We start from the raw sequence: 57,671 nt of genomic DNA, 5'->3' as shown, positions 1-57,671 counted from the left end.
CTTCCTGGCTCGGTCGACGACACAGAAAACGAAGATATAACGCTTCAATGATTTCCCCAGGCTCCCTGCTATCGACAGCCAGCTGCGCCAGTTCACTTTGATCTGACACACGAATGAGATTCATGGATAGAGTGCCGTTCGCTAACACTCCCGGTTGCAGGACATTCGGCTCCGTCTCGCGATGCATGATCGGTTTCTGACGAGATCCAGTCCAGCCAAAAGCCTCCAGTACATCGGTCACGGTCCGGGCATAAGGCAGAGAAAGACTCGGACGGTCCCGCTCGTTCTTTAAATCCGCAAACATCCAGGCACGGCTGGGGCGTCCCAATGACAGACGATTGCTGACGTCTCGTTGCCCATCGTGCACAAAGGTCAGCTCTTCAACGTCCAACTGTTTTCCGGTCGCTGTATGCATGGCGTCTACAATTTGTTCCGCAGTCAGTCGGCGTTTCTCAGGAGCAGTAAAGAACCGCAGCGTTTCAGATTTATTCCCGTTATTCCCAGTCGCTTCACGCTGGTAAACTTGTGAAGTAACGATCAAACGAATGACGTGGTTCAGATCATAGTCATGAGTCACAAACTGGCGTGACAGCCAGTCCAGCATCTTTGGGTGACTTGGTTTGCGGCCTTCCCAGTCATAAACTGGTTCGACCAAACCTGTCCCGATCAACTGTTTCCACAAACGATTGACGATCACATTAGCAAAACGCTCGTTTTCCGGAGCAGTGATCAGCGCGGCTAACCGTTCCCGTGTATCCTGCGGGTTGTGCATGAGTGAGTCAATTTTCGAATCATCAACGGCTCCGGTAACACCTGCAAATGGCCAGTCAGCCTGAATCGTTTCGTCTGGCTTCAGCGTGACCCGGATCAGAGACTCTCGGTCTTTCTTTTCAAAGAAGGCATCTGGCACGCGACTTGTCGAGGGAACCGTTAAAGGTTTACGGTTCATCATCGCTGCCAGCGAGAATAAGTCGCGCTGAGTCGTGCTATGATAAGGGGAGTCGTGGCACCGTGCGCACTGGAGTTCGATTCCCAGAAATGCGGACGCGACGATATGCCCTTTGGCAGCAAAAGGGGAATCATTTTCTGCAGCGATTGCAAAACCGGCACTGCCACCTTCATGTGGACTGCCGCGCATCAGTAACAGTTCCGTCACGATTCTGTCGAAGGCTTTTTTATCTCGCAAGGCATCATACAGAAACCAGCGAAAAGGGCCTGTGCTGTTCAGCGATGCATTCAGTAGGGTCGGATTCTCAGCCAGTAAATCCATCCAATAACTTACCCAATGGTCAGCAAAGCGGTCATCTTCCAGCAGGCGGTCAATCAGTTGATTGCGTTTGTCCGGATTGGAATCTTCCAGAAACTGTCTAACTTCAGCCAACGTAGGCGGGACCCCCACGGTATCGAGATAAATCCGTTTCAGGAATGCTTCATCGTTGATCACCGGTGCCAGCGCCACTTCTGAAGCCTCCAATGGAACGGCAGGCCAGATCGCTCCCTGCTGAATCCACTTTTCCAGTTCCGCAATCTGTCGCTTACTGAGAGGTTTCCCAGTCGGAGGCATACGAATGCTTTCGTCTTCCGCTCGGATGCGTTCCAGCAGTTCACTGGCAGATATATCACCGGGAACAATTGCCGGGATTTCGGAATCGCCTGACTTTAATGCATTCTCTCTGGTGTTCAGTCTTAATCCGCCTTTGTCTTTGTCTCCATGGCAGCGGAAGCAATTCTCTTGCAGAAGTGGCAGAATTGTCTTGTGAAAGTGTTCTGCCTGACTGCGATCCGTGGCCGAAGATTCTAAGAGTGCTTTATCGATCTTGCTGGCCAGGAAGCGATCAATCGGGTGGTTGAGACCAGAATCTACAACGGTGGGAATTTCCGGAGCAGGGTGTTGTGCCGTCCATGCGCGGGCGGCAGCATGTCGTGTCTGCCAGAAGGCGTCCTGGCTCGCAGCCGCCTTGAGTCGGGTCTCATCTTCCAGTCGAGTAATCGCAGACTCAATTTGTGCCAGTACAGGATTAACGGCAGTATCTGTTAAGGGAAGAGCATCCTGTTGTTGAGGTCGTATGACCGCATAAGAATTTCCATCGTCAGTTTCGAATGCCACACAGACTTCACCAGTTTCCGTCCGCAAGCTCTTTCCACCGGTTACGAGTTCCAGCACAACGCGACAGAGTCGGGTTGTGCCATCATCATGATCGGGGATTGTGATCTCACCAAAGACTTCCTGCATCCGATAGCCCTTCACACGGGCACCAGGCAAGGGGGGCTCTGCCAGAGGCGTAATGGGTTCTTCACCATTGGGAGGACGATATGTGAGCGATTTCGTGCGTGCCACAACCTTGCCGTCAATCCACAACCGTCCCAGGGCACGTGCTCGGAGTAAGAGCCGATGTGTTCCCGGTTTCAGTTTGACATCCGCCGCCATGCGCACCAGCAGCGGCGCTTTCCAGCTGGAGCGAATTCCCCAGTCATCGTAACGCAATGGAATCCGAGGGAGCAGAAATTCCGTTCCAAGCCAGCGGGACGTCTCCTGTGGCCATTTCTCGCCTGCATTCAACCAGCGATCAGAGGCAGGCATGCTTTCGGAAAATGTAACCAGAACTTTCCCGGGAGGCACATCGGAAATCTCGGGCATTTTTTCAGGCGCAGGACCCACAGTACGCGGGCCGCCGAGTCGATGAAAATGAGATGTGATGACCTTGTTATTTAATCTCGTCCGATAGACTGCAATCGCATCAACCCAGCCGTTAAAACTATTGCTGGTATTGCCTCCCATGGATGAGCCGATCCAGACCTGATCGTTATCAACTACGGGAGCTGCTTTGGTTGCCCCCTGCAGATCCCATGCGCCGTCAGTGGGCCGACCATCAATCCAGCCTTGAATGGAATCGGGCTTACCGAATTGGTAGGTCACCGCGATATGATGCCAACCAGTTACCACGGCAAATTTTAATTTTGATGTCCAGCGATGCCAGTTAGGGCCTTTGGCACCGGGGGGAGTGGGTGTTGCGAATAAGAAGCTGAGTTTCGCTGCATCACCGGCACCCACCACACGCAGTGCCCAGTTCTGATTGTCAGGTGCAACATGCGGAGAGTGAGTGCGCCCTTTCCCGATGACATACATCGGCTGTCCATTTCGAATTTGCGCGACCTTCACCCAGGCTTCGACCGTCATGGCATCACCATTGGTGAAGTCGAAAATACTCTTGTCCCCAGGGTCATTGACGGCTATGTATGCGCCCTTGCCATCAAGGCGAATTGCCGTGTTATCCTTTGCAAAGTCTGGGAACTCAGGCGGAACAGGACCAGCCTGATCACGGGTCACGTTGCCATGCACGGACAAGGGAGCCGCTTCTTCCGTCGAGAAATCCCATCTGGCGACCGGTACTGCATCACCGGCATGGACGGGACAGACGTAAAAAGATGTCAAAGATAAAATCAGTGCAAGCCGTAACAGCGCGACGATTCTTGAAATCAAGAAAGCCACCGGGACAGCACCGCGTTTGATCTCGACTGTAAGTCCCGTTACGGTAAGGATTCTTCTGCCCACCATGCTCCCAGTGCCGATGGAAGGTGTCAAACACGTACCTGGCATAGATTCCTCGCTCGTAGTCATTACCTTAATCGCCTTTATCTCAGTTAACTCAATCAGACGCGGTTGTATTCGCCAAATACGAATATCCATGTATCGTACCCGATAGGACCTCACGAGTGGTATCGAAAATTTACTTTCGTAACTAAACCCTCTGCCTCAAGTAACGAGACTTTAATAGTCTGGCCTGGCTCGATTGAATCAAGCAGTGCCGATTGTCAGTCATCCAGCATGGTTTGCTGCAATCCCCAGATCAATGCCGGGCATATCATTTTTCAGAGATCAATATTGGATTCAATCAGTTTTATTCTGTGGTCGACTGTTGTGAATCGACTGAGATGCTTACACATCGTGCTTCACAACTAACAATGGCGGTATTAACAGACGCGTGGATGTCTGAAATATCCTGACAAGCAGCTGGGTGGCAATGCACGGTCATGCACGATTTTCCAGCCGTATCAGAGATCACACGAAATGCCACTCGACTCTAAACGCTGAATGACATCTAAGCGTGATACAGTATCCTGGGAGGCCCTCAGGGGCGATTTGGGGGCCGGACGTAAGAGAAGGGTGCGTTTGCCCGGGAGGTGGAAGCAGCGATTCTGGACGGCTTTAAGCACTGACAGCTCTATGTTTTCTATGAGCCGGTTACCTATATATCAAACGAGCAAATTAGGTACACATTGAAAACCACTCAATTAGGTACAAAGCAGCCAAATCAAAAAAGCCACAACTCATTGTGAGCCATGGCTTTATGATTGCCCCCGCTAGGAATCGAACCTAGAACCTACTGATTAAGAGTCAGTTGCTCTGCCGATTGAGCTACAAGGGCGTTGTTGTCATACGTATTCTAGTTCGGTGTAATTCATCCGGCAAGAGTACGCGGCATCTTCTCTCTGGTGATAAGAATAATTATCGTCCGAGAGGTCCCCAGACATCGATAAACTTATCTGAAAATCAGGAGTCGGCTGCGATTTCACAGCCGACTCCTGCCTAAAATCTGAACTCACGTCAAGCGGGCCGGGATCAGATCTGATCCAGAGCCTGTTTGAGGTCATTGATCAGGTCTTCCTGATCTTCGGTTCCAACGGACAGCCTGACGAAATCAGGTGTGACGCCGGAACTGGCCTGTTCTTCCGGCGATAACTGCTGATGCGTTGTGCTGGAAGGATGAATAATCAAAGATTTACTGTCTCCCACGTTAGCGAGGTGTGAGAATAACTTGACACTATTAATCAGTTTTACCCCATTGGCCTGTTGTTCTTCAGGAGTTGCTCCCTGAATTCCAAAGCCGAAGACAGCCCCGGCTCCCTTGGGCATATATTTCTGAGCCAGTTGATAGGAAGGATGCGATTCCAGTCCGGCATAATTGACCCAGGAGACCTTGGGATGGCTTTCTAGGAATTTCGCGACAGCCATGCCGTTCTCGCTGTGACGCTCCATTCGCAGGTGCAGCGTTTCCAGGCCTTGAAGGAACTGGAAGGCGTTGAACGGACTCATAGCCGGTCCCAGGTCCCGCAGCAACTGCACGCGGATTTTCAGGACGTAGGCGATATTCATGCCACCAAAGGTCTCGTAGAATTTAAGACCATGATAGCTGGGATCGGGTTCGGTCATGCCGGGGAATTTTCCGTTATCCCAGGGGAAGCCACCCTTTTCAATAATGATTCCGCCGATCGAAGTCCCGTGACCGCCTATGAATTTGGTACAGGAAGCAACAATGATATCAGCGCCATGCTCAAACGGGCGGACGAGAGCAGGGGAGGCGAGGGTGGTATCGACGATCAGTGGGATACCTGCTTCGTGGGCGATCTCAGCGATGGCCTCGAAGTCGGGAATATCACAACGGGGATTGCCGATGGCTTCGACATAGACGCAGCGGGTATTTTCGTCGATGGCTTTTTTGAAGTTCTCGGGATCGCTCTGATCGACGAATTTGGTCTGAATACCGAATTTGGGGAAGGTGTAGTGGAACAGATTGTAGGTTCCGCCATACAGGCTGGATGAGGAAACGATATTCTGACCGGACTCGACGATGTTTAGAATCGCCAGTGATTCCGCAGCCTGACCGGAGGCAACCGCCAGAGCACCGGCTCCTCCTTCGAGCAGGGCGAGACGTTTTTCAAGCACGTCACAGGTAGGATTCATCAGTCGGGAGTAGATGTTTCCGAATTCCTGCAGGCCAAACAGTCTGGCCGCGTGATCAGTGTCGTTGAATGTGTAAGAAGTGGTCTGATAAATCGGAACGGCACGTGAGTTGGTCGCGCTATCGGGTTCCTGGCCGCCATGCAGACACAGAGTCGCTAGTTTCAATGCTTCGGCATCCATTGGTAATACCTTCTTATTTAATAATTCTTCAGGCTTGTTTAAGCACGATTGCTTTCAAGGGAGCTCATCTATCGGAAAAACACGATTGGATTCGGCAGAATGTTCCGAGATGAGTTGGAAAGAGGCAGTTTTAAAGCTAAAAATGCCTCGATTCGTAATCAGCCATCGTATCGATGTTGCTCGCAAAAAACAATTCGCCCGCGAGTTGTATCGGCTAGACTGTGTCCAGTTTTACTTGAACGTCCCCAGGTTCATTTGGACCTGGTATATTAGATTGTCAGACACTACGGCTCAATGGGGTCCGAGCCAGATAAACTCATTCCTGAAAATCACCATTATTTCCAGACTTACGTTGGAATCTGGGACTATTTCCAGATTTGCGAAGATTAGATTTTCGTTCTAATTCCACTTTTCTACAATGGATGATACTCTGAACAGAGAACTCTGTATTCTCATCTCAAATTGCTGCCCCTGGTGAAGAAGGTACAACTATGAGACGCTTACCAACTGTGAAAATGTCGGCCTGTCTGCTGTCTGCTCTGGCTGTCTGCTTTATGAGCCAGACTCAGACGTTTGGAAACGGACCTGAAAAAACTACTCCCGATCAACCGGGGCTTGTTATGCAGGAATTCATCTACGATCAGGCCCCGTTTCCTTCCTGTCATGCTTCAACCATCGCTGAAACACCGGAAGGACTGGTTTGTGCCTTTTTCGGTGGAACTGCTGAGAAAAACCCGGACGTCGAAATCTGGCTGTCCCGAAATACAGGTGATGGCTGGTCGGCTCCCGTGAGCGTTGCAGATGGAGTGAAAGATGCTACGAAACGCTGGCCGTGCTGGAACCCGGTTCTGTTTCAGACCAAGCCCGGCACGCTGCTGCTGTTTTATAAAGTGGGACCCAATCCGAGTGAATGGTGGGGTATGCTCAAGATTTCCCATGATAATGGCAAGACCTGGGGCAAAGCCCGGCGTCTGCCTGACGGCTTCGTTGGACCGGTCAAAAATAAACCGTTCCTGTTGTCTGACGGAACCTTGCTCTGCCCTGCCAGTACCGAACATGATAGCTGGCAGTTACAGATGGAATGGACACCCGATCTGGGTAAAACGTGGCATCGGACTGGTCCTTTAAATGACGGACGTGAAATTGGAGCAATCCAGCCTTCAGTACTTCAGTATGGCGATAAACTGCAGATTCTCTGTCGCAGTCGTCAGGGCAAGATTGTGGAAGCCTGGTCTGAGGATAATGGTCGTTCCTGGAGCAAAGTCACGCCGACATCGCTGCCGAATCCCAATAGTGGAACCGATGCTGTTACTCTGAAAGATGGTCGGGCGCTGCTCGTTTATAATCCCACGAAAAAGGGACGCAGCCCGCTGCATGTCGCGATTTCCGAAGATGGTAAACACTGGAAAACCGGACTCGTTCTGGAAGACAAAAAGGGGGAATATTCTTACCCGGCTGTGATTCAGACGGCAGATGGCAAGGTGCATATCACCTATACCTGGAGACGTGAGCTGGTCAAGCATGTGGTCATTGACCCTGCTCAGCTGGAACTTAAAGAGATTGATTGAGAGGCGGAGTAATTGGCTGAAGTAAATCAGATTTCTCCTCCCCGCAGTAACCGCCGGAATTTTCTCTGGATTCTATTTCAATGGATCCTGCAGGTATTCTTTGCGATCTGGCTGCGCTATCAGTCGCGGGGTAAGGAGAATTTACCAGCAGAAGGAGGCGGATTGCTGGTCAGTAATCATCAGAGTTTTCTCGACCCGCTGTTGATTGGCCTGCCTCTGAGTCGGCCCGTCAGCTTTATGGCCCGGGATTCACTGTTTCGGATCCCGATTCTGGGTCCCTTCATGCGATATGAATTTGTGATACCGATCAGTCGCAAGGCTGCCAGTTCGCAGAGTTTTCGTGCAGCGATACTGAATATCGAGAGTGGGAATTATGTCGGAATCTTTCCGGAGGGTACACGAACCACCGACGGGTCGGTCCAACGTTTCAAACCGGGATTTCTGGCTCTACTGAAACGGACTGACGTTGCGATCTACCCGATTGGAATCGCGGGTGCTTTTCGCGCGCTGCCACGGGGAGCCTACTTTCTACGTCCCCGCTCGGTACGGGTTGTTTTCGGAGAACCGATTTCTGCAGAACTGATTCGGGAATACTGTGAACGCGGTGCAGAAAAAGCGCTGCTGGAACTGACTCACCAGCGAGTGCTCGCATGTCAGCAGCAGGCTGAATCCTGGGTGAACCCTGATCTGACCAGTTAATTTCTAGCCAGCTGTTTTCTCGCCGAGAAGGGATTGTCAATCTCAGTCATCTCGACTATGTTTCTCGTAAGATTGATTGATTTGTCACCCCGACTGTCTTGTCAGACCTGGAATGACTCTTTGGCCGACATAGTCCGCACGCACGCTGGCGTGCGGCCCTGACGCCATTTACCCCTCAATACAGGATTGATAGACCACTACTTCTCCTCCAGCTCAATCAGGTAATTTCATGTCAGAACGGATACTCAGTATTTCCGGTTTACGCGGCGTGGTTGGTAACGGACTGACTCCCGATTATTTAACCCGGTTTGCCGCCGCCGTCGGTACGATTGCAAATCAGGGAACGGTCGTACTCTCACGTGATGGCCGCGGCAGTGGTGAAATGGTGCGTCATGCTGTGATCGGTGGACTGCTGGCAACCGGCTGCCGCGTGATTGATGCGGGGATCGCGACAACACCGACCTGCGGGGTTCTGGTAACACATTTGAAAGCGGCCGGGGGAATTCAAATCACCGCGAGCCACAATCCGATTCCTTGGAATGGACTGAAACCGTTTTCCTCTGAAGGTTCCGTCTATAACCAGGAGCAGGGCGAAAAACTGCTGTCTGTTTTGAATAATGAAACGTTCAACTATGTCAGCTGGGATCAACTGGGTTCTGTTGAGACTCTGGAAGATGCCGCTGCACCTCATATGGACCGTGTTTTCAAATTAATCGACCGTGAACAGATTAAACAACGTCAATTCAAAGTAGTGCTGGACTGCAACCATGGATCGGGGGCCGTTTCGACACCACGATTCCTCGAATCACTGGGCTGCGAAGTCATCGTACTTGGTGGGACGGCAGACGGTCATTTTGCCCATACGCCTGAGCCACTAAAAGAGAATCTAACCGGCTTGAGTGAAGCCGTTGTAAAAGCAGGTGCCGATGCCGGCTTCGCCCAGGACCCCGATGCCGATCGCCTGGCGATTGTAGATGATACGGGCCGCTATATTGGAGAAGAACTCACCCTGGCGCTGGCCGCTGATTATGTACTCGCACGGACTCCCGGCCCTGTTGTCGTGAATGGATCGACCAGTCGCGTGACTGCGGACATCGCTGCGAAATACAATTGTCCCTTCTTTCGTTCTTATGTGGGAGAAGCCCACGTTTGTGCCAAAATGAAGCAGGAGTCAGCGATTCTTGGCGGAGAAGGGAATGGCGGCGTAATTGATCCCAAGGTGGGCTATGTGCGTGACAGCTATGTGAGTATGGCTTACGTACTGGCAGGCCTTGCTGCTTCAGGTCAGAAATTAAGCAGTTGGTCAGATTCGCTTCCTCAATACAGCATTGTGAAAAACAAAATCACCTGCCCGCGCGAAAAAGTGGAAGACGCCTGTAAAGCGCTTGAGTCTCATTTCGACAGTGCAACGGCTTCCCGGGGAGATGGTCTGCGACTGGACTGGGACGACCGCTGGGTACAGGTCAGAGCCAGTAATACCGAACCGATCATTCGCGTCATCGCAGAAGCCCCTGAGAGTGAAGCCGCCGAAGCACTCTGTGAATCAGCGATGCAGATAGTGGGTAAAGCGGTCAACTGATACAAAAAATGGAGTAAACATTCAGCACGATGTTTACTCCATTTTAGATTGGCCTGAAAACCGGGTGAAGAATTAACCTTCCCAGCGGGATTTCATGAACTCCAGCCCCTTTGTTGCCAGATGCTCTTCCGAGGGGAACATCTTACGCCAGATGCGAGTGGCGGCAGCGAGATCGGGCAGAGCCAGACCGAAGGCTTCGATTGTCAACCAGCCATCGTAGTTGACTTCTTTCAGAGCAGAGAACGTCTCATCCCAGTTCACGCCCCCTTCGCCGGGTGTGGAACGATCGTTTTCAGAAATGTGCACGTGCACCATCTGGTCGGCACAAGTTTTCACAGCGGAGGTGATGCTTTTCTCTTCAATATTCGCATGAAAGGAATCGTACATCATTTTGAGATAAGGGTGATTGACTTCGCGAGTGAATTGCGAACAGTCTTCGGCAGTATTCAGGAAATAGCATTCAAAGCGATTCAGATATTCGCAGACCAGCATGACTTTGTGTTCCTGAGCATAGTCGGCTGCTTTGGCGAGCGTCTCTTTGCCATAGTTCCACTCATCGGCAGTACGACCTGCGCCGGAGAATTCCCCCAGAGCGGAATGGATCGGGCCACACAGATGGGTGGATCCTGCTGCGGCGCACATATCAATCATGCGTTTCAGTCGCTCCAGACCAGCTTCCCGTATTTTCGCATCACCGGAGATGGGGTTTTCGTCGGGAGTACAAACGGTAACCGCCGTACTTTCGAGACCGAGTTCCGATAATTTCTTTCCCACCTGAGCAAACTTTTTTTCATCTGCTTCGAACACGGGAAGTTCAACGCCGTCGTATCCCCAGCCTTTAATCTGTTCCAGAAGTCCAAAATGGGATTCGTTGACATCCGAGGTCCAGAGCAGCATGTTTAAGCCGTACTTCATCGTTGTTATCTTTCAATCAATTGAGATTAAAAATGCTCAGGCGGCAATAAATCGTTGAGACGCTTTTCGACGATCTTCCGCCCTGTATTTAATACTGAGATCGTTTCTACTGGCAATGGTTGTAGTTTGACCCGATTCATGACCTGATTCAAGCGTACCAGCATTCTTTGTGAATCGAGGTAATCCCTTAAAAAAGCTTCTTTAGAAAACTGGGCCAGCCAGAGCTTCAGTTTATCGGTTTCCTTCGTCGTCATTTTGTTAGTCGCGATTTCGGTCTGCAGGGGATCAATTTCACTGAAGGCAGCATAATACTCGTCAATGAGGCCTGGATTTTGTTCGATCAGCACACGATCCAGCAATAACTCGGTGACGATATGGCCGAGGAAACCGACGCGTGCCGATTCATCGTGGGTGAAGATCTGGCGGAATAAAATTGACATGTCAGTACTGATTTCCAGAAATCCCTGAGTGGAATGAAACCAGTGATCGTCATCGAGATGCTGTTTGATCCCTGATGCGAGTTCCGCTTCGATTGTCGGTTCTTCACTGACGAAAGGGGCGACATTTTTTATACGCAGCCGCGCGCGGCGATCGACGACGGCCATCAGATCGGGCAGGGCAGTTCCTACCATATAATAGGGGCGGTCAACAAACCGCATTCCATGTGCGAAATAATTCATACAGACAATTCACCATTTGACACCAGTCACAATTCAAGGGTTTCTTCAATCCTAGCTCATCTGAATTGAAATTCACAGTTTGCCACTGTTATATCCCCTGCTGGTAGACGTTTTGCCGAAATTTCATCTCTCGTTTAAATCAGAAGCAGAGTCTCATGATTGGATACTGATTCCTGTCTGCGTATAATGCCTGACAATACCTGTTCCAATACTCTTTGATTTTGTGCTGAAAGTGGGATATGTCTGAATCGCCATTAAACCTGATGTTTCTGCTGCGTGATCAAAGTACGCATATCCAGACCGCCTGGGAACAAATTCATAATCATATTCAGGCACAAACTTCTGTTTATGTTTCTTCTGTTTCCGTGATTGAAGATTTTATCCCCGATGATTCCGCAGCCGACCTGGTCGTGGTCCTCGGCGGTGACGGCGCTATTCTCCGGGCGTGTCGACAAATGAGTCTCAAACAGCTGCCGATGATTGGAGTCAATCTGGGGCGGCTGGGATTCCTGGCAGATCTGACACCGGAAGGGTTCTGTAAAAACTTCTCACTGCTGCTGGAACGAAAATATCGCATCGTGGAACACCTGATGTTTGAATGCAAGCATTTTCACTCCGATGGTTCGGTGAAAACTTACCTGGGACTGAATGAAGTGGTAATCAGTTCCGCAGGAGCGATGGCCATGATTGATGTCGAATTAGCCATCGATAATGAAATGGTAACAACCTATAGCGGCGATGGTCTGATCATCAGCACGCCGGTAGGCTCGACTGCCCATAGCCTGTCCGCAGGTGGTCCCATCTTAAAACAGGACTTGCAGGCTTTTGTCATTACGCCGATTTGTCCGCATACTCCCTCGAACCGTCCTCTGGTCGATAATGCGAATGCCCTGTATTCGCTGACAGCTGCGAATGTACCTGATGGGGCCATGCTGGTGATTGATGGTCAAATCAAAGTTCCTTATTCCTCCGGTGATCGACTCGAGCTGACACGGGCTCCTGTCACATTTAAACTCGCGCGAATTCCCGGTTTCAACTACTATTCACGGCTCAACCGCAAACTTGGCTGGGGTGGCCAGCCAAAATATGGTGCTGAATAAGCTTTTCTGACAGATTTTCTGCCCTCTACCGAAAAATGCCCTCCCCAATAATTTGCGGATCTGCTAACTTTCGCACAGGTTAAGGAGATTTATCAACCAGTTTATGAGGGAAGGAGTCCCTGATGCGGTCTTTTGTTTTCTGTGTGCTTTCAATTTTCGTCTGCCAGATCCTGGCACCTGTTTCTGTATTACAAGCAGAAGAAGACGCAACGACCTACTCCCTGCGCTTTAAATTTACGCCTGGTGAATTCGAACATTATGCGGTCGACGCAAAGAATCAGTTCACTGTCGAGTTGAACCAGGCTAAAGAGACAACAGTCAACTCCACACAGACTCAAAAGCATTATCGTGTGGTCGGAGTGGATGAATCAGGGAATGCCACGCTCGAAACGATGATTGACCGCGTGCAGATGAGTGTGCAGTTCAACGGTGGTACTCCTGCCACATTTGACAGTATCCAACCTGTGGAGAAAGACCTGGAACAGTTTGTCCCGATCCGTAAAACCATCGGCCGCCCTTCACGCATCATTTACTCACCGACGGGCGAAGTCATTAGTGTGCTGGAATTGCAAACAACTTCTGAAGGATCCACTTTTAAAGAAGTCACTAAAAAAGGACCGGAAAAGCTCGAAAATGATAAATCCCGCAGCCTGGGATTCCTGATTCCTCTTCCAGAAGACTCCGTCAAAATCGGCGATAGCTGGAATGAAGACTTTGAAGCGGAAGTCTCAGTCAGCAAAGTTTTGCGTAAAAAAGTTCCCATTCGTCGAATCTTCACTCTGAAATCTGTCGAAGGTGATCTGGCTGTCATTTCCTTTAAAACCAAGATTATGGAACGACTCAACGACCCCAAATTCAGCATTCAGCTGATTCAAAAAACCCCCTCAGGAACAATCAAGCTGGACATGGACAAGGGAGTGATTGTCTCTCAGGATGTCTCGCTGGACAAAGCACAGGTCGGGGTGTTTGACGGGCAGGGAGCCATGCGGGCGATTACCAGTGTGGTTGAGACCCTGGTCGATCCGGCTTCGCTGGCGCAGAAAACTGCTGAGACTGCCGCCGAGTGAGCCAATATCGAGTCTCGAATAACAAATTTGGTTCCAACCTGAGGAAACGTCTCATTTTTTGAGTACCGAACATTGGTTGTGTGTTGACGCTGGCGATAAATATTTTACACTTAGAGATCGCCGTAAAGGTATGTAAATCCTTGCAATCAACCATTTCACGTAGCTATCAGCTCTGTCCCACACCCCAGTGAACACAGACTGAACACTTTCCTGCCGACAGTATTCGTACACCACGAATGATGCGGTTAACGCTATCTTAATAAATGGTCAATACCTGAAATGGCACGAGCAATGTAACCACTGTGTCATTAACCATCAGCGTTGCGATTGAGACCGGATATGAAACGGGTAGAGCTTTCTCCACAATTGACCAGCTTATTAAAAGCGGCAAAGCGCCTGGCCAGTGATTGTGAGATTGAAGTTGTCTTCCTGTTAGCTGACATTCCTTACGACTTCCTTGAAATCAGTAAATCGTTGAGCAAACTGCGACTGGTAGTTTCCTCAGACAAACCAGACGTCCAACGTGCTGCCCAAGAAGATGGAATTGCTCTGGTTCCGTTGATTCACGAACCACAGACACGTCAGGTTCAGATCAGCCAGGCCATTCTGGAAGCGATTGCAGATGAAATTCTGGCGTCAGGCGATCGGATTATTGCACTCTATGCAGGTTTTGAGCGGGAACATGCAGATTCACTCAGTATCGTGAGTCTGGCAGACCATCTGGCAAAGCTGACTTCACGTGACCTGCAGCGACTGGAAACCAAAGTCCCGCTGCAGACATTAAGGGCAGTCGTCGACCTGGCTGTTGAAATTGGCCGTGAAGGCCGTGAGGGAAAACCCGTGGGTGCCTTATTTGCTGTAGGCAATCACCGTAAAGTCCTGGCTGCCTCGCACGAACAGGTCCATGATCCATTCAAAGGCTATTCGCAGAAAGACCGCATGGTTAACAACCCGCGTGTCAAAGAGAGCATGAAAGAGCTCGCTCAAATTGACGGAGCTTTTATCATCAGTTCCGATGGAGTCGTTCAATCTGCCGGACGGATCTTAAATGCCTCGGCGGAAGGGTTAACCCTTTCCAAAGGACTGGGAGCCCGACACTGGGCTGCAGCCGCCATCTCAAAAGAAACCGGTGCCATCGCAATTGCCGTTTCGGAGTCAACCGGAACTGTACGAATTTTTCAAGACGGATATGTCGTTCTGCGAATCGAACCGATGAGTAGTGCCATGAAATGGTTCGACTTTGATACCGAGCCTCCCCAGTCAGAATAAACTCCGGGTTTTTCCGATTTACCTGCTGATAGCTCTATCATCATCTTTTGCAAGCAGATACGTAAATTTTCTCAAATATTCTCTTCCCCTGAATTGTAATTTTTGCTATGAAACCCCCGCATGTTGTGGTGTTCCAGTTCAGATCAAGATTTGGACCACATTTTGCAGCATCCGAAGTTGCAGAAAACGATCTGGCTCAGGTGTAGAATCCTGACGTCAGACAGTAAATATCTGCAGAACTTAAGAGCTTATTCATCGGGAAGGGAGTCCCATGTCGAATGTAGCAATCAAGCTGGTCGCTGTCGCCGGAGTCGTAGGTCTTGGCGTATTAATGTTTCTTCAGGCTCAAAAAGGAATTCAGTCCGGCAGCCTGGAACATCAAATGAGTCAGATGAATGTTCTGGAATCAGAGCAAGCTGCTGTAACGCCAGAACTTTCACTCGGCGAATCCGATTCTGTCCCTTCAGATCAAGTGCCCGCAGAACTTTCAGAACTGGCAGCGCGGAATGCACTTCCGCTCGATGCCGAGAAATCAAAAAAAGACGATTCTCCTTTTGCACCCAACTCGAATTCGCCACTCTCTAATATCAGGCTCACTGCAGCAACCGATGAATCTGCGACAGGCGATCCTGAATCAGCGGCGGCCAGTGAATTTGAACCCGTCGAAAAAACAGAACTCCTTTCTCCTGTGAAAGGTTTGGATTTCCGGGAACCACCGGAAATGAAAACTCCTGATCTTTCAGAGAATCCTTTTACGGTTCCCGAAGAAACACCGGTTGTTACTCAGAAAGAACCGGTAACTCCCTCTGAACCAGTTCTCCCGGAATTTGATGCCGGTCCCCAGTTTGGACCGGTCATGACAGCGGAAGCTGCCGTCAAAGAAAACCCAGTCACTAAGGTTCCCCCTCGAGAAGCATTTACCAGGGGATCTGATTCAGCAAATCCGTTTGATGAGCCGGCTGACAAGAAACCAGCCACACTTCCGGAATCTGACCCAGGTAATCTGGAACCAGTTATCGAAGAAAGTCCATTCTCAACCGGCAATTCAACAGCAAAAATGGAGCTGCCCAAGCCGGAACCTGAAAATAGCCCCCAACCTGTTGAATCTCTGGAGTCTCCGACACCTGCAATCGAACTGAACCCCTTTGCCGAGTCTCCCGGGAACGATCCAAAACCGGTTCCTGTACCAGAACCCGACACTCCCACGCTGACTCCAACCGTTGAACCGGAATTCAATCCGTTTCAGTCAGAACCGGAAACCACTCGTTCTAAACCGGAAATGGAACCGAAGTTTAATTCCACAGCAGCCCCCGAACCCGAACCAGTGAATTTACCTGAAACAAAACCGGCCCCCTTCGCAGTGGAGCCGTCGGCCAAAATCGAAGCAAAGCCTGTCCCGGCTAAAGAAGAATCTGATGTCGTCATAATCAAAAAACGTCAGCCAGAATCGAATCCACAAGAACCGCCGTTATTCCCGATAGAGGGGAAAAAAGAGACCGCTGGGACATCACAACCACAGCCGATTGCGATTTCACCGGCAGAGCCGAAGCCACTGAGTCTGGTAGAAGGCAATCAGTCGCTGAACCAGGAACCAGCAATTCCTGCAGTCCATCTGAAAACTCAGTCTCCCAAAATGACGATTCAGAAAATGGCTCCCCCTGAAGCGGTGCTGGGCCAGCCCTTCATTTATCACGTTCTTGTAAAAAACAGTGGGACGACATCGGCTCAGTCGGTGATTGTAGAAGACCGGATCCCCAAGGGAGCCAAATTGACGGGAACCATTCCCCGGGCTGAACAGATTAATAACCGGATCATCTGGCGACTGGGAGAGATGGGACCAGGAGCAGAAAAGAAAATCTCAATCCGTGTCATCCCCGAACAGGCCGGTCAGATCGGCAGCGTAGCCACCGTCAATTTTGTGACGGAAGTCGCCTCAGAAACCAAAATCACTTCTCCTAAACTGGTTATTAAATCGGATCAACCCGAAGCAGTAAAACCAGGGGACATTGCCGTCGTCAACTACACGATCACCAACAGTGGAACAGGGGATGCGAAAAATGTGTTTGTTCGCAGCATCATCCCTCCGCAGTTCACTCACCCCGGAGGAGACGATCTTGAGTACAGCGTCGGTATTATTCCAGCTGGTGAAACCAAACAGATCCAACTGCAGCTTAAAGCCGTGAAACCAGGCGCAGGCAAAAACATTTCCAGCGTAGTGGGTGATGGAAATCTGAAATCAGAAACGGAAGTCCCCCTGAAAGTCATCGGAAGTGGGGAGCAGTTTATCCTGGCTCGCAAAGGTCCCAAAAACAGATATCTGGGCAGCAAAGGTGAGTATGAGAACTCGATTACCAATAACACGGAAAAATCAATCCAGAATATTTCGATATTTGAATCGATCCCTCCAGGCATGAAGTTTTTATCTGCATCAGAAAACGGCAAATACGATCAGGTACGCAATGTGGTCCAGTGGGATCTCAAAGAACTGGCAGCCGGACATACTCAGACTCTGAAAATTGAACTCGAACCAAACGAAATCGGCAAGAAAATCAGTACGCTTCAGGTTGTTACGGATAACAACACTCAGTTTTCGGCCAATCTTCAATCCGAAACGGTCGTCATCGGACAGCCATTACTGAAAGTGGAAACCAGCGAATTAAAAGGTCCACTGGAAGTGGGCGAGAAGATGGCAATGCAGGTGCAACTCACCAATCAGGGAAGTGCCTCAGCCACGAATGTCGAATTCCGGGTCAAAATTCCTAAAGAACTGGTCTTTGTTGCTGCGAAAGGCCCCGGCCGTTATCAGCAGGCTGGTTCTTATATCATCTTTGAACCGGCTCAGGAACTGGCAGCGAAACAGTCCTTGAATTTTGAACTCACACTGGCAGCCCGTGATAAGGGAGACGCCCGCGTTTTAGTCCAGGTACAGTCGAAACAGATGGAGAAACCTCTCAGTAGGGAAGAAGCCATCCCTGTCCTCGGCAAACTGCAATAAAAAAAGTCCCCTTGAGTCATGACTCAGGGGGACTGCTCTGCTTTTAAGTTTCCAGTTCTACGTTCCAGTAGGTCTCGCTGATAAATCGAGACCAGCTGTCGATCCGCATGTTCTGCATTGCATAGAATGGTTTCCATTTCGGACGAACCGGTTCCTTCTGCAGTTTCATCCCAGCTTGTCCTGGCGTACGGGCTGCTTTACGTGAATTGCATTCCACGCAAGCCAGCACACAGTTACTCCAGGAAGTCTCCCCCCCCTGGGAACGGGGAGTGACGTGGTCGATCGTCAGCTCTTCACTACCGGGCTGACAGCCGCAATACTGGCAGGTGAAATGGTCACGTTTAAAAACATTCCGTCGACTGAATGTCACCACGTTGCGGGGCACTCGGTCGTACTTCAATAGCGTGATCACTTCCGGAACCCGGAACCGGGAATGACTGCTCTGGATGGCCAGTTCGTCATCCTCTGGTTTGAGCTGTGCCCAATCGGCCCAGGAATAGGTCTGATAGTCAGACGGATCAACAATCCGCGCCGTCTCATTCCAGATTTTGACCACAGCCCGAGCAACCGTCGTTACACCAACGGGCTGCCAGTTTCGGTTGAGTATCAGCGTTGGCCGCTCCAGCGTTGATGACACCATGTTGGGATTCCTGTCTTTAGTAAAGGGGTGTTCGGGGGGAATTGAACCCGCCTCTTTAACAGTCACAGTGTTATGTGCGAAACCATTACACTACGAACACCATATCGAATCTGATTACAAAGCGGAAGGCATGGGATTCGAACCCACACACCCTGGCAGGCACACGCATTAGCAGTGCGGTCCGGCAAACCGTATCCGGCTACCTTCCAATCACTTAAAATTTACGGTTTTTTCATCTTTTCCACCCAAGTTCTTCTCTCTTTTCAAACCTGTAGACCAGCACTTTTCTCCAGCGGAAGCCGTGGGACTCGAACCCACAAGCACTTTTTCAGCGCCCTCTGTTTTCAAGACAGAGCCCTCATCCAGCCGGATGACTTCCTGATCTCTTTCAACGATTAAGTTACATTTGACACGACTTGAATACCCCGTGTGGGAATTGAACCCTGCGTCTCCGGCGTGAAAGGCCAGTATCCTGTCCGTTAGAAGAACGGGGCGTATTTTCTGATTATGAAGTGGATCGGGAGGTGCTCGAATCCTCGTCTGCGGTTCTTCAGACCGCCGCTAAACCATCTCAGCTACCGATCCCTGTAAAAAAAGCCTGGTATTGAAAACACCAGGTCTTTGAAAGAAATCAATCCAGACAGAATCAACTGGTGTCATTAACGGAACGGTAAACTGAATTCGGATTCTCTCCCCGAATTGAGATCACTCTCTGTCTGTCCTGTATGCTTTGAAAAGGCGAATAAATTCATTTTCCTACCTGTAAGTCAGCCAATTGTCTGTTTTTATATTGTGTTCAATTACTTTGTAGAACATATCACATTTATCCATAGCGTCTGGCAAACCAAGATACTCGGTACCTGAAGACGCAACAGTAAAACTGGACACAGTCTAAGAGGGAATGGCGGCATAAAAGTTCGCTTTGCCATGGCTCTTTTTTGGAGAAACAAAGAAAGCCACATGAATTGACCAGGAAACTCTGCCCAGAAGAGATCTGAGACCTGAAAATCCTACTCTAGACCCTCTCATGCAATTTTATAAAAAGAGACAGTATTCAGCAGATCACTCTTGACCTGACACTGCATTTGATATCATATATAATATATCATATATTCTAACATCTCAAAACGGGATTTTACTTATCGACCTACTATGATTTTTATGAGGAGCGCACTCAATGTCATCGGGCAGACTTAAGAAACGCGTCGGCTTTACTTTGATCGAATTACTGGTTGTCATCGCGATTATTGCCATTCTGATCGCCCTTCTGTTGCCAGCGGTACAGCAGGCACGCGAAGCTGCCCGTCGTTCCACCTGCAAAAACAATATGAAGCAACTGGGACTGGCACTTCACAACTACCATGACACGTTTCAGGTATTCGTTCATATGATGGGTGGTTCCGCCAACGGTCGTTGTTTTGGTGGTGCGCCTGTAACCGATGGTTGTTCCACCAATGCTTTTGGAACGGGAAATGAAAGTCGGATCAGCGGTTTTGTAGGCTTGCTTCCCTATTTTGATCAGGCCCCATTATTCAATCAAATCTCTTCTCCACTGGGTAGCTACCCTGCATTCGGAGCATCACGTGATGACAGTGGCTATGCGCCATGGAAAGCGAAGATCCCCGTGATTCTCTGTCCTTCAAATCCAACTCCAGCTGACTATCGAGGATTTGGCTGGACAGTTCCTCAAAGCTATGTCTTCTGTATGGGTGATACAATAAATAACTGGGGCGTTCGCAACACGCGTGGCATCTTCGGATTTCAATCCAGTACTAAAATGCGGGATATCACAGATGGCAGCAGTAATACGATCATGCTGGCCGAACGGGGTATCTACTCCGGAAATGCCCGCGATGTCCGTGGGTTGGCAGCGAATGGAATCAGCTCGGTATTGACGGCTCCCAATACCTGTTTTACGACAGCCAGCGGTGGTTTGTATAATACAGGTCAAAGTGTGCAGAAAGACCGTCACATGGGCGGGATGTGGCAGCACGGACAACCTCATTTTGCCGGTTTCTGTGCCGTGCTACCGCCTAACAGTCCATCGTGCATGTCCAATACCCATGGTGACATTTGGGCGCTCTCCAGTTCCAGCAGCTACCATGAAGGAGGAGCTCATATTCTGCTGGCTGACGGTGCTGTTCGCTTTATCAGCGAAAACATCGATACTGGCAACCTGGCTCTGGCACCTGCCACCAGCGGTCCCAGTAACTATGGTATCTGGGGAGCTCTGGGGACGAAGCAGGGGGGAGAAACTATCGGAGATTATTAATCGCTGACGAAACATTCACTCCGTCTACCGGTATTAATCTTTTCCCAGTTGCAATCCAATGGTATTTGATCATGGCATTATTGAAAACCCTTCGCCTTTCCAGGTTTCTGTTTGCGTTTCTCTTTTTGAGTGTAACAGTCGGTTGTTCCTCAAATACCCCTGACACCCCAGAGACGGTACCTGTCTCGGGAACCGTTTCATACCAGGGGAAGCCTCTCCCCGGTGCATCGGTGATCTTTCTGGATTCGTCTGCAGCATCTCCTCAGACGGGAACTCTCAATACCATCACTGATGATTCAGGACAATTTGAACTCAAGTCCTACTTTGGAGCGCGAACCGTTAAAAATGGCGCCGTCCCAGGAACATACAAAGTGACCATTCTCAAAATGGTTCCTCCCGGGGAAATGACCGAAGATGAATACGAAGCGAAAGTGGCGGAGGCTGATAAAATTGTATCCGGGGGAGGCGTATTGAGTCAGGAACAGACACCGCCAGAGCTAAAGCAACTCATCCCTCGAAAATATTCTGACGCATCACTTTCGCAGCTCGAAGCGAAAGTAATGCCGGATCAGGAAAACGAGTTCCAGTTCGATCTCAAATAAAGTAGCTGGCTAAATGCAGGCCTTACTCTTTCTGAGATTTCTCGCGTGTGAGCGTTTCTACCAGGTTCGCTGTCTTGCGAATATGCTGCTCCATTTCCTGAGCCGCTTTTTCACAATCATTTGCCTGCAGGGCGCGAATGATCTCCTGGTGATCCGAAAGCGCGATTTCCTGAGCCTGACTTTCGTTGTCTACAACTTCTCGGATAGCCTGCACCAGTGTATTATATCGGAGTAATTCATCTTGCAACCGGGTGCTGCCACAATGTGCTGCAATCAACGAATGCAACCGAATATCCAGTGACATTGCTTTCTGCGACCAGTTGCTATTGCGTTTTTCATTGCTGATCGACACAAACTCATCTGAAAGTTCCGCCAGAAATCGTGATTCAATTTTCCCGCAAGCAGTTCGGACCGCTTCCACTTCAAGAATCCGTCGCAACTGGTAAATCTCGCGAATCTGGGTGACACCAAATTCCCGCATCACGGCCCCTCGATTGGGAAGATTTTCCACAATTCCAATCGATGCCAGTTCCACCAGTGCCTCCCGCACGGGAGTTGCACTCACGCCGAACTGTTCAGCCAGACTTTGAATTACCATTCGATGACCGACCGGAAACTCTCCCCGGATGACCGCCGTCAGAATTCGTTGTACCACGACTTCACGGATATTTCCCCGGGGCACCATCGAAAACGAGCCGGGCAGATTAGTAGTCGACATAATTGATCCTTGATCAGCCTGTGACAGGCCAGAAGGGCGAACTCTAGATCACATCACCTTTCTGCGTAGTCTCGCAGGGAACCGGTCACAGTGTCCCTGGAGACGCTACAGTAAAACGGGACACCGTCCTGATATGATGTAATATTATATATAATATACCCGAGCGAGAAAAGTGGGAGGGCGCGCACTTCAGAAAATAAGACAAGCCTGTACTGATTCAGACCTGCATCTCAGATAATAAATCAGGCAATGATATTATGTACAACTTCACCGGCGACATCCGTCAGTCGGAAATCGCGACCGGAATAATGATAGGTCAACCGCTCGTGATTGATGCCCATCAGATGCAGAATCGTCGCGTGCAGATCATGGACGTGAACCTTATCCTGCATCGCGCGGAAACCAAATTCATCCGATTCCCCGTGTACGGTGCCCCCTTTGATGCCACCGCCGGCCAGCCACATACAGAATCCGAATGGATTATGATCGCGCCCGTTAATCCCCCCCTGCGCAGTCGGAGTGCGTCCAAACTCGCCCCCCCAGACAACCAGTGTTTCATCCAGCAGTCCGCGCTGCTTGAGGTCGGTCAGCAACTGAGCGATCGGCTGATCAATATCCTTGCACAATCGTTCGTTGCTCTTATCGTGATTGCTATGCGTGTCCCAGGGCTGTCGATTCCCATAGTAAACCTGCACAAACCGCACACCACGCTCGCTCAATCGACGGGATAATAAGCAAGCCTTGGAGAACTCGCTCTTCCCATAGGCTTCCTGAAGCTTCTCGGGTTCACGCGAGATATCAAACGCATCGGTCGCTGCGAACTGCATCCGGTAAGCCAGTTCCATCGATTTGATCCGCGTCTCCAGCTCATTGTCACCGGCGCGTTTTACCAGATGCTGCTGATTGATCGCCTGAACCAGATCCAGCTGCTTCTTCTGCTGTGCAGATGACATCACTTCATTTTTGAGATACGGAATCATCTGTTCGGGATTCAGATCTTTATTGTTGATATGTGTCGCCTGATGCTTGCCGGGCAGAAAGGCGCTGCCCCAGAGTTTAGGACCGACAACCGGTTTGCCCGGACATAACGCCAGAAATCCGGGCAAGTTCTGATTCTCTGTTCCCAGTCCGTAAGTCAGCCATGACCCCAGGCTGGGGCGTGTGGGAGTCAACGTCCCCAGATTCATCATACACAGCGCCGGTGCATGATTCGGGAAGTCCGTGTGCATTGAGCGAATTATCGCCATGTCGTCGATGTGCTCTGCAATTTTTGAAAAATGTTCTGAGACTGGAATTCCGGATTTTCCTGCATTAATGAATTTCACCGGGGAAGGCATCAAACCCATTGTTTTAGACGCAGTCCGAATATTCGCTGCAGCAGGACGCTGTCCTTCATACTTCTTTAGCAGCGGTTTCGGGTCAAAAGTATCCATCTGAGAAGGACCGCCGCTCATAAACAGAAAAATCACCCGCTTCGCTTTCGGTGCGAAATGAGGTGTCTGCTGGGGAGTTTTCTGAGAGGCCCCCTCGGCTGAAGCCAGCATGCCTGCCAGGCTCATCATGCCAAAGCCACTACCGACTTTCTCCAGGATTTCGCGACGATGGAACAGGTTCTGTCCGTTGAAATTCATCATAACTCAGATCTCGTTTTTAATTCGAAAGAATCGCTGACCTGACAGAGCCACTTGACTGTCAGTCAACATACATCATTTCATTACTGCAGAGTAACGCCAGGCAATAGCGTTGCCAGTTAGTCAATTGTTTCGGGTCGATGTCCTGACGTCCTTCGTAAACACCATTATGTTTGTTCCCGGTGATATCTTCGGCCTGGGACAGGTTCGGGTTATCTGTCCGCAAAGGCCAGCAGGAGAGGGGATCAGAAGACAAAATCGAGGCCACATACTCTGCATGTGCCAGTTGATCCTGTTTCAGTTTCGCAGCACCAAAATGTTTCTGTACCTCTGCCGTACTCAATGCACGATTGAAGACTGCGACTGCCCCCAGTTGTCCCTGGAAATTTGAGAAATTGTCACTTCGCCCTGCGATGATCAGCTCCGCCACACCATCAGCATATCCGGGTTCTGCTTCTCCCAGGATTTCCGGTTTGGGGTTACCATTCAGATAGACGGCAATCTGCTTCTGATTACGAATCAGCACCACATGATTCCACGTTCCCGGCTGAATAACGGTTGAACCAAATAAAGAGTCCCGTTTCAAATCACCGTTATAAAAGAACAGACGACCGGCTTTATTCGGACGATACTTCCCGGCAATCCCCAGGTGGTCACCCGCCGCTTTTGCAGCAGAATCCTTACCCCGGGAGAAGAAGTAACCGGTAATGATCCGCTGCTCATTGGGGATCTGGTTCTTAACCCATAATTCGACCGAGTAGGAATCTCCCAGCTCTTTCACGTCCGCCTTCATTCGCTTGCCGGCAAATGTGGGAATCTGCTCCCTCTGACTGTCTGACTCGCCCGCCGAATCACTGTTTTCCAGGAACTTCAGCCCTATCTGCATTTCAGACGGTGTCGGTTCCCGCGAGAACAATAACCGATAAACATCATTGACGCGTTTTTCAGAAGACTCACCTTCCAGCCGACTGGCCAGTTGCTGTGCCTGCTGTCTGACAAAAGGAGAATTCAACACAAACAACTGCTGTAGCGGCGTTGTTGTCTTGGAACGACGTGCCGCATGAATCGCGGGATCGGGAAAATCATAAGACTGCAGGAACGTGCTCAATTTATGCCGGGAAACCGTGGCATAAATGCCACGTCGTTGAAAGGTGGGATCATCAATGTCACCAGAGGGCCCCTCCTGTCGAGCGTCCAGGTTATTACCAGCAGCCAGCAATGCATCACGATAAATCTCTGCTTCCAGTCGCCGACGATTGAAATACGAAAGCAGCCTGTTATTCGGGTCCTGCTTCTGTTGTGCTTCACTCAGTTCGATGTTGGAGGACTGTTGATACGTCGCCGACAACATGATCAGTCGATGCAGTTTTTTCATCGACCATCCCTCATCCATAAACCAGACGGCGAGATCATCCAGTAGTTCCGGATGGCTGGGCAGGGAACCGGTTTTTCCATAATTGCTCGGCGTATCAACCAGTCCTTCTCCAAAATGATGCTGCCAGATTCGATTCACCATTACCCGTGCTGTCAGTGGATTATCACGGTGGGCGATCTTCTGAGCCAGCTCCAGACGACCACTGCCATTCCGGAACGGTTCCGGCTGTTCTTCAGACAGCACACGTACAAAACGACGGGGAACCAGTTCTCCCAGATTGGCAGCATTTCCGCGAATGAATACATTCAGATCGCGAGGCTTGGGATAATAGACGATCTTCATCTTATCTTCGGTGATCTCTTCCACCCGCACCTGTTCTTCGGTGAGAGCATCTGCCAGAGGCAATTCAAAGCCGGGAGTCGATTTTTTGATCTCTTCGGCTTGCGTCTTATTCGCTTTGATCGACTTGTTATGAGCGGCGATCAACGCTGTATTCTGTTTCAACTCTTCCGGGGGAACCGGAAATTTGATTGTCGTCTGTTTCTTCAGATCCGGTCGCGAAGCAATCAGCGGGAACTCGGCTTTGCCTGCAGCCTTGATCACCTGCTTCAGCTCTGTATTCCGTTTCGTTAATGCTTTGACCCTGGCAGCCAGGTCCGTATTCGTCTTGTTTAACGCGTCCACTTTATCCCGGGCAGGTTGCGTCTTCGCCACTTCTGTATCAGGAATTATCGGCCGCGTCGTCTGTCGTACCGAAGCGAAGACACCGGCAATCCCATAATAGTCTTCCACCGTCAATGGATCGTATTTGTGATCGTGGCAGCGGGCACAGGCCATCGTCAGCCCCAGTAACCCCCGACACAAACTATCGACGCGATCTTCCCAGTCATCCGCATAGCGGTTTTCCAGCGTGATTTGCGACAGCGCGACTTCCTTGTGATAGGAAGGCCCCAGCCCCATGAATCCCAGGGCAGGGTAGTCTTCCGGACCGGTCTCCGGCAGAAAGTCCGTTGCCAGTTGACGAATCACAAATTCATCGTAAGGCATATCTTCATTAAACGCCTTGACGACCCAGTCTCGATAACGATAGGCGTGCGGAAACGGACCATTGTGAGGCCCCATATTCGTATTGTCTTCTGCGTACCGCGCAACATCCAGCCAGTGTCTGCCCCAACGCTCACCATAATGAGGAGACTGTAACAGCTGATCGATCACCCGTGCATACGCGTCCGGAGATTGATCCTTCACAAAAGCATCGACTTCTGCAGGCGTGGGAGGGAGGCCGATCAAATCGAAATACGCACGCCGAATCAGAGTCTGTTTGGAAGCAGCGGGAGCAGGCGTGAATCCTTTCGCTTCCTGCGCTGCTAAAATGAATGTGTCGATTTTATTTTTCGGCCAGGCTTTCTGTTTCACCGCGGGGGCAGGGTAATGTTGTGGAGGTTGAAACGACCAGAACTCACGTGCCTTGTCGAAATCGATTTCTGTCTTCGCTGTTTTTTTAGAGGGCTCTGTCCGCGGGTCAGCGGCTCCCATCGCGATCCATTTTTCGAAGTCAGCGATAATCGCATCCGACAGCTTCCCCTTCGGAGGCATCTGGTAGCTGTCCTCTCCATACTTCATGGTTTCCAGCAGCAGACTCTCACCCGGTTTTCCCGGTACCAGCGCTGTCCCCGAATCACCGCCGTCCAGCAGTCCCTGTTTAGAATCGACCAGCAGACTCCCCTTCAGATTCTTCGAATCCGCGGAATGGCATTCGTAACAATGCTGAATCAGAACAGGACGGATCTTCTTCTCGAAGAAATCCAGCTGTTGCTGAGTCGGTTCAGATTCGGCAGCGGAGAGCGGAAAAGCGGAGCAGAGAAACAGGCTCGTGCATACGATGACAGCTGTCACTTTTCGCAAAGTTTTCATAGTCATGTCTACGATGTTAGAGTCAGGTGGGAAAAAGCCGCGCAGGCTGGGGATGATTCAACTGTATCTCGTTAATTCACAATCAGATACATCAAGTCATTTTTATATCGTATCGGGAATTCCTGCGAATAACAATATAATATTTAAAAAAGGCTCAGCAATGCGGCAAGATTCACAGAATTCCACTGTTTCACGGGATTTACTCTGATAACCTGTATTGAACCCGCTTCTATGCAACGTTAGTCTTAAAATGACATGTGGTTCGATTCATCAATCAACATGACGGGCATTGTGATTCAGGTCGATTTACTCTGATTTCAAACACCTCTGACGTAAGGACTTGCCATGATTCCTCGTGTGTCCCTCTCAGCAAAACTGGTACTGCTCTTCTCTCTGGCTGTCAGCTGTCAACTCAACGTCCTGAATGCAGCCGATCCTCCAAAACAGGCTCCCAAAGCGCCCGGTTTCACAATTCCCTATATCGATCTCGATGCCCAGTCGCATCGCCAGATCGTCGTCGATCGCGAAGAAAATCAGTACCTCGGACATCCCACCACCGTTTTACTTGAAGATAATAAAACCATCCTCTGCGTTTATCCCAAAGGTCACGGGAAGGGGGGCATCGTTTATAAACGCTCCACCGATGCCGGAAAAACCTGGAGCGATCGTCTGCCCACTCCCGCTTCCTGGGCGACCTCGCGTGAAGTCCCTACGTTGCATCGCGTCGTCGATGCCTCTGGTAAAAAACGAATTATCATGTTCTCCGGTCTGTATCCTGCTCGCATGGCGGTCTCCGAAGATGACGGCAAAACCTGGAGCGAACTCAAACCGATCGGCGACTGGGGTGGCATCGTCGTCATGGGTGGTGTCGAACCGCTCAAGACTGGCCCCGGTCATTATATGGCGCTGTTCCACGATGACGGTCGCTTCATCTCCAAAGATTCCAAACAACAATCACCGGTTGTATTCACTTTATACAAAACACTCTCCACTGATGGAGGCTTAACATGGTCCGCCCCGGAAGCCATTCACAAATCGTCCGAATACCATATCTGCGAGCCCGGCATCATTCGCTCGCCCGATGGCAAACAGTTGGCTGTCCTCCTTCGCGAAAACAGTCGTCGTCACAATTCGCAAATCATTTTCTCCAACGATGAAGGCAAAACCTGGACCGAACCCCGCGATCTGCCCGGCTCTTTGAACGGCGATCGTCATACTGGCAAATACGATCCTGTCAGCGGTCGGCTGCTCATCTCCTTTCGCAGTAACACCCCCAAAGGCCACAAAGCTCCCACCGAAGGAGACTGGGTCGCCTGGGTCGGCACTTACGATGACCTCGTCAACGGCAAAGAAGGTCAGTACCACGTGCGGCTCAAAGACAACACCAAAGGGGCCGACTGCGCCTATCCCGGCGTCGAAGTCCTCCCCGATGGCACCTTCATCATCACCACTTACGGCCACTGGGAAAAAGACAAAGCCCCTTACATCCTCAGTATCCAACTCAAACTGGCCGAACTCGACGAACTGGCAAAATAATCAATCAACGGTTGCACTAAATCTCGCTACAAAAAAACGGGTGACCCCGAATGCAATTCGGGATTGCCGCAGGCAACAGGAAACTGACAGTGTAAGCCCGCAATGAAGTGTAACCTTCCCATCTTCAATCTCATTCACAAACTATAGGTCCATAAATCCTGTATTGACAGGTAGTCAATATCAGGTGAGCACACCAACGAGTGTGCGTACCACTTGAACCAACGTGCCATTCCAAGTCTGAAAAGACACTACGCTGTCTCCAACATCCCATCCTCATCATCCACAACCAACTTCCGTGAAGAATCCACAAACAGCGACGCCACCCCCGCGATGAAAAACGCAATCGCACACGTGACAAACGCCATGTTCCAGTGATGTTCCTCGCCACTCGCGGTATTCACGGTAATTACTGCAATCATCAACGAAGGCGCGACAGCTGCCCCCAGGTTGCCCCACATGTTTCCCCAGCCCAGCACCGACCCCACGTGCTTGCCGGCGATATCCTGGTTGAACGCCCACATCGCAGGTGAACCGAAATCGGTGGAAAACGCCACAATCGAAAACATGATCACGGAAGTCCAGGGAGAAATCTCCAGCAGACAGACCAGGTAAGCCGCCATCGCAGTAAACCGCGAAAGTGCAATCGGCAGCACACGACTCCACCGCAGACTGATCCGTCTCATCAACCAGTCTGTCACTTTCCCCCCTGACAAAGTTCCCAGCCAGCCCACCGCCAGCGCAATCGTTACCATTTTCCCGCGTTCTTCCAACGGAACCTGGTACTCCTCATCCAGAAATCGTGGCAGCCACGTCACCAGAAACAGCCAACCCACATTCGTGCAGAATTGCGACAACGACAGTAACCACAAGCTCTGGTTTTTCATGATCGCCTTAAAGGGAATGCCGCCGATCTGCTTCGAATGATCTTTATCCGACTCCAGCCGACCATGTTCAATCAGTGCGAGTTCCTGTTCAGAACAGGCGGGATGCGCACGCGGATAATCGCGAATCACCCACCAGAAAATCCCGGCAATCAAAATTCCCACCAGGCCGTAGGTCATCATCATCTTACGCCAGCCTTTTCCCTGCACCTTGCGTACGTCGGCTGAATAGCGTGCTTCAAACAACAATCGATTCAACCGGGAGCGTTGCTCAACGTTCAGCTCTCCAGGACTCACATTTAACAGCTGTTCCGCCTGCTGATTGAGCGTCAACCCTTCAAAATCGGCCGGATCATACAGCGTCTGTTTCTGCAAAATCGAATTCAGATTCGCGACAAAATCACCTTCCACCGCCGTACCAGATTCAATCTTGGGATCAGCAGCCGCTGCTTTCAGATACTCCCTGTCTCCCGACGTAAGTCCCTCATAGATCTTTGTTTCAAATTCCTGTTTCTCATCCACTCGTTCCAGAAACGTCGTCGCCAGAGCGTGCGGATTCATAATATCGCCGGACTTCAGATCCGAGGATTCCGACATCGGCACGAACAGGATAATCAGAAACGCAGTCAACACCGGCGCCAAGGCACCACCAATCCGTCCGCCGACAGTAACCATACTGCTGGCAAAGCCGCGCTCTGTTAAAGGCATCCACTTACTGACAATGTTGGCACTCGTGGGATAAGCACCAGCCTGACTCAGACCAAAGCCCAGTCGAAAAATCAGCAGCATGATGAAACCGGTCGCCAGCCCCGTCATCGCCGTAAACAGGGACCACATCAGAATGTAGATCGTCAACATTTTCCGCGCACCGAAGCGGTCACTGAACCACCCGGAAGGGACCTGGCATAATGCATAAGACACAAAAAACGAACCGAGCAGAATACCAATCTGCTCGTCACTCAATCCCAGCTCATCTTTGATAAAGACCTCGGCGAAGGAGATGCAGAACCGGTCCAGGTACAACAGCACCGCCATCAGCATGCAGACAAAGATCACACGATAACGAACATACGAACTGGTCGGTTCCACACTGGCCATAAGTCATTCAGCTTTCATTCAGAGTCGGTGCGCATTGATTGAGTGGCAGCAGTATAACAGCAGATTTTCCTGAAAACGAGCATCAAATCCGTTCCTCTCTCCCAGTTTCTCAACGAAATTCACTGCATTTCACCTGAACTTACTGGCGTCTCTTCAGCTTGACAGCCTACCGCACCTTGATAACTTATGCGATAAGCGCGTCGCGCGCGTGGCTTAATTTTCTATCAGGTCTATCGTCATGAGAATTCAGCAGTTACCACAATCGAGTCTCAAACCGCATCAACCACTCCCATTCCCTGTTACCCTCTATGTGAAAGGTTTTCCGTGCTGTCATAGTAGATTATATTCAATGTCACGAACCGCGTTAGTTCACTCTCTTCACTACTATATCGACACAGTTATCGACGCACCATCGACACGCTATCGTCACTCATCGAATCAGTCTCGCCGGTATATCAAACCCGTATCAACTCATATCAACCACTACTTTTATCCACCTGCTCAAAACCGACCGTTATTGTTCACGATCGATCAACGTGAACTCGCTCATTTCGATCTGTTCAACGGAACAGATTTCTCTTACGATTCGGCAGCACGATCATACGAACCATTTCAAAGTCGACAACGAAAGGATTCACGATGCTCCCTCGTCATCGAATTTATTTAGTCGCATTTCTCTTTCTGGGCAGCGTGCTACCCACCACACAGGCAGCCGATCAGCAGCCCCTGACGATCGACGTCATCAATCAGACCTGGAAAGCACGACGCGAGCGACTGCAGGAAATGCGGATCGAACTTTCAGTGGAAATAACGACCAGTAAACTTCTCCTGTATCCTGAAGAAGAAACTCCTCTCATTGAGACCAGTGACTATATTCCACTGACTAAAGAAGAATCCGAGCACCTTAAAAAAGAACAGGTAATCAATCACGCCAGGTACTCAATGCTGCTCGATTCTCCCAAAATGCGTTACCATTACCGGGGACGCTTTCCTACTGCTCGCTTGAAAGAGACAGTATCTGTCGAATGTACCTGCTTCAGTGACGGACGGTCTTTTACGAGACTCAATCAATCTCAAGAGACTCCCTCGATTCATATTTTAAAGGCGTCCAAAGCGAGTACTCTCTTCAATTCCCTGGCACAACTTCCACTTCGCTGGACACTCCTGCCGGGAGATCCTGACTTGGGAGAAACCCTGGAAGGCTTCACTGTTCAAGCTAATACAGAATCGATTCAGAATCTCGATTGTACCGTTCTGAAAAAAACAGATTCAGAGGGAACAGCCTATCTCTGGGTGGCTCCCAGGTCACATGATTATGCGGTACTGAAATACGAGTATCACTATGCAGGTAAAATATTGAACTCCTGTCATGTTCAATACAAAAATGACAAAACATGGGGTCAAATCCCCCAGAGTTGTGAAATCAAATGTTTATACGGAAATGAAGATATACTGCGAGATGCATACAAATATACGTTCAATACATTCCATGCCGATGCCAATATTACAGATGATGAGTTTCAGTTGAATTTTCCCCAGGGTGCCCGGGTCTGGGATTATCGAAAACGGGATTCCCAAGGGAAAGTAATCAGTTATATTGTGGAATAAGCAGCCAGTAACTCCTTTTACACCAGGGAACGCTCCCCATGTTGACCCGCGCCGCTGTCCTGTATGAAATGGAAAAACCGACTCCCTATGCAGAGTCAAGACCGCTGGTCATCGAACAACTCTCTCTTACTATTCGGCGGCTTGATCTTACGAACGGTTTCAAAGTCGGCAACGAAAGGATTCACGATGCTCCCTCGTCTTCGTTTTTATTCAATCGCTTTTCTGCTTTGTGGCAGTCTGCTACCCACCACACAGGCAGCCGACCAACAACCACTGACGAAGGAAGTCATCAACCAGACCTGGAAAGCACGGCGCGAGCGCCTACAGGCGATGCGGATCGAACTTTCTTTGGATGTCACGCGCAACACACTTCCTTATATGAGATCTGCTGCAGGTGGTGACGATGAAGAAGTACCGCTGACGGAAGAGGAAACGCTGCATTATCTGAATCAGACCGTTAATTTTAAAACACACTATTCACTAATCCTGGATAGTCCCCGCATCCGCTGTCGTCACTGGGGACGTGTCCCGACTCCCCAGTTAGAGCAAATGCAAGACCTTGACATGACCGGGACAACCGACGGAAAAACCGCTGCCCTTGCCTATAAATACGAAGGCATCCGCAACCTGACCATCTATAAATCATCGGTACATCCCATGCTTCCTCTTTTTGATCTGAATCCGCTTCGCTGGTCACTGCTGGCAGGCGATCCGGTTTATGGATTCACACTTGATCAATACAAAGTCTGCCCTCAACTCGAGAAGGTGCAGGGCATCGCTTGCACGGTCCTGGAAAAATCCGAGGTATATGGCGGTCTAAAACGCTTATGGGTCGCACCGACAGATCGGGAATGTGTCGTTATGAAATATACGGGTGAGCAATCCGGCCAATATCACAGCCAGCATGATTTCCATTATGTCAATCTCCCAAACGAAGGGCCAGAACCGAAATACTGGACCACAAAATCGTATCAACATAAATCGAATCAGGATATCTTCACTTACGGTTGCCGCATCAATGTCGATTCTTTTGATTCGTGCGCGACAGTCACCCCTGCCGACTTTCAACTGGAACTAACGACCGGTACGCACGTGACAGATACCAGAAAACGAAATCCCCAAGGCGGGGAACTCATCTATGATGTGAAATAATCCCCATCCTCTTTCACCAGGGAACGCTCCCCATGTTGACCCGCGCCGCTGTCCTGTATGAAATAGAAAAACCGACTCCCTACGCAGAGTCAAAACCACTGGTTATCGAACAGCTCTCCCTCGCCGATCCCGGTCCGGGGGAAGTCCTCGTCGAGATGGCAGGTGCAGGCCTCTGTCACTCCGACCTTTCCACCATCGACGGTTCGCGTCCGCGTGTGATGCCGATGGTCATGGGACACGAAGCCAGCGGCATCGTCCGCGAAGTCGGTCCCGGCGTTCACGATCTCCAGCCCGACGATCACGTCGTCTTCTCATTCGTCCCCCTGTGTGGTCACTGCATTCCCTGCGCCACAGGGCGCCCCGCGTTGTGTGAACCGGGTGCCCGCGCCAACACCGCCGGCACCTTACTCTCCGGCCGTCGTCCCTTCAGCAGCAACTCCGGTCAGGAAATCAACCACCATCTCGGCGTCGCCGCCTTTGCCGAACACACGGTCGTCGCCCAGGAATCGCTGATCAAGATCGATTCCCAGCTCCCCCTCAGCACCGCCGCCCTGTTTGGCTGCGCCGTGATGACGGGCGTCGGCGCGGTCGTCAACACCGCAAAGATCGAACCCGGTTCCAGCGTCGCCGTCTTCGGCCTGGGTGGCGTCGGCTTAAGCACTATCATGGGCGCCCGGGCCGCAGGAGCCGAAACCATCTTCGCCATCGACTTGCTCCCCGCTAAACTCGAACGCGCCACCCAGGTCGGCGCGACACATACGATCAACGCCAGTGAAGAAGATCCGATCCAGCTGATCAAAGACATCCAGAACGGCGTCGATTATACCTTCGAAAGCGTCGGCAACGAGTTGGTCCTCCAGCAGGCTTACGCTGCCACCAGACGAGGCGGCACCACCATCACCATCGGCCTGCCACACCCCAACAAAATGTTCTTCGTCCCCGCTGTCAGCCTGGTCGCGGAAGAACGCACGATCAAAGGCTCCTACATGGGCTCCGCCGTCCCCCGCCGCGATTTACCCCGCTTCATCGCCATGTACCAGGCCGGCCTGCTCCCCGTCGACAAACTGCGTTCCAGCACCATTCAACTGGATGAAATTAATGAAGCCTTCGACGCCCTCGCCACCGGCACCGCCGTGAGGCAGGTGATTACGTTTGAGAAGTAACCGACCGGTAATTCTACGAAATCTTAATCAGGTTCGACATGAACCGCGGCTAACGCCGTACGGCTGATATTTGCAGTCATCATCGTAACTTTTACTATGTCTACGACTCCGAACGAGGCATACCTGATTAGCCGAAGGGCGTTAGCCCCGGTTGTCTTTCAATACATATTAGACGACATATTTTGAATTATTGTTCGTTTAAATCAGACGAATAACCCGACCCAACAATCCCCCACACCACGTCCGCCATCTGCTGCTGGCCTGCCTGGGAAAGATGAATCGAATCCAGCGTCGCATCTCCGCCCGCGAGGATGGACAGCAACACCCGTTTCGGCACCAGCTTCACTCCATGTTTTTTCGCCAGTCTGCGTTGGATCCGCCCAAACGCATGATAAAACGGCGGCAGCGGCAGTTCCAGCATCACCAGATGGCGGCCCGGCGATGCCAGTTGGGTCAACAACAAATCCATGTGGGTCGCAAACTCCTCCGACGTGGTACTTCCCAATACATCATTCCCACCAATTTCCAGCAATACCAGCGGCGAGTTGACCTGAGTCTCCGCCACCCGCTGCCTTGCCGTGGACACCGTATCCCCGACATGCGACAGATCCTGTACGGCGATGTCATGTTCCCGTGTCAGAATGCGCGGCCACGTTTCAATCTGAGTATCTCCCAGTCCCGCCGTCACCGAGTCCCCGATCACCGTCAGACGTCGCGAAGAAACCGGTTCCACTCCCGGTGTCAGATGATACGGCACTTCCAGCAGCAGCCCCAGCAGCCAGACCCCCACCATCGCCTCCGCCGCTGCTTTCCGCCAGCGCTGCGTAAACAAGGTAGCCAGCCAGAACAGCGTCACCAGCATTGCGACTCCATAAAACCACCAGGGCAGGGGAGTCGAAGAGACCGCCATCGCCAGCCCACCAATCACCAGCGAAAACACCATCCCCCGCCGCGCGAGTGAACTCTCACGCAACGACAACAGCGTCGCCAGCAGTACCAGCGTCACCCCCGTAAAAAACGCCTGCCCCGAGGCACAGTGATAAACTATCGGATTCATAAATGGATTTGAACTTCACACTTTCGATTAGAGAATTACTTCACCTGACTGATAACTCTATTAATCCGACTCAAAGTAGCGTTTTTTGTTTAACAGCGTTCCAATGCACATATTCAGTCCCCAACCAAGGGCGATTAAAGAAAACACCAGTTCCGCAAGAAAGCGACTGGGGCGAGACGAATTATCAATAACTGACTCAGCAGGGTTCTGCGGATTTACATAACAGACTAATTCGTCACTCTTATTTTCCTGAAACAACTTGATCCTCTGATACAAGTCGCGGTGAAAAGAACCAAAATTGTCTCTCCCACGATATATGGATGCGCGATCGCCAGTGTAGATTTTCCCGTTTGTTTTGTATTCATAATTCACACAAACCTCTTCCGTATTATCTTCGCCAACAGAGAGTTCGACCTTCAATACTTTGATCACGGGTGTGGGAACAGTGTCCTTAAATTTGTAATAATCCTGTATGTCAGACAGAAAATGAAAAATGAATAAATCTAGCCCGACTAAAGTCAGTATCGGACCAATCAAGATTCCCAGATAAAAATTCCGCGGACAATACAATTCCTTTTCTGTAGGAGGTTGCTCACTCGAACTGGTCTTCGATCCCGGCATTAATCTCGACCTTATTTACGACAATACAATCAGTTCAATCTGAAACAACTTTCAATCCTTATATCCCCCGATAACTTCTGATCGCACCAGATAAAAACAGAATTCCCACCAGCAAATAAAATGGACCTGATTCATTCCACCACATCGCTCCAGCCAATCCTGTCGCAATCAGGCAAAACATAATCAAAAGCCGTTCCCCAGTTGTCAGGGCCGCATCGGGATCAATGCTGCGCCGCCGGACTTCCAAAAACGGCTCCCATTTCTCCTGCTGTTCGAGAGGCACCGCGTTGCGCAAAAACGCAATAATAGCGTGCTGATCCGTCCGCTTAAAATCATCCAGGTTGATTCGGAACGTGTCCGTCGGCGATTCGACGATCATCTCATCAGAGATCGATAACCAGTTGAGGTGAGCAAGCTGATCCAGAGAAATCACATATTCCTTTGGACCTTCCATTTTGGTAATCGTCTCCTCCGAGAGAATCAGCCGTATCCATCTCGAGTAAGTCAGAAAGGCCCAGAGACCTGCAGCAATCATGATTATCCCGCCGACCATAAATACGAGAGCAGCGATGGCAGAACCATCAGTCAGGCTACCACCTCTCGTATAGACCTGGCTAATCAAGTAGATGCTGATTGCAAGAGTGAGGACTGCATACCTGCTAAATAGACTGCGGTACCAAGGATTAGGTCGATAGCTCTGTTCCCACAAGCTTTCATTCATGAAAGTATTCTCGTCGATGATTCGATGTTACCAGGCTCCTGTCTGTACCACTTCTCACGAGCCCCGCCAATCATGATTCCCACGATCGGCCCCAACACAAACGCAGTCGGTATCCCGTACAGCCGCGCCGCATCAATGCAGGTGCGATCAGCCATTTTTGAATCATAAACCAGTGGCTCATTCATCAGCCTGCTCCCCAGCAACGCCCCTCCCACGACCAGAGCCAGGCAGGCCACCAGTCCATAGACCGCATGCCGCAACCAGGGTCCAAACTCAGCCGCGACGATAAAGGGACACACCAGAGCCAGGATGCCCATACAGCCCAGCATCACCACCTGCGTAAAACGGACTTGTCCCTGCTCGAACAATACGTCCGTTTGAAAATGACCTGGCTCAATCACATAATCCCTGGTCAATACAGTCAGGTAAAAGCCCAGAATGAACCCGGTAAAGACGCCGCCCAACACACCTTTCAGAATAATTTCGACGAGCTTGATCATCACAGTCTCTTTCAGAAAAGACACTTTTCCTATCCACACATTCAGTCTAACAGAATTTTCGCCCGCTTCGAGAATTATTTCATCGTGCCCCGTCGGCTTCATCACCAGTTACCCAATTCACCCTACACACTGATTTCCTGCAAACAATCCGTGACAAATCCATCAACGCCTGCTAATATTTAAACTAACTTAAATATTATTCTGACCCTCGCCAAATCTTCCCCCCGTAGAGAGCTGGTCCATGCCTGTACCAATACGGAACCTGATCCTGCCTGCAATCATCACGGTCTGCCTGAGTTCGTCTTTCTGGACGGAACTTCAGACCGTTTCGGCAGCCGAGCCTTCGAAAACGCCGCGCATCGAATTCAACCGCGACATCCGCCCGATCCTCTCCGAAAAATGTCTGCACTGTCACGGCCCCGATCCCGCTACCCGGGAAGCCGACCTGCGACTCGATGATCCGATAGACGTGAAACAGCCCCGCGACGGTTACGCCATCATCAATCAAAAGTCACCTGCAGACAGTGAACTGCTCAAACGACTGCTGACGACAGACACCGATCTCAAAATGCCCCCCGCCGATTCCGGGAAAGAAATTTCCGCAGCGGAAATCAAATTGATACAAGCCTGGGTCGAGCAGGGGGCAGAGTATCAGCAGCACTGGTCCTTCATTCCGCCACAACGGCCCGAATTGCCTGCGGTAAAAGAAACGAACTGGTCTCAAACTCCCCTTGATCATTTCGTACTCGCTCGTCTGGAACGGGAACAGTTACCACCGTCCCCCCGCGCGGATAAAGCCACACTCTGCCGTCGGCTTTCACTTGATCTGACCGGCCTGCCTCCCACGCTCGACGAACTGGAAACGTTCCTCAACGATCATACTCCCCAGGCGTACGAGAAACTGGTCGACCGTCTGCTTAGCTCTCCCCATTACGGCGAACACCGGGCCCGCTACTGGCTCGACGCCGCCCGTTACGCCGACACCAGCGGATATTTCACCGACGAAGCATGGGAGATGTGGCACTGGCGCGACTGGGTCATCAACGCCTTCAATCAGAACATGCCCTTCAATCAGTTTACCATCGAACAACTGGCGGGTGACCTGCTGCCCACGCCCACACAAGACCAGCTCATCGCCACCGGTTTCCACCGCAATCACATGACTACCCTGGAGACTGGCATCATCGATGAAGAATACCGCGTCGAATACATTGTCGACCGTATCGATACCACGTCCACCGTCTGGATGGGTCTGACCGTCGGCTGCGCCCGCTGCCACGATCACAAATACGACCCGCTCTCCCAGAAAGAATTCTATCAGCTCTTCGCCTTCTTCAACAATACGCCCGAAACCGGCAACACCCACACGGTCGGCAATGCCAAACCGATTCTCAAGATTCCCACGAAAGATTATCTCGACCGCGAACAGCAGCTCAAAGACGAACTCGCAGCGCTGGAACAAGCACACCAACAGCGCGAGACACAACTCAAAGCGCAACAGAAACAGTGGGAAGAAACTGCACGCAGCAATCTCACGTCCCCGGCCTCCGATCAACTGATGATCCACGAACCGCTGAACGATATCACCGAAAGCAAGTCGCTCACCTCAATGGGCTCTGTCGAAATCAAACCGGGGTTTGTCGGTTCCGCTGCGTATTTCGACGGCACCGCACTGTTGGAAAGTAACACGCCATTCCGCTTCAGTCGCGACAAACCATTTACGCTGGCCGCCTGGATCAAGCCCGCCTCAGGCGGCCCCATCTGTCTGTTCTCACAAAACGACGATACCAACCACCTCCGCGGCTTCGACATCATGATCCGCAAAGGCAAACTCTCCGTCCACCTGATCCACAAATGGAATTCCAACGCGATCCAAGTCGTCACCGACGCCGGTATCCGCACCGGTCGCTGGCAGCACCTGCTCGTCACCTATGACGGTTCCTCCACCGCCGCAGGCGTTCGCATTTTTATCAACGGCGAACCGCAGGCCACCTCCGCCCCTTATGACAGACTCACCGGCGACATTGCCGTCGACGAACCATTCCGCATCGGCCGCCGCAGCACGAGTGCCTTCTACAAAGGCGCACTCGACGACCTGCGAATTTATCAGCGTCCATTCTCCCCCGACGAAGCCCGGGAACTCGCCGACAGCCAGTTCCTCAACACACTACTCACGATCCCTGCCGAAAAACGGACCACGCAACAGCAGCAGGAACTCCGCGACTACTTTCTCAAAACCGCTGCCCCGGATTCCCTGCGTACCGCCGAGAAACAACTGGTTAAACTCCGCAGCAGGTTAACTAAGCTGCAAAAAAACATTCCCACCACAATGGTTATGCACGAAAACGAAAAACCGCGAGACACGTTCGTTCTGCTGCGTGGCGTCTACGATCAGCATGGCGAAAAAGTCACTGCCGCTGTGCCCCAGGTCTTACCCGCATTCTCCCCCAAACTCCCCACCAATCGTTTCGGCCTGGCCCGCTGGCTCACCAGTCCTGATCATCCGCTGACGGCCCGCGTGTATGTGAACCGTCTCTGGCAGCAGTTGTTCGGTGTCGGCCTCGTCAAAACGGTCGGCGACTTCGGTTCGCAGGGCGAATGGCCCAGTCATCCGGAACTGCTCGACTGGCTCGCCGTCGAATTCCAGCAAAGCGGCTGGGACGTCAAACACCTGCTGAAACAGATCGTCCTCTCGTCTACTTATCAACAGTCCTCCCGCGTCTCCGATGAATTGTACGAACGCGATCCCGAAAACCGTCTGCTGGCCCGTGGCCCCCGTTTCCGTCTCGACGCCGAAACGGTCCGCGACAACGCCCTGCAGATCAGCGGCCTGCTCGTCGCGAAGCAGGGGGGACCGAGCGTCAAACCATATCAGCCGCCCGGCCTCTGGGAAGCGGTGTCTTACGATGGCAATGTCACTTACAAACAAAGCACTGGCGACGGACTCTACCGCCGCAGCCTGTATACTTACTGGAAGCGACAGAGCCCGCCCCCCGGCCTGATGGCCTTCGATGCTCCCACGCGCGAAACCTGCACCGTCTCTCGCCCCCGCACCAACACGCCCCTGCAGGCACTCGTTTTGATGAACGACCCCACTTATGTCGAAGCGGCCCGCGTCTTCGCCACGCAGACCTTACAAAAACAGGCAAGCGAAGCCGAACGCATCGACTTCCTGTTCCGCGCGGCCACCAGCAGACTGCCAGCCAAAGCCGAACAACAGATTCTCAGCCGTATCCTACGGCAGCAGACCAGCATCTATCAACACGATCCCGACGCCGCTGCAAAACTGATCAGCGTCGGCGAAACTCCGGTCGACAAAACACTGAAACCAAACGAACTCGCTGCCTGGACCATGCTGGCCAGCATGATTTTCAACATGGACGAAACCCTGACCAAACAATAACCGTGTTCACTCACAGGAACCATCATGCAGATAGACCTGAATCAATTACAACACGATTTCACCCGCCGCCAGTTCTTCCGCTCCAGCGCGACCGGCATCGGCACCGCGGCCCTGGGTTCGCTGCTGAACCCCGATCTGTTCGCCAGCGAAACGCCGTCCGTCACGAGTTCACATTTTCCCGGCAAAGCCAAACGCGTGATCTACCTCTTCATGCATGGCGGCCCGTCGCAGATGGAACTCTTCGACTATAAACCACGGCTCAAACAGTTGAATTCCGAACCGCTCCCCGATTCCGTTCGCGGCGATCAACGCCTGACCGGCATGACCTCGGGGCAGAAGTCGTTCCCCATCGCCGCCCCCAATCAGTTTCAATTTCAACAGCATGGCGAGAGCGGTACCTGGGTCAGCGATGCCCTGCCGCACTTCGCGAAAGTCATCGACGATGTCTGCGTGATCAAATCGATGCACACTGAAGCTATCAACCACGATCCCGCCGTCACACTGATGCAGACCGGCCACCAGCAACCGGGCCGCCCCAGTTTCGGCGCCTGGTCCAGCTACGGTTTAGGCAGCGAGAACCAGAATCTGCCCTCGTTCGTCGTCCTGATCTCCGACGGCAGCGCATCACGTCCCGCCGATCCGCTGTATGCGCGACTCTGGGGGACAGGATTTCTCCCTTCCAGCCATCAGGGCGTCAACTTCCGCAAGAACGGCGATCCGGTGCTGTACCTCTCCAATCCGCCGGGCATCAACGACGCCAGCCGTCGCGGCATGCTGGACGGGCTGGCTCAACTCAATCAACGGCAGTTCGACGATTACCGCGATCCGGAAATCCAGACCCGCATCGCGCAGTACGAAATGGCGTATCGCATGCAGACCTCGGTCCCCGATCTCACTGACTTCTCCAGCGAAACCGAACAGACGTTCGACCTCTACGGCGACGCATCCCGTAAACCGGGCACTTACGCCGCCAACTGTCTGCTCGCCCGTCGCATGGCAGAGCGGGGCGTACGGTTCATTCAACTCTACCACCGAGGCTGGGACCAGCATTACAACCTGCCCAGCGACCTCCGCCTGCAATGTGGCGACATCGACCAGCCCACCGCCGCGCTGCTGACCGACCTCAAGCAGCGCGGTCTGCTCGACGATACCCTTATCGTCTGGGGCGGCGAATTCGGTCGCACGATCTACAGCCAGGGCACCCTCACCAGTACCGATTACGGCAGAGACCATCACGGCCGCTGCTTCACCATGTGGCTCGCCGGCGGCGGCATCAAGCCCGGCATCTCGTATGGTGCGACCGACGACTTCTGCTACAACGTCGCCGAAAACCCGGTCCACGTCCACGATCTCAATGCGACCCTGCTACATTGTATGGGCCTGAACCACGAACGCCTGATCTTCAAACACCAGGGCCGCGACTACCGCCTGACCGACGTCCACGGCACCGTGATTGACAAGATCCTCGCATAGTTTAATAAAACTATCGTGTGCCACTGTCGACTCGCCCGACAGTGATCAAACAACACCGATAAAACACCCCGGGTTGCACTGGTGGCTCGCCACCAGTGAAATCAATATCGACACCCGAACAACTAAAAGAAGGGGTGAGCCCGAATAAAATTCGGGCCGAGCGCAGCGAGCAGGAGGTCGCAGCTCAAGCGTTCGAATCATCCAGACAAATCCGCCTTACTATCACAATCAGAGTAAGGAACGATTCATCACCAGACAGCAGTCACAACGCCACATCCCGTTGTCTGCGACAACACCGAATCACATTCGGTGCCACCCCGGGTAACTTGAAAAGATACAAACTTCACTCAGTCTCCCGAAGTTCCCCACGGACCCGCACCAGGATTTCTCCCAGCCGATTGAGCCCGGTTCCCTCCTTGCCGCAGCCCCAGTAGTAGTCGCCGGGAGCATTCTCCACGATCTCCTGATCCCCGGTCGACAGCAGCAGAATTTTCAGTTCCGCGTGCGTCTGAAATTTCTGGAGTACCCCCTGGTACATGATCTCATCCTTAACCTCTTCCCAGTCCGCCCGCAGGGGAATCTTGCGACTCCGGCCCAGGTTCGCAGCCTGTTTCGCATTGTGCGCATTTCGAATTCGTTCGCGGTAGTCTGCCTCTGCAAACTTCTGCGCCTGAAAATAATGCTCGACCGTCGGCCACCAGAGTCCGTCCCGTTCCACTCCGTGCGGCGAGAAGTTCGAAAACTCGCCGTACGTATCGTTTTTCGTATAGAAATAAATCGTCATCTTATCATTTCAAAAGCATTAATCAGAAATCACGCAGAGGATTACTTTCCTCAGGATGAAAATGGAGTCGATAATGATAGTAACGAAACCAGTCGACGGCATCTTCTACACTTTGACAAGCCCCTGCGCCAAAAGTTCGGTCGATATACTGAGCCGTGATGAAATTATATCCTGCCCGATACGAATTCTGCTGATGTGTGGTCATATCGCTGATATGCTCTACCGTCACCTGAAACCGTTCAGCCATCAGATACGTCAGCAGTTCTCCCCAGTGACTGCGCGTCTGGATGTACAACACAGGTCGTCCCGCCGAGATATCAGCTTCACTCTGTTGTTGACCGCGTTCATACTCAATCGGATCCATTTCGCGCAATGCACTGCATTCCTTTTTAATAACAAACATAATTCTCCTTACTATTTTCAAATGAAGAACAACCATATTTTTTTTGTGTGTGTGTGTGTGGGGGGGGGCCCGAATAAAATTCGGGCCGAGCGCAGCGAGCAGGAGGTCGCAGCTCAAGCGTTCGAATCATCCAGACGAATCCTACTTTCTATCGAAAACAGAGTAAGGAACGATTCCTCACCAGACAACAGTCACACCGCCACCTCCCGTTGTCTGCGACAACACCGAATTGCATTCGGTGCTACCCCGGGTAACCTGAAATGGCATGCACTTCACTCAGACACTGTCGGCTTGCCTGACAGTGATAAATCAACACCAATGCGCCCCCCGGTGGCACTGATGGCTCGCCACCAGTGAAATCAATAGCGACACCCGAACAACTAAAAGAAGGGGTGAGCCCGAATAAAATTCGGGCCGAGCGCAGCGAGCAGGAGGTCGCAGCTCAAGCGTTCGAATCATCCAGACGAATCCTACTTTCTATCGAAAACAGAGTAAGGAACGATTCCTCACCAGACAACAGTCACACCGCCACCTCCCGTTGTCTGCGACAACACCGAATTGCATTCGGTGCTACCCCGGGTAACCTGAAATGGCATGCACTTCACTCAGACACTGTCGGCTTGCCTGACAGTGATAAATCAACACCAATGCGCCCCCCGGTGGCACTGGTGGCTCGCCACCAGTGAAATCAATAGCGACACCCGAACAACTAAAAGAAGGGGTGAGCCCGAATAAAATTCGGGCCGAGCGCAGCGAGCAGGAGGTCGCAATTCAAGCGAACGAATCATCCTGGCGAACCGGACTTACTGTCTCAGAAAGAGTAAGGATCGACTCTTCAACAGACAGCAGTCACACCGCCACCTCCCGTTGTCTGCGACAACACCGAATTGCATTCGGTGCTACCCGGAAGTTGATCAGGAATGATGCCGTTCAATCAACGCAGCGATTTTCCGCACCAGCTTTTCCGCGGACTTTGTTTTTGCGACCACGCAGTAACCCGACCAGAAATCCCATTCCAGGCCGATCACTTTTCTCAGGTGTTGAAAATCCTGGAACCGCTCCTCCTCGCCCGTCACCAGTTCCCCCACGGGCTGTAACTGAAACTGGTTCACCACGATCTGTGTGATCTGCTGATACAGGTCGGCTTCGATGTCAAAAAACTCAATCGTCAGCCGCTGGCTGGCATCCCGATATTTATGCATCTTACTCAGGCTCAATCACCACCGCGGTTCCATAACACAACACTTCCGTCGCCGAGCCTTTGCTGACGACTTCTGAAGCATCGTACCGCAGGCCGACAATCGCATTCGCCCCCTGTTCCCGGGCATGTGCGAGTAAGCGATCAAACGCCTGTTGCCGGGCCTGCTCGCACATTTCGGTATAGGCGCCAATCTGACCGCCCACAATATTTTTCAACCCGCCCAGAAATCCCTGCGCAATCGTCGGCGACCGCACGATAATCCCCCGCACAATCCCCTTGTATTCCTTAATTTTATAGCCTTCAATCGTAAACGTCGTCGTGACGGGCATGTTCATGTTGGTGGTTCCTGGCTGGTTTCTACTGATGATCGCTGGCGGGAATACTCACGATTTGAATCAGCGTTTTCGTATCTTCTTTGCCGCGCGTAATCGAAATCGATACCGTTCCCACTTCACGCTGATTCGTCAGCAGTAACTGAGCCGAGGCCGCCTGTTTGCGAATGAAATGTTGAATAATCACAGTTTGCAGTTTCCCGTCTACTTCACGCTGTTGTGTCCAGTGGGCCGGCAGATAGAGATCAGTCCCGGGAAATTCACGACCCAGAATCGACCAGTTGGGCGGCTCAAACCCGCTCTTCTTCAAATAAAACGCAACCACTTCCTGAAACGGTTTCTCAGACAGGTACTGCCCCGTATCAGTTCTTCTGCTGACACTCTCCGCCTGATCCGGTTCTTTGACCGAATAAGTCGTTGCCCCCTGTTCCCTGGCTTCCGCACCGGGAATCACCCACGACCCCAGCGGACTTTGTGTATCAGCCGCCTGCAGGGGAGTCAGCATCAGACAGAATAAACACAGAAAAACAGACCGCATTACAAACTCCTCGTATGAAGATTAAACACAAACGACTGACTACTGTGAAGATTCGCTTACCTTGGTCGTCCCCGACACGATAGTTTCAGGCAGCATGAACAGCCCGGTCGCGGTCGGTCCCGGATTTCCTTCGGCGGGTTGCCACTGTTTCACGATGCTTTTTCCCGCGCTGTTTTTGAACGTGGTCTGAAACCGGTGTGGCTTCCCGTTTGGATAAGTTACTTCGACAATGCCGATCACATGTTTGGGATACCGGGTATCCACGTCGATCGCATCCACCGTGTTGGACGGCAGCGCCTGGGCAATTTCCATCAGAGGCAGTTCCCGATACAGGCTGTGGACGGCCCCCGCATTCTCCATCACCGCAAACGGCTTCGCCTGCTTCTCAACCTTGTGACTGCGATTGAATCCGAACAGCGCAACCACAACAACCAACACAGCCAGTTTCACAAAAACCCGCGTCACAGCAACTCCCCCTGACTTCCGCAGAGGGAAGTTGATTTATTAAGTATGAGCACAATTACCCTTACGAACTGGTATGCGGCGTCGACTGATGAAACAGTCGCGGCCAACCCGAATGAAAACACCAGGCAAGTCCCAGCGACAGGCATACATGAATCAGCAGCACCACCAGTTTTACCATTGATAATTTCGCCTGGACATACAGAGAGACGATCGTCCACCGTGGCCAACCCAAATTCAATTCGACACGCAAGCCCCCATCTCCCGGCATAAGCTGGAGCAGGGAGGTCAGGCTGAACACAATCAGAAACCAGAGCCAGAAACGCGAGACTTTGATCGTCCCATAGCAAACGGTGAACAATCCAAAACCGCAGGCCAGCGCAAAGGTCAGACAGAACATAAATGACTGCATTTTCTGTTCGGGCCAGGTCAGATCTGTTTCCGGCAGCATCAAACCAAGAAACATGAATACATAGATCAGAATAATATAAGAGCCGACAAAGCCAACGACCGCCTGCACAGTTTTGGCCAGTACTGTCTCAGCTAGTGTCGCTTTCTGCATTTCCAGATACTCCGAGTTCCTGTCTTTGTCTCTGTTAACTTCAGACAAGTGACACTGCAATTTTAGTCTTCTCGATTCTCACCTTACGATACCGGTGAAAACAAAATACGCCAATTAAACTCAGTAGCACACAGGGAACAAGTAAGGAAAAGCGGATTGACCAGACTGAAGATGCATTATCAAACCGAACCAGATCGAAATGAAATCCAGGAATATTCAAACCATAAACTCCACTCGGAACAGGCTCTAATAACCTGGCTGCTTTCACTGATTCGATTAATTCCAGGTTCGCCACGTGATCGCACAGTGTAACATCGCCCGCCTGTGTAAACGTCTGAACGAAAGCGCGTCTTTTACCAAATGAGAGCCCTGATAAGTCTGAAACTGAAAGTACCGAAACCGACCATAGAATCAAACAGACGGCTGAGATTAGAATACAAAAGAGACTGCTCCACTCAAGATATGCACGTTTCATAAATCTCATCCACGGTACGAGTTGATTTTAATTGCCAGCGTGATAATTCGAAATCATTCTAATTTGCATCCTAACACTATGTGCACATCAGATCAACATTTGCATCAATCACGAAGATATCACCCCACCATTTACATTGTCGCCAATATCACATACAATCGCCTCGACAGTTATTCGACCGAGGGCGATAATGCAGATTTTGACACTCACCAGTTATATCAAAGCCGATCTGATTGCGCGGCTGTCGCGGGATGAGCTGCCGCCGGAATCGCTGACGCTCGCTGCGCTTTCGGATCATTACAAGGTGAGCGTCACTCCCATCTATCACGCCATCAATGAGCTGATCGAAGAAGGCTATCTCTATCGCGAAAAGAACCGGCGGCTTTGTGTCAATCAGGATCGAATCGGCGATGCCCGCACTGCGGCGTTGTCACCGCAGCCAGCCCCTCCCGAAGATCATTTCAAACGGATCACCGATGACCTGCTGACGATGAGCCTCAAAGGGGAATCGCTGTTTCTGCGGGAGATGGCGTCTGCGAAAAAGTATGGCATCAGCCGCACCAGTCTGCGGAATATTTTCAATCGACTGGCGGGCGACGGCATGCTCGAACATGTGCCCCGCCGCGGCTGGAAACTGCGGTCGTTTAATCAGCACGATCTCGACGCCTTTATCGAAGTCCGCGTGGTGCTGGAACTCAAGGCCCTGGATCTCGCAAAAGGGAGACTCGACAGACAGGTCCTGCAGAAGATTCTCGCCGGCAACCAGGTTCCCGCCACCGATGACGAACCGCTGCAGATCGACAACAGTCTGCACGAATATCTGATCAAACAGTCGGACAACTATTACATCATCAGCTTCTTCGATCGGCACGGCCGCTATTTCGACCTGCTGTTCCTCTGGGAATCGAACGACCGCGCCGCCGCAATTCAGGAAATCCAGCAGCATCAGCGGATACTCGCCGCGTTACTTGAGGAAGACTGGAAGACCGCTCGCAAAGAACTGGAGTTCCACCTCCGCAGCAATCATCCCGTATTATCGCAGCTGAAACGCTGAGTTCGTTAACATCACGTGGTGACCAGATAGCGTTTATTTGATCGCTTCGATTGAGGTTCTCAAGAAAGCAACCGTTTATCGACATTTGTATTAACCGGGGCTAACGCCCTGCGGCTGATCTTTTTTGGTCATTAGCCGCAGGGCGTTAGCCTAATGGCACTTACTTTAGATCAGTGTGTTTCAATTTCTCTGGGGGCTTTTTTCTTTTTTCGAAATGGTCTCTCTTTGAACGTTTGGCGTAGCATTCTCTTTTTACGCTTCGGTTGGCAGCGCGATTGGGTAGTTTATCTTTGGTCGCGTAGAACAGTGCTCGCTCGAAGGATTCACGCCATGATTCTGGCTCAGTGTGCAGGTGCTTCAACAGGAACGTTTGGAATGTTGTCCAGGTTCGCTTAAAGCTCATCCGCCGCGGAGCAACCTGATTCAGTTCAGCCGCCTGTCTGCGGAATTGACCAACTAAATTGTAGGCGACCACTGACGTATACAGCTCTTTCAAAAACGTGTCTACCTTCTTGGCGCGAATGTTCTCGGTGTCCAATACGACCTTCAAGTTACGAATATCAACTTCGACATTGACCCTTTGATTGTAGAGGTTGCCCAGGGTGGCAGCGTCTTGCGGCAGGCTGGTAACGCAATACAGCGTCAAGGTTTCATTGACGATGATTTCGTGCAAAACAACAGCCAGCGAAGCGTCCCTGGGGAGCCCGGGTTGTGTTTTACGGTTTTTGGGGGTCGGAGTCCACTGGTGTTGGTAGGTCTTATGTTTTGGGCTTTGCGATACGAGTTTTGCTTTGGCTCGAAGTGACTCAAAGTTTAACTTCTTCATGCGTAGAAAAAAATCATGCCCCAGGAGTTGTGCCTGGTAAGCAACGCCAAAGATCCCAAATCCTGCATCAGCCATGATGATCGATTCGTCTGGCAGGCAGTGCATGCCATTTCGGGCAAGTTCCGTTTCGGAAACCGCTTCAGGTCCATACATGGCCCCCAGCTGTGGCAGCAAGGCACATCCACTACTGAGTTCGTGAAAAACGGTCAGATTGACAACAGGCCAGACACTTTCACCGTGCTGATTTGAGGCGGGCGGAAATTTCGTTTGTAATTCTTTTTCCGGTGCTAATGTGATCGTGGTTCCATCGAGTAAAAATATTTGACGACCGTCCAGCAGGGTTTCAGATTGCCCGACGATGGCACGAGTGATTTCATTGGAAAACCATTTCACAACATCCAACGGCAGTTCGCTGCGAGCCCGGCTGTATGCTGCACTGTTGGACGAGAGTGTACCCTGGCTTAATCGTTTGTTTTCAGGAAGGTAGTCAGGTTGATTTTCAATCAGATGCTTCACCGCCGCTTCGAGTGAGGCATCTGGTTTGAGGCGTTGAAAAATCAGCATCCACAGCACAACGCAGGCGGTATAGATTGCATTGGGCCGCCTGGGATGCAGCTGATCGGCTTGGCGTAAGTCCACCAAATCTTTAAGTTGTTCGAAGGCACGATCGAATTCAAGAATCTGTTCCGGTGATTGTTTCACAGCGTGATTACTCCTGGCAAATTGGCAGTCTATTTTCAAGAATAGAATCCTGCGCAAATCCCATGCCAAACGGCTGGGGTAACCAGCTTAATTTAAAGTAAGTGCCATTAGGCGTTAGCCCCGGTTCTTTCACATATGCAAAGACAAATTCGAATTAAGAAACAGTATCGTGTAGAGCGTCATTTTTAAGTTTAGGCTTGGTAGATATAACGAGAGTGCGACAACAGAGCACGTAAACACTACCCCCCAACCCTCATATTTCTGCTTGATTAAACACTAATCTTCTTTGTGATGCGAAACCGTGACCGTGCTGCTGATGCCGCCGCGGGGAGTGAACTCGGCCCGCAGTTCCATCCAGCGGGGATCGGTGATCGCAACCAGATCGTCCAGAATGCGGTTGGTCACATCTTCATAAAACGCACCGACGTTGCGGTAGCTCTGCAGATACATTTTCAGTGATTTGAGCTCGAAGCAGACCTTATCCGGGATGTAAGTAATGATCAGCGTGCCATAATCGGGCTGGCCGGTTTTCGGGCAGACCGATGTGAATTCCGGACACACGGTTTCCATGACATAGTCGCGGTGGGGGTGGGGGTTTTCAAATGTTTCCAGCAGTTCGCGGGAGGCTTCGTTTTCGCTCATGATCGTCTGTTTCTGTTCTCTTCTGTTCCGAATGAATCCATTGAAAGTTGAACGTGTTCTATAGGCATTCCGCAGCCCGTGCAAGCAAAGCCAGCCTGTTTTCAGGTAAATCCGCTCAAATCTTGATAAAGATCCGCTGCAGATACATCCAGAGACAGATCAGCCAAAACACGAACAGCACGGTCGCCGAGACCGCAATGGGAGCATACGGACAGTCAGCGCTGAACAGCGAACCGCCGACCGACCAGCCGGTCGCTTTATCGAGGGCTTTCAAATGAATCATGAGCGAGACCTGGATCCAGGTCCGCAGCAACTGGGCCATGCAGTACATCGCAATCGAGTTCATGCCGACGACCACAAACGGGAAGGCCCATTTTTTGTAACCTTTAACATCGATGATCCAGTAGAAAACCGCCAGGAACCAGAAGGCCCAGCCGGCGCTGAAGATCGCCCAGCCAGGCGACCAGATGCGTTTCACAATCGGCACCAGATGCCATTCCCAGTTGTTGATGTTCACGGGCCAGATCGACGTATCCAACAGCATCGAGACGCCAAAGCAGATCAGCCCCGCCTGCAGCAGCCACTTGACCTTCATTTTCTCAAGCCGGTTGGAAATCAGCAGCTGTCCCGCCATCAGACCGAACAGCATCGTGGCAATCGACGGGATGAAATTCAATGTCTGGTAGCCCCCCTTATTCACCCAGAACGTGTCTCCCTGGTCGGGGTCGTCTTTGGGGTTATCGTACCGCGGAAACATATTCAGCAGTTGACGGTCAACGGCGGCCGCTGCGTTGGTATGTTTGTTCCAGGCACTGCCGATCCCGGAGAACTGCGACCATTCCGCTTCGTCCTTATGCTGAACTTCCTTCAGGTAGGTTTTGACGGCTGCCAGCTCATCTTCGGGAGGCATATACTGATAGAAAAAGAACCAGTAGCCCCCCAGAATCGTGACCACACCAATCATCTGCGTCGCAAACGACCGGTTCACATAAAAGAAGACCACCAGGTAGCCCAGGCCGATCTGACACAGGACATTCGCGAACGTGAAATTCGTCTGTGGAACATCTTCATACGTGAAGCCCCTTTCCGGACTGAATTGTGATGACAAAAAGACCCCCAGCGCCACCAGCAGGATGGCACGAAAGATCGCATGCATCCAGATCTTGAACGTGGAATCTCCCTTCTGCCTGCGTTTGCGGACAGAGAAGGGCATCGAGACGCCCACCATGAACATGAATGAAGGTTGAATCAGGTCCCAGAAGCCGGCCCCCGTCCATTCGACATGACTCAACTGATAAGAGAGCGTCTGCCAGAGCGTTTTCCACGAGCTTTCCCACTGGGTCCCGTTATACTGGTCCAGCACTTCAGGAGAATTCCGCACGACACTGGCTATCGCCAGCCCGCCTGACGCCATCGCCAGCATCACAAAACCACGATAGGCGTCCAGTGAGACCAGCCGCTGGTTCGTTTCCGGCTTTTTCTTTTCTTTCAGACTCACATCTTTCTCCGTCACCGCCTTGGCCGGTTCAACCTCGGCAGAGACTTCTACGCCCGGCGTCTGCTGCAGCGGGATGGTTTCGGAGTTTTGCGAGTCGGAATTGAGATTATTTTGCGACATCTGATTTACCGATGACTGAAAAACAGCTAATGTATGGCAGGAATCACTCAGCATGATCGATTCAGAGACCGATGGCTACTGATATCGTACCGTTTTTGGATTTCAACGTAAATCATCTTTCAATCAACCTCGACTGACTTTCACTTTAAGAAGACCTCATGACGATCCTTGTTACCGGTGGCGCAGGCTATATCGGCTCACATTGTGTTCAGCAACTGCTCGCCGCCGGGCAGAAAGTATGTGTCATCGACAACCTGTCCCGCGGACACCGGGAAGCGGTTCCTTCCCAGGCCTCGTTTTTTCAGCTTGATCTGGGCGAGACCGATGAACTGATCGATGTCATGAAGTCGCAGCGGATCGAAAAAGTCATCCACTTTGCGGCACTCGCGTATGTCGGCGAATCGGTTGAAAATCCGCTGCCTTATTACGCGAATAATACGGCGGGTACGCTGTCTCTGCTGCAGGCGATGCGACAGTCGCGCGTCAGCCAGATTGTGTTCAGTTCCACCTGCGCCACTTATGGGATTCCGGAACAGATTCCCGTCACAGAGGAAAGCGCACAGACTCCCATCAATCCTTATGGCTGGTCAAAACTCTTTATCGAACAGATTCTGACGGACTGTGCCAGCAGTTATCCCAACTTCGGGTTTATCGGACTGCGATATTTCAACGTCGCCGGTTGCGCCATGAACGGTTCACTGGGCGAAGACCACAGTCCCGAAACACATTTGATTCCCAACTGCCTGAATACGGTGCTCGGAAAGCAGTCGCATGTGACCATCCTGGGGAATGACTACCCCACCGCGGACGGAACCTGCATCCGCGACTATATTCACGTCGAAGACATCTGCCGGGCGCATCTGCTGGCGTTGAACGCGCTCACGCCCCAGGCAAACCGGTTTTATAACGTCGGTCTGGGCAGCGGGTTTTCCGTACTCGATGTTGTGAAAACGACAGAGCAGGTGACCGGTCGTGAAATTCCGGTTGAATACCAGGCACGTCGTCCCGGAGATCCCCCGATGCTCTCCGCTTCGCATGAAAAAATCACCCGGGAGCTGGGCTGGTCGCCGCGGCATACTTCGCTGACCGAGATTATTGAATCGGCGTGGAACTGGTTTCAGAAACATCCCGACGGTTATCAGAGTCAGGGTCAGGGCCCGACCACTTCTCCCGGCGATTCCGGAGAGCAGACGTGAACGACGGTTTTCCTGAAATCCGGTTTCAGGGACAACTCCGCCCCTCCCAGGCCGAGGCGATTGCCGTCGTCGAGCAGCAACTGGCAGCGGGTCAGAAACGCCTGCATGTCGTCGCGCCTCCCGGTTCCGGAAAAACGGTGTTAGGCCTGTTTCTCTGGGCGCATCACATCCGCAAGCCGGCGCTGGTACTCTCACCCAATTCTGCGATTCAGTCCCAGTGGGCGGCCCGCACCGATCTGTTTCAATCCACGCTTACTCCGAAACAACTGGTCTCAACGGAAACCGGCGGCAGTGCGTTGCTGACCTCGCTCACATACCAGTCCGTCACACTGCCGCGACGGGGAGATGCCGACCTGGAAGCCGACGCGCTGGACTTCTGGATTGATGTACTCATCTATAAGGAGCAGGCACAGGATCCGGCGGAAGCAGAAATCTGGATCAACGACCTCAAAGTGCATAACCCCGATTACTATGAAAAGCGGATGCGCGTCTATCGTAAAGCTGTCCGCGACGATGCCATTCTCAAGGGGAACGCGCTGGAGATGCTGCATGATTCCTCGCAGCAGACGCTGGAAACCTTCAAACAACAGGGCGTCGGTTTGATCATTCTCGATGAATGCCATCACCTGATGGGACACTGGGGGCGGGTGCTGGCCGACGCACACGACTACCTGGATCAGCCCGTGATCATCGGACTGACGGCGACCCCTCCCGATGAAAAAGGGAAACGCCCGGACGACATCGACCGCTACAACGACTTCTTCGGACCCATCGATTACGAAGTTCCGATCCCGGCGGTCGTCAAAGACGGTTACCTGGCTCCCTATCAGGATCTGGCGTATTTCGTGCGGCCGTCTCCGGAAGAATTATCGTACGTCGCCAATACAGACGACCAACTGCAACTGATCATGGAAACCCTGTGTACTGCCCGCGTCAGCGAAACGGTATCAGAACCGGAAAGTTTACCTGATTCAGAAACAGAGGAACCGCCGTCTGTCGAACGCGCTGAACCGCTGCAGGACTGGTTGCTGCAGCTGCTGACAGAACTGGAGCTTCCTTCAGGCCAGGTGGTGGAAGACTGGACGACGTTTGAACGACGTGATCCCTCCCTGGCAGATGCCTCGCGTCTGTTTCTGCAACACCGCGGCATCCCACTTCCACCGCACGTGCCTCCGCTTTCTGTCGATCTGATGGAGGAAGACATTCCCCGCTTGAACTACTGGGCTCCCGTGCTCGATCGTTACATTCGGCATCGCCTCAGGCGGTCTCCGTCTCAAGCAGATCAGGAATTAGCGCAACAGGCTGTCGACCAGCTTCGCCTGCTGGGCCTGCAGATCACCGAAACGGGCTGTCAGGCGTGTGCGTCCCCCGTCGGTCGAGTGATTGCCTACTCGCGAAATAAAATCAAAGCGCTGGTGCCGATTCTCAGCCAGGAGATTGAGAACCTGCGTGAGAATATCCGTGCGGTGGTAATCGCTGATTTCGAAAAAACGTCGGCCACATCCGCCGAGGTGGAACATCTGCTCGATGAGGAAGCGGGCGGTGCGATTGCCGCCTTCAAACAACTGGTCAACAATCCGCCGACCGACTGGCTGAACCCGGTGCTGCTGACCGGCTCCAGTGTACTGGTTGACGACGACATTGCCGATCAGTTGCAGAGCAGGGCGGAAGAGTGGCTGCGTGCACGCGACATTGATGTCACGCTCAGTCGCGAACCGTTTGACGGCTTTGACCTGCTCAACGGCAGTGGTTCGCAATGGTCGCCGCGCGTGTATGTAGAGATGATTACCGATCTGTTCCAGGCAGGTGTCACCCGCTGTCTGGTAGGCACACGGGGTCTGCTGGGCGAAGGCTGGGACGCGAATAAGATCAACGTACTCATCGATCTGACGACCGTCACCACTTCGATGACCGTCAATCAGCTGCGGGGGCGTTCATTCCGTCTCGACCCGGATCAGCCCGAAAAAGTTGCCAATAACTGGGACGTGGTCTGCATTGCTCCCGAATTTACGAAAGGGCTGGACGACTACGAACGTTTCAATAAAAAACATTGTCGTCTGTTTGGCGTCACCGATGACGGCCTGATTGAAAAAGGGGTCGGCCACGTGCACGCCGCGTTTACCGAACTCAAACCGGAAGGTCTGGAAGAATCGGTCCAGTTGCTCAACAGCGATATGCTGACCCGTTCCACCAAACGTGCGGAATCCCGCAAGCTCTGGAAGATCGGCGAACCCTATCAGGGCATCCCGTTGAAATCGATTGAGATCAACAGTTCGAGCCGCAAAGGGTCCGGTTGGGGCTTTATGCCGTTTCAGGGGCTGCGTTCCCCCTGGTCGGCGGAATCGTTAACGAAAGCGGTCAGCCGCGCTGTACTGGAATCGTTACAGGAAGCGGGACAGCTTTCGCACGAATCCTCACTGCAGATCGGTGCCCGCTCCGGTAACTATATTCGCGTCTTTCTGGACCGTGCTTCCGAAGCAGACTGCGAACTGTTTCTTGACGCCGTCAATCAGGTGTTCGGTCCGGTTCAGGGAGCCCGCTATGTCATTCCCCGGCACGTGAATCAGATCGAAGACACCTGGATCTCGCGATTACTGCCTGATCTGCTGGGACGTTTTTTTCGCAAGACGGAACAGGAACTGGCGATGGTCCACGCAGTACCGGCGGCACTGGCACGCAACAAACGTCTGGTCGCCATCTTCCAGTCACGCTGGAACCAGCATGTCAGTCCGGGCGAGGCGCTATTTGCCTATCGCGGCGCAGGGGCAGAACTGGTCGAAGAAGCGCAACGGGCCGGCTTCGTTCCCCACAGCAAAATCCATGAGAAAGAGATCTTTCTCTAAACAACCACCGAATCATCTGGCCAGAATTCGGGCTACGATCATCAGGTTTTCTCACCACTCTACTGACAGGTTGCACCAACACTGCTACAATAATTACCCTTGTTAACGAATTGCGCACTCTCCCGTTTCCCACCTCAGCTGACAACAGGAATGATCATGGCTCTGAAACCACTCCGTTCTCCGTTTCTCTGGTTGACCTTACTGGCTCTCCTGGTTTCCCATAGTGCTTCTCAGGCAGCCGACCCTCGCAAAGTCATTGGCTCCAGCACCGCAGATCAGAACCTGAGTGATTATTTTTATGATCAGACAATGCAACTGGCCAACAACAGTCTCAAAAACATTACAGATCTTGAAGACTGGAAAAAGAAACGCGTCACTTACCGCAAACAGCTGTTTGAAATGCTGGGATTGTCGCCACAGCCTGCGAAAACCGAGCTGAAACCGGAAATCACAGGTACGATCGAAAGCGATGGCTTTATCGTCGAAAACATCACGTTTCAATCCCGGCCTGGCCTGTATGTCACCGGCAACCTGTATCGTCCCGCGAAACAGGAAGGCAAGATTCCTGCGATTCTGTATGTCTGCGGTCATGGCGGCGTTAAGAAAAACGGGATCATTTACGGTAACAAGGTGCACTACCAGCATCACGGCGAATGGTTTGCCCGCAATGGCTATGTCTGTTTGACAATCGATACACTTCAGTTAGGAGAAATCGCAGGCCTGCATCATGGGACCTTTCGGGAAGGGATGTGGGAATGGCTCTCGCGCGGTTACACTCCTGCCGGCGTCGAAGCCTGGAACTGCATTCGCGCACTCGACTACCTGCAGTCACGTCCTGAAGTGGATGGCGAAAAACTGGGTGTCACCGGTCGTTCCGGCGGCGGCGCCTACAGTTGGTGGATTGCGGCACTGGATGAACGCATCAAAGCTGCCGTCCCGGTCGCCGGGATCACGACGTTGAAAAATCATGTGATCGACGGCGTGATTGAAGGGCACTGCGACTGTATGTTTATGGTCAATACGTATCAATGGGATTACGCCCAGGTCGCTGCCCTCGTCGCACCGCGACCATTGTTGATCTCAAATACCGACAAGGACAGCATTTTTCCACTCGACGGCGTGGTCGAGGTCTACCGCAGTACGATGCAGATCTATGACTTGTACGGCGTACCCCAGAACCTGGGCCTGCAGATCACCGAAGGACCGCATAAGGATACGCAGGAACTACGCATTCACGCCTTCCGCTGGTTCAATCATTTCCTCAAAGGGGATGACAGCCTGATCGAAATGGCGGCCACGAAGTTCCATACACCCGAAGAACTGAAAGTCTTCCAGACTCTCCCCGCAGACCAGAAGAACGCGAAAATCCAGGAATCCTTTGTCAAGCTGGCAGACCCCGCACCGGTTCCGGCTGACACGCAGGAATGGGAACAGCAGACCGAACGCTGGAAACAGCAGTTGCTGCAGAAATCTTTCCGTGCCTGGCCTGAAAAAGTGAACGCCAGCAAACCTGAAATAAGATCAATCACGAAAGACGGCCTTGTTCTGCAGACGATCTCCTTCGACAGCCAGAATCATGTACCGCTCGACCTGTTCGTCGTTTTGCCGGCAGACAGCGATGCCACAAAAATCGACAATATCAATCTGGTCGTGCTCAATCAGACGGACTGGGAACGTGATTTCAAATACATCGTTCCCTTTTTTCCAGGGATCCAGGCTGAAAATGCGTCTGCCCCTGAAAGTAAAAAACGGTTCCAGGAATTTCGCAAACAGATTCTGGAAAACGGAGCACCCATCGCCTACTTTGCCCCACGGGGCATCGGCTTGAGCGAATGGAATCAGAATAAGAAGAAACAGGTTCAGATCCGTCGGC

General features: G+C 51.7%; 42 protein-coding genes and 6 tRNA genes (2 of these 48 only partly in view). 19 read left to right on the top strand and 29 right to left on the bottom strand.

What is annotated here, in order from left to right; genetic code table 11:
- From GmarT_RS14100 to GmarT_RS14090, 3 genes are all read right to left on the bottom strand, one after another.
- Window positions 1-3,433, bottom strand: partial view of a DUF1553 domain-containing protein gene (locus GmarT_RS14100; RefSeq protein WP_198139420.1) — the 5' portion only. 275 nt of this gene lie to the left of the window's left edge; only the first 3,433 of its 3,708 coding nucleotides appear in the window; its start codon is at window positions 3,431-3,433; its stop codon lies beyond the left edge, outside the window.
- A 921-nt stretch (window positions 3,434-4,354) separates the two neighbouring features.
- Window positions 4,355-4,427, bottom strand: a tRNA-Lys gene (locus GmarT_RS14095).
- 194 nt (window positions 4,428-4,621) lie between these two features.
- Entirely contained in the window at window positions 4,622-5,923 is a 1,302-nt protein-coding gene (locus GmarT_RS14090) for an O-acetylhomoserine aminocarboxypropyltransferase/cysteine synthase family protein (protein WP_149302869.1), read from the bottom strand.
- A 491-nt stretch (window positions 5,924-6,414) separates the two neighbouring features.
- Here GmarT_RS14090 and GmarT_RS14085 point away from each other — a divergent pair, with 491 nt between their 5' ends.
- The 3 genes from GmarT_RS14085 to glmM all read left to right on the top strand — a co-directional run bounded on the left by GmarT_RS14085 (window position 6,415) and on the right by glmM (window position 9,769).
- Entirely contained in the window at window positions 6,415-7,491 is a 1,077-nt protein-coding gene (locus tag GmarT_RS14085; RefSeq protein ID WP_230682502.1) for a sialidase family protein, read from the top strand.
- A gap of 12 nt (window positions 7,492-7,503) precedes the next feature.
- Window positions 7,504-8,190, top strand: a complete 687-nt coding sequence (locus GmarT_RS14080) for a lysophospholipid acyltransferase family protein (protein WP_002646639.1) — start codon at window positions 7,504-7,506, stop codon at window positions 8,188-8,190.
- 229 nt (window positions 8,191-8,419) lie between these two features.
- Window positions 8,420-9,769, top strand: coding sequence for a phosphoglucosamine mutase (glmM, locus tag GmarT_RS14075; RefSeq protein WP_002646640.1), 1,350 nt, complete (start codon window positions 8,420-8,422; stop codon window positions 9,767-9,769).
- Window positions 9,770-9,841: 72 nt separating this feature from the next.
- Here glmM and GmarT_RS14070 read toward each other — a convergent pair whose 3' ends face one another.
- Window positions 9,842-10,684 (bottom strand): sugar phosphate isomerase/epimerase family protein, encoded by an 843-nt coding sequence (locus GmarT_RS14070; protein ID WP_044237952.1) that lies wholly within the window; start codon window positions 10,682-10,684, stop codon window positions 9,842-9,844.
- Window positions 10,685-10,710: 26 nt separating this feature from the next.
- Window positions 10,711-11,364, bottom strand: a complete 654-nt coding sequence (locus GmarT_RS14065) for a hypothetical protein (RefSeq protein WP_002646642.1) — start codon at window positions 11,362-11,364, stop codon at window positions 10,711-10,713.
- Between the two features lie 239 nt (window positions 11,365-11,603).
- Between GmarT_RS14065 and GmarT_RS14060 the strand changes: the two genes are divergently transcribed.
- From GmarT_RS14060 to GmarT_RS14045, 4 genes are all read left to right on the top strand, one after another.
- Complete coding sequence (locus GmarT_RS14060; RefSeq protein ID WP_002646644.1) at window positions 11,604-12,464, top strand: NAD(+)/NADH kinase; 861 nt, start codon at window positions 11,604-11,606, stop codon at window positions 12,462-12,464.
- 122 nt (window positions 12,465-12,586) lie between these two features.
- Window positions 12,587-13,531 (top strand): DUF6263 family protein, encoded by a 945-nt coding sequence (locus GmarT_RS14055; RefSeq protein ID WP_002646645.1) that lies wholly within the window; start codon window positions 12,587-12,589, stop codon window positions 13,529-13,531.
- Between the two features lie 339 nt (window positions 13,532-13,870).
- On the top strand, window positions 13,871-14,800 hold the full coding sequence (locus tag GmarT_RS14050) for a DNA integrity scanning protein DisA nucleotide-binding domain protein (RefSeq protein ID WP_044237954.1): 930 nt from the start codon (window positions 13,871-13,873) through the stop codon (window positions 14,798-14,800).
- 271 nt (window positions 14,801-15,071) lie between these two features.
- Window positions 15,072-17,795 (top strand): DUF11 domain-containing protein, encoded by a 2,724-nt coding sequence (locus GmarT_RS14045; protein WP_002646647.1) that lies wholly within the window; start codon window positions 15,072-15,074, stop codon window positions 17,793-17,795.
- A gap of 43 nt (window positions 17,796-17,838) precedes the next feature.
- On the opposite strand, the gene GmarT_RS14040 is transcribed toward GmarT_RS14045, so the two are convergent.
- From GmarT_RS14040 to GmarT_RS14015, 6 genes are all read right to left on the bottom strand, one after another.
- Window positions 17,839-18,435, bottom strand: a complete 597-nt coding sequence (locus GmarT_RS14040) for an HNH endonuclease (protein WP_002646648.1) — start codon at window positions 18,433-18,435, stop codon at window positions 17,839-17,841.
- Window positions 18,436-18,461: 26 nt separating this feature from the next.
- Window positions 18,462-18,535 (bottom strand) — tRNA-His (locus GmarT_RS14035).
- A gap of 22 nt (window positions 18,536-18,557) precedes the next feature.
- Window positions 18,558-18,643 (bottom strand) — tRNA-Ser (locus tag GmarT_RS14030).
- 85 nt (window positions 18,644-18,728) lie between these two features.
- Window positions 18,729-18,814, bottom strand: a tRNA-Ser gene (locus tag GmarT_RS14025).
- A 42-nt stretch (window positions 18,815-18,856) separates the two neighbouring features.
- Window positions 18,857-18,929: transfer RNA gene (locus GmarT_RS14020), tRNA-Glu, on the bottom strand.
- 19 nt (window positions 18,930-18,948) lie between these two features.
- Window positions 18,949-19,020, bottom strand: a tRNA-Phe gene (locus GmarT_RS14015).
- A gap of 592 nt (window positions 19,021-19,612) precedes the next feature.
- Here GmarT_RS14015 and GmarT_RS14010 point away from each other — a divergent pair.
- Together GmarT_RS14010 and GmarT_RS14005 are read left to right on the top strand one after the other, a co-directional pair.
- A complete protein-coding gene (locus tag GmarT_RS14010; RefSeq protein ID WP_002646649.1) occupies window positions 19,613-20,707 on the top strand; it encodes a DUF1559 domain-containing protein in 1,095 nt (364 codons plus the stop codon).
- 71 nt (window positions 20,708-20,778) lie between these two features.
- Window positions 20,779-21,309, top strand: a complete 531-nt coding sequence (locus tag GmarT_RS14005) for a carboxypeptidase-like regulatory domain-containing protein (RefSeq protein ID WP_002646650.1) — start codon at window positions 20,779-20,781, stop codon at window positions 21,307-21,309.
- Window positions 21,310-21,331: 22 nt separating this feature from the next.
- On the opposite strand, the gene GmarT_RS14000 is transcribed toward GmarT_RS14005, so the two are convergent.
- The 3 genes from GmarT_RS14000 to GmarT_RS13990 all read right to left on the bottom strand — a co-directional run bounded on the left by GmarT_RS14000 (window position 21,332) and on the right by GmarT_RS13990 (window position 26,947).
- Window positions 21,332-22,027 (bottom strand): GntR family transcriptional regulator, encoded by a 696-nt coding sequence (locus GmarT_RS14000; RefSeq protein WP_002646651.1) that lies wholly within the window; start codon window positions 22,025-22,027, stop codon window positions 21,332-21,334.
- Window positions 22,028-22,269: 242 nt separating this feature from the next.
- Window positions 22,270-23,661 carry a DUF1501 domain-containing protein gene (locus GmarT_RS13995; RefSeq protein ID WP_002646652.1) on the bottom strand — a complete coding sequence of 464 codons (1,392 nt, stop codon included), beginning with the start codon at window positions 23,659-23,661 and terminating at the stop codon, window positions 22,270-22,272.
- Between the two features lie 58 nt (window positions 23,662-23,719).
- Window positions 23,720-26,947 (bottom strand): DUF1553 domain-containing protein, encoded by a 3,228-nt coding sequence (locus GmarT_RS13990; protein ID WP_002646653.1) that lies wholly within the window; start codon window positions 26,945-26,947, stop codon window positions 23,720-23,722.
- 345 nt (window positions 26,948-27,292) lie between these two features.
- Between GmarT_RS13990 and GmarT_RS13985 the strand changes: the two genes are divergently transcribed.
- Complete coding sequence (locus GmarT_RS13985) at window positions 27,293-28,483, top strand: sialidase family protein (protein WP_002646654.1); 1,191 nt, start codon at window positions 27,293-27,295, stop codon at window positions 28,481-28,483.
- Between the two features lie 248 nt (window positions 28,484-28,731).
- On the opposite strand, the gene GmarT_RS13980 is transcribed toward GmarT_RS13985, so the two are convergent.
- Entirely contained in the window at window positions 28,732-30,462 is a 1,731-nt protein-coding gene (locus GmarT_RS13980) for an MFS transporter (protein WP_002646655.1), read from the bottom strand.
- A 639-nt stretch (window positions 30,463-31,101) separates the two neighbouring features.
- On the opposite strand from GmarT_RS13980, the gene GmarT_RS13975 reads away from it, so the two are divergent.
- The 3 genes from GmarT_RS13975 (at window position 31,102) to GmarT_RS13960 (ending at window position 34,385) form a co-directional block, all read left to right on the top strand.
- Window positions 31,102-32,070, top strand: coding sequence for a hypothetical protein (locus GmarT_RS13975; RefSeq protein WP_002646656.1), 969 nt, complete (start codon window positions 31,102-31,104; stop codon window positions 32,068-32,070).
- Between the two features lie 186 nt (window positions 32,071-32,256).
- On the top strand, window positions 32,257-33,222 hold the full coding sequence (locus GmarT_RS13965) for a hypothetical protein (RefSeq protein ID WP_155367867.1): 966 nt from the start codon (window positions 32,257-32,259) through the stop codon (window positions 33,220-33,222).
- Window positions 33,223-33,254: 32 nt separating this feature from the next.
- A complete protein-coding gene (locus GmarT_RS13960) occupies window positions 33,255-34,385 on the top strand; it encodes a zinc-dependent alcohol dehydrogenase family protein (RefSeq protein WP_002646658.1) in 1,131 nt (376 codons plus the stop codon).
- A 187-nt stretch (window positions 34,386-34,572) separates the two neighbouring features.
- Here GmarT_RS13960 and GmarT_RS13955 read toward each other — a convergent pair whose 3' ends face one another.
- The 4 genes from GmarT_RS13955 to GmarT_RS13940 are packed head-to-tail and all read right to left on the bottom strand — an operon-like array spanning window position 34,573 to window position 37,284.
- Window positions 34,573-35,442 carry an SGNH/GDSL hydrolase family protein gene (locus tag GmarT_RS13955; protein ID WP_002646659.1) on the bottom strand — a complete coding sequence of 290 codons (870 nt, stop codon included), beginning with the start codon at window positions 35,440-35,442 and terminating at the stop codon, window positions 34,573-34,575.
- A gap of 60 nt (window positions 35,443-35,502) precedes the next feature.
- Window positions 35,503-36,063: a DUF3592 domain-containing protein gene (locus GmarT_RS13950; protein WP_081459499.1), complete on the bottom strand. Its 561-nt coding sequence runs from the start codon at window positions 36,061-36,063 to the stop codon at window positions 35,503-35,505.
- A gap of 58 nt (window positions 36,064-36,121) precedes the next feature.
- The gene (locus tag GmarT_RS13945) at window positions 36,122-36,784 is read right to left on the bottom strand and encodes a hypothetical protein (protein WP_149302862.1); all 663 of its coding nucleotides are present in this window, start codon (window positions 36,782-36,784) and stop codon (window positions 36,122-36,124) included.
- Window positions 36,781-37,284, bottom strand: a complete 504-nt coding sequence (locus GmarT_RS13940) for a hypothetical protein (protein WP_149302860.1) — start codon at window positions 37,282-37,284, stop codon at window positions 36,781-36,783. Before GmarT_RS13940 ends, GmarT_RS13945 begins: the two co-directional genes overlap by 4 nt.
- 241 nt (window positions 37,285-37,525) lie before the next feature.
- On the opposite strand from GmarT_RS13940, the gene GmarT_RS13935 reads away from it, so the two are divergent.
- Window positions 37,526-40,687, top strand: a complete 3,162-nt coding sequence (locus GmarT_RS13935; protein ID WP_002646663.1) for a DUF1553 domain-containing protein — start codon at window positions 37,526-37,528, stop codon at window positions 40,685-40,687.
- Window positions 40,688-40,711: 24 nt separating this feature from the next.
- Window positions 40,712-42,160: a DUF1501 domain-containing protein gene (locus GmarT_RS13930; protein WP_002646664.1), complete on the top strand. Its 1,449-nt coding sequence runs from the start codon at window positions 40,712-40,714 to the stop codon at window positions 42,158-42,160.
- A gap of 343 nt (window positions 42,161-42,503) precedes the next feature.
- On the opposite strand, the gene ybiA is transcribed toward GmarT_RS13930, so the two are convergent.
- The 7 genes from ybiA to GmarT_RS13895 form a co-directional block, all read right to left on the bottom strand.
- The gene (gene ybiA, locus GmarT_RS13925) at window positions 42,504-42,944 is read right to left on the bottom strand and encodes a riboflavin biosynthesis intermediates N-glycosidase (protein ID WP_002646665.1); all 441 of its coding nucleotides are present in this window, start codon (window positions 42,942-42,944) and stop codon (window positions 42,504-42,506) included.
- 22 nt (window positions 42,945-42,966) lie between these two features.
- Window positions 42,967-43,347 (bottom strand): hypothetical protein, encoded by a 381-nt coding sequence (locus tag GmarT_RS13920; protein WP_002646666.1) that lies wholly within the window; start codon window positions 43,345-43,347, stop codon window positions 42,967-42,969.
- Window positions 43,348-44,261: 914 nt separating this feature from the next.
- Window positions 44,262-44,549, bottom strand: a complete 288-nt coding sequence (locus tag GmarT_RS13915) for a hypothetical protein (protein ID WP_002646667.1) — start codon at window positions 44,547-44,549, stop codon at window positions 44,262-44,264.
- A gap of 1 nt (window position 44,550) precedes the next feature.
- A complete protein-coding gene (locus GmarT_RS13910) occupies window positions 44,551-44,883 on the bottom strand; it encodes a YbjQ family protein (protein ID WP_002646668.1) in 333 nt (110 codons plus the stop codon).
- Between the two features lie 22 nt (window positions 44,884-44,905).
- Complete coding sequence (locus GmarT_RS13905; protein ID WP_002646669.1) at window positions 44,906-45,418, bottom strand: hypothetical protein; 513 nt, start codon at window positions 45,416-45,418, stop codon at window positions 44,906-44,908.
- A 39-nt stretch (window positions 45,419-45,457) separates the two neighbouring features.
- A complete protein-coding gene (locus tag GmarT_RS13900; RefSeq protein WP_002646670.1) occupies window positions 45,458-45,883 on the bottom strand; it encodes a hypothetical protein in 426 nt (141 codons plus the stop codon).
- A 61-nt stretch (window positions 45,884-45,944) separates the two neighbouring features.
- The gene (locus GmarT_RS13895) at window positions 45,945-46,442 is read right to left on the bottom strand and encodes a hypothetical protein (RefSeq protein ID WP_002646671.1); all 498 of its coding nucleotides are present in this window, start codon (window positions 46,440-46,442) and stop codon (window positions 45,945-45,947) included.
- A gap of 665 nt (window positions 46,443-47,107) precedes the next feature.
- Between GmarT_RS13895 and GmarT_RS13890 the strand changes: the two genes are divergently transcribed.
- Window positions 47,108-47,971 (top strand): GntR family transcriptional regulator, encoded by an 864-nt coding sequence (locus tag GmarT_RS13890; protein ID WP_230682308.1) that lies wholly within the window; start codon window positions 47,108-47,110, stop codon window positions 47,969-47,971.
- A 160-nt stretch (window positions 47,972-48,131) separates the two neighbouring features.
- Here GmarT_RS13890 and GmarT_RS13885 read toward each other — a convergent pair whose 3' ends face one another.
- The 3 genes from GmarT_RS13885 to GmarT_RS13875 form a co-directional block, all read right to left on the bottom strand.
- Window positions 48,132-49,499: an IS4 family transposase gene (locus GmarT_RS13885; RefSeq protein ID WP_002646391.1), complete on the bottom strand. Its 1,368-nt coding sequence runs from the start codon at window positions 49,497-49,499 to the stop codon at window positions 48,132-48,134.
- A 276-nt stretch (window positions 49,500-49,775) separates the two neighbouring features.
- Complete coding sequence (queF, locus tag GmarT_RS13880; RefSeq protein WP_002646921.1) at window positions 49,776-50,141, bottom strand: preQ(1) synthase; 366 nt, start codon at window positions 50,139-50,141, stop codon at window positions 49,776-49,778.
- 115 nt (window positions 50,142-50,256) lie between these two features.
- Window positions 50,257-51,759 carry an acyltransferase family protein gene (locus GmarT_RS13875; protein WP_149302859.1) on the bottom strand — a complete coding sequence of 501 codons (1,503 nt, stop codon included), beginning with the start codon at window positions 51,757-51,759 and terminating at the stop codon, window positions 50,257-50,259.
- 158 nt (window positions 51,760-51,917) lie between these two features.
- Here GmarT_RS13875 and galE point away from each other — a divergent pair, with 158 nt between their 5' ends.
- From galE to GmarT_RS13860, 3 genes are all read left to right on the top strand, one after another.
- Window positions 51,918-52,955, top strand: coding sequence for a UDP-glucose 4-epimerase GalE (gene galE / locus GmarT_RS13870; protein WP_002646923.1), 1,038 nt, complete (start codon window positions 51,918-51,920; stop codon window positions 52,953-52,955).
- Complete coding sequence (locus GmarT_RS13865; protein ID WP_002646924.1) at window positions 52,952-55,798, top strand: DEAD/DEAH box helicase; 2,847 nt, start codon at window positions 52,952-52,954, stop codon at window positions 55,796-55,798. Before galE ends, GmarT_RS13865 begins: the two co-directional genes overlap by 4 nt.
- Before the next feature lie 156 nt (window positions 55,799-55,954).
- A protein-coding gene (locus GmarT_RS13860; protein ID WP_002646926.1) for an alpha/beta hydrolase family protein crosses the window boundary here: on the top strand, window positions 55,955-57,671 show its 5' portion. It continues 386 nt past the right edge of the window; the window shows 1,717 of its 2,103 coding nt (coding positions 1-1,717); its start codon is at window positions 55,955-55,957; its stop codon lies beyond the right edge, outside the window.

This window comes from Gimesia maris (genome assembly GCF_008298035.1).
In the GTDB taxonomy this organism is placed as follows: Bacteria; Planctomycetota; Planctomycetia; order Planctomycetales; family Planctomycetaceae; genus Gimesia; species Gimesia maris.
This window is presented reverse-complemented; position numbering and strand designations above follow the sequence as displayed.

Bases quoted from the DNA above. Each gene is read 5' to 3' on its own strand.
- GmarT_RS14090 (WP_149302869.1), bottom strand. From the start codon at position 5,923: ATGGATGCCGAAGCATTGAAACTAGCGACTCTGTGTCTGCATGGCGGC.
- GmarT_RS14085 (WP_230682502.1), top strand. From the start codon at position 6,415: ATGAGACGCTTACCAACTGTGAAAATGTCGGCCTGTCTGCTGTCTGCT.
- glmM (WP_002646640.1), top strand. From the start codon at position 8,420: ATGTCAGAACGGATACTCAGTATTTCCGGTTTACGCGGCGTGGTTGGT.
- GmarT_RS14070 (WP_044237952.1), bottom strand. From the start codon at position 10,684: ATGAAGTACGGCTTAAACATGCTGCTCTGGACCTCGGATGTCAACGAA.
- GmarT_RS14065 (WP_002646642.1), bottom strand. From the start codon at position 11,364: ATGAATTATTTCGCACATGGAATGCGGTTTGTTGACCGCCCCTATTAT.
- GmarT_RS14060 (WP_002646644.1), top strand. From the start codon at position 11,604: ATGTCTGAATCGCCATTAAACCTGATGTTTCTGCTGCGTGATCAAAGT.
- GmarT_RS14055 (WP_002646645.1), top strand. From the start codon at position 12,587: ATGCGGTCTTTTGTTTTCTGTGTGCTTTCAATTTTCGTCTGCCAGATC.
- GmarT_RS14050 (WP_044237954.1), top strand. From the start codon at position 13,871: ATGAAACGGGTAGAGCTTTCTCCACAATTGACCAGCTTATTAAAAGCG.
- GmarT_RS14045 (WP_002646647.1), top strand. From the start codon at position 15,072: ATGTCGAATGTAGCAATCAAGCTGGTCGCTGTCGCCGGAGTCGTAGGT.
- GmarT_RS14040 (WP_002646648.1), bottom strand. From the start codon at position 18,435: ATGGTGTCATCAACGCTGGAGCGGCCAACGCTGATACTCAACCGAAAC.
- GmarT_RS14010 (WP_002646649.1), top strand. From the start codon at position 19,613: ATGTCATCGGGCAGACTTAAGAAACGCGTCGGCTTTACTTTGATCGAA.
- GmarT_RS14005 (WP_002646650.1), top strand. From the start codon at position 20,779: ATGGCATTATTGAAAACCCTTCGCCTTTCCAGGTTTCTGTTTGCGTTT.
- GmarT_RS14000 (WP_002646651.1), bottom strand. From the start codon at position 22,027: ATGTCGACTACTAATCTGCCCGGCTCGTTTTCGATGGTGCCCCGGGGA.
- GmarT_RS13995 (WP_002646652.1), bottom strand. From the start codon at position 23,661: ATGATGAATTTCAACGGACAGAACCTGTTCCATCGTCGCGAAATCCTG.
- GmarT_RS13990 (WP_002646653.1), bottom strand. From the start codon at position 26,947: ATGAAAACTTTGCGAAAAGTGACAGCTGTCATCGTATGCACGAGCCTG.
- GmarT_RS13985 (WP_002646654.1), top strand. From the start codon at position 27,293: ATGATTCCTCGTGTGTCCCTCTCAGCAAAACTGGTACTGCTCTTCTCT.
- GmarT_RS13980 (WP_002646655.1), bottom strand. From the start codon at position 30,462: ATGGCCAGTGTGGAACCGACCAGTTCGTATGTTCGTTATCGTGTGATC.
- GmarT_RS13975 (WP_002646656.1), top strand. From the start codon at position 31,102: ATGCTCCCTCGTCATCGAATTTATTTAGTCGCATTTCTCTTTCTGGGC.
- GmarT_RS13965 (WP_155367867.1), top strand. From the start codon at position 32,257: ATGCTCCCTCGTCTTCGTTTTTATTCAATCGCTTTTCTGCTTTGTGGC.
- GmarT_RS13960 (WP_002646658.1), top strand. From the start codon at position 33,255: ATGTTGACCCGCGCCGCTGTCCTGTATGAAATAGAAAAACCGACTCCC.
- GmarT_RS13955 (WP_002646659.1), bottom strand. From the start codon at position 35,442: ATGAATCCGATAGTTTATCACTGTGCCTCGGGGCAGGCGTTTTTTACG.
- GmarT_RS13950 (WP_081459499.1), bottom strand. From the start codon at position 36,063: ATGCCGGGATCGAAGACCAGTTCGAGTGAGCAACCTCCTACAGAAAAG.
- GmarT_RS13945 (WP_149302862.1), bottom strand. From the start codon at position 36,784: ATGAATGAAAGCTTGTGGGAACAGAGCTATCGACCTAATCCTTGGTAC.
- GmarT_RS13940 (WP_149302860.1), bottom strand. From the start codon at position 37,284: ATGATCAAGCTCGTCGAAATTATTCTGAAAGGTGTGTTGGGCGGCGTC.
- GmarT_RS13935 (WP_002646663.1), top strand. From the start codon at position 37,526: ATGCCTGTACCAATACGGAACCTGATCCTGCCTGCAATCATCACGGTC.
- GmarT_RS13930 (WP_002646664.1), top strand. From the start codon at position 40,712: ATGCAGATAGACCTGAATCAATTACAACACGATTTCACCCGCCGCCAG.
- ybiA (WP_002646665.1), bottom strand. From the start codon at position 42,944: ATGACGATTTATTTCTATACGAAAAACGATACGTACGGCGAGTTTTCG.
- GmarT_RS13920 (WP_002646666.1), bottom strand. From the start codon at position 43,347: ATGTTTGTTATTAAAAAGGAATGCAGTGCATTGCGCGAAATGGATCCG.
- GmarT_RS13915 (WP_002646667.1), bottom strand. From the start codon at position 44,549: ATGCATAAATATCGGGATGCCAGCCAGCGGCTGACGATTGAGTTTTTT.
- GmarT_RS13910 (WP_002646668.1), bottom strand. From the start codon at position 44,883: ATGAACATGCCCGTCACGACGACGTTTACGATTGAAGGCTATAAAATT.
- GmarT_RS13905 (WP_002646669.1), bottom strand. From the start codon at position 45,418: ATGCGGTCTGTTTTTCTGTGTTTATTCTGTCTGATGCTGACTCCCCTG.
- GmarT_RS13895 (WP_002646671.1), bottom strand. From the start codon at position 46,442: ATGCAGAAAGCGACACTAGCTGAGACAGTACTGGCCAAAACTGTGCAG.
- GmarT_RS13890 (WP_230682308.1), top strand. From the start codon at position 47,108: ATGCAGATTTTGACACTCACCAGTTATATCAAAGCCGATCTGATTGCG.
- queF (WP_002646921.1), bottom strand. From the start codon at position 50,141: ATGAGCGAAAACGAAGCCTCCCGCGAACTGCTGGAAACATTTGAAAAC.
- GmarT_RS13875 (WP_149302859.1), bottom strand. From the start codon at position 51,759: ATGTCGCAAAATAATCTCAATTCCGACTCGCAAAACTCCGAAACCATC.
- galE (WP_002646923.1), top strand. From the start codon at position 51,918: ATGACGATCCTTGTTACCGGTGGCGCAGGCTATATCGGCTCACATTGT.